We start from the raw sequence: 57,671 nt of genomic DNA, 5'->3' as shown, positions 1-57,671 counted from the left end.
CGGTTTTATTAAAATTTGAGGATGGTACCGAAGCACCTGTGGAGAATGCACAAAATCACGGAGGTACTGGTTGGGAAGAGTTAACATTTATACTCAATTCTCCCGCTTCGTATAATGATATGGTAATTTTTGTAGATGGACCAGGTACTGCCGCAGGAACTTTTTATGTAGATAACATTGAGCAGATTTCTGTGGTTGTTGCAGATCCTTGTACTCCAGAAACTAGTCAATCATTAGACGCATCAGATTTCAATTTGACATTCCAGACAGATCCAACCGCTAGCATAAGTTCGTTTGACGCTGGTTTATCTTGGGTGGATAATCCAGATTTTGATAATGAAGTAAATAAATCGTGTAAAGTAGGCCAAATAGATAGGTCGGGAGCGGCACTTTTCGCTAATAATCAAATTGATTTTAATACTAAATTTGATTTTAATACTAATGCTGGGTTTAAACTAAAAGTGTGGTCTCCTAATGCAGGCACAAATGTTTTAGTAAAACTTGAAGATAAAACTAACAATGCGATTAACGTAGAAATAGGAGCGGTTACCAGTGTAGCAAACGCTTGGGAAGAATTGACTTTTAATTTTGCAAACGGTGAAAGTGGTAAATATGATAAGATTATATTGTTTTTTGAGCTAAATACCAATACAACAGAGACGTATTATATAGATGATTTCAGGTTGTATGGTTCAGGTGGTTCTGGAGGTTGCACAGGAGGGCCAACAACAGATGTAGCTGCTTTCCCGGTAGATTTTGAAAATTGCGAAGGGTTTAATGTTTCTTTTGGATCAAATCAATCAAGAGAAATTGTGGATAATCCGGTAACAGGAGTTATGAATACTTCTGATAAAGTGTATCGATTTACAAAGTTAGCTGACGCGGATGGTTTTGGTGGTTTCCAAAATATTTTTGAGGCTGGTTCCTTTATCAATAATGCTACCATAACCTTCAAGATTTATTCGACATTGCCAAACCAGGAAATTCGTTTAGAGATTGTAGCTATTCCCAATGATGGTTCCATTGGTAATCCTGCACCTTATACACAAACCCTAACAACCTCAAATGAATGGGTAGAGATGTCATTTGACTTATCTGTTAATGGATTCCCTAATGCGTCTGATGAGTCAGTATATACGATGTTAGTAGTAAAACCAGGTAATGTTGACCCTGGTACGACACCTGCAGACGTTACTTTTTATGTAGATGATTTCAATATCACTCCAAATTAAGATTGAATAGCCATAGGAATTTAAAATATCAAGAGGTTGAGAAGCATAATATTCTTCCATCCTAATAACTTAATTTTCATTTGATAATGAAAAATGATTTGATCATAAAGCAAAAAAGAACAGGAGATAAAGAGGTAAAACTTAAGCACGTTACTATGGATGATGAAATGTTTTATATGATCGCTAATCACGATAGGATGCGTCCCTTTTTTATAAGTATCGTTAGCGATTCTAATCATTGGATGTTCATATCAAGTAATGGTGGTTTATCTGCTGGCAGAAAAGATGCTGATCATGCAATTTTTCCATATTATACCGATGATAAGATAACCGAGTCCTACGATACTACGGGTAGCAAATCTATTTTTAGAATAAAAAAGGATAATGAGCTATTAATTTGGGAACCATTTTCTGAACGTTATTCTGGATTTTATCAGTATTCGAGAAATATCTATAAGAACACTTATGGCAATAAAATTTTATTTGAAGAAACTAATCACGATTTAGGATTGACCTATAGATATATGTGGTGTTCTAGCAATACGTATGGTTTTGTGAGAAAAAGTACCTTACAAAACAACAGCAAGGAATCAATAGATATTGAGATATTAGATGGAATACAGAATATTGTTCCTTATGGTGTTCATACAGATTTACAGGCTATTCGAAGTAATTTGGTGGATGCATATAAAAGGAGTGAGCTAATAGAATCCAGCGGTCTTGGTATTTACGCACTTAGCGCAATCATTGTTGACCGTGCTGAGCCAAGTGAAGCTTTAAAAGCAAATATAGTTTGGTCTAAAGGTTTGGAAAATCCGACATATCTTCTATCGTCATTGCAATTGAAGAATTATAGAAACGGGAATGATATTACTAAGGAAACAGATATTAAAGCTGAAAAAGGAGCTTACTTCATACATTCTAATATTTCTCTATCAGCAGGAAGAACTAAAGATTGGATAATTGTAGCTGATGTAAATCAGGGACCTTCTGAAGTAATAGGAATATCTGAGATGATCAAAACTCAAGATCACTTGATTCAAAAAGTTAGCGATAACGTAGAATTGGGCACACAACAATTAATTAAATTGGTGTCAGCTTCAGATGGGCTTCAGCTAACAGCGGATAAAAGACGAAACAGTAGGCATTATTCGAATACTTTGTTCAATATTATGCGCGGGGGTATTTTTGATGCCAATTATACGATCGAAAAATGGGATTTTGAAAAATACCTGGCATTGGCAAATAAGGACGTATATCATAGGAATAAATCCTTATTAGATGATTTTCCGGAGGCATTCACTCTTTTCGACCTTAAAGAAATTGCACATCAAAATAACGATAAAAATTTTAGACGGCTTGCTTTAGAGTATATGCCACTTAAATTTAGTAGACGTCATGGGGATCCTAGTCGTCCGTGGAATAGATTTTCAATTAATACACAAAGTGAGTCTGATGGATCAAAGATTTTAGATTACGAAGGTAATTGGAGGGATATTTTTCAAAATTGGGAGGCATTAGCGCATGCGTATCCCGAGTTTGTGGAAAGTATGATACATAAGTTCTTGAACGCGAGTACATTTGATGGGTATAATCCTTATAGGGTTACAAAAGGAGGTATAGACTGGGAAATCATTGAGGAACACGATCCTTGGTCGTACATCGGTTATTGGGGAGACCACCAAATAATTTACTTGTTGAAGTTTTTAGAATTTTTTCAAGATCATTATCCAGAAAGGCTACAAAAATTTCTGCGTAAGGATATGTTTGTATACGCCAATGTTCCTTATAAAATCAGATCTTATGAAGAGCTATTAGACAATCCTAAAGATACTATAATATTTGATTACGATCTTGACAAAGAGATCAGACAAAAACGACAAGAATACGGTGCAGATGGAGCATTGTTGAGAGAAATAAACAACAATATCCATCAGGTAAATTTTATCGAAAAGATACTAGCAACAACATTAGCTAAGTTATCTAATTTTATTCCTGAAGCCGGAATTTGGTTGAATACACAACGCCCCGAATGGAATGATGCCAATAATGCTTTGGTTGGTAATGGAGTTTCGATGGTAACTCTTTATTATCTAAGACGTTTCTTTAAATTTCTAAAAACAGTTCTTGAAAAAACAGAAGACAAAGACATAGAAATATCTACAGAGCTTTTAGAGTTTTATGACCGCATAAAGAATATTTTTCAAGATCATAAAGAAATGTTATCCGGTCGTTTATCAAATGTCCAGAGAAAACAAATCCTGGATGGCTTGGGCGTCGCCGGAAGCGATTATAGATTCAAAATATATAATAACCCTTTTTCAGGTAATAAAGGCGCACTAAGTGTTTATGACTTTAAGTCTTTCATTGATATCACATTAGAATATCTAAATCATTCAATAGAGGCCAATAGGCGCGATGATCATATGTATCATGCATACAACTTAATGACAGTAGAAAATGAAAAAGAAGTTTCTATTACTTATTTAGATGAAATGCTGGAGGGTCAAGTAGCTGTTTTAAGTTCTGGATATCTTTCGTCAAAGGATAGCTTGCAACTGTTAGATTCTATGAAGCATAGTGCATTATTCAGACCAGATCAATACAGTTATTTACTGTACCCAAATAAGGAATTACCAAAATTTACAGAAAAAAATATTATCCCCAAAGAGTATGTGGAAAACTCTAGACTTTTAACGCAGCTGCTGGCAGATAACAATACGCAAATTATCGAAAAGGATGTAAATGGAAATTATCATTTTAACGGAAGCTTTAATAACGCAGAAAGTGTAAAACGAGAATTAGAAAATCTGTCAACCAAAGGTTATCACACATTAGTAGAAAAATATAAAGGTTTAGTTTTGGAGACTTTTGAAAAAGTATTTAATCATAAAGCTTTTACAGGACGTTCGGGAACTTTTTATGGCTACGAAGGATTAGGCTCTATTTACTGGCATATGGTTTCAAAACTATTGCTTGCAGTACAAGAATGTTGCGTAAAAGCAATAGACAATCAAGAGTCAGATGAGATAATAGGAAAGTTGCTGGAACACTACTATGAAATAAATGAAGGAATAGGTGTGCATAAATCTCCAGAATTATATGGAGCTTTTCCAACAGATCCTTACTCACATACTCCTGCAGGAAAAGGAGCACAGCAACCGGGTATGACTGGGCAGGTAAAAGAAGATATTTTAAGCCGATTAAGAGAATTAGGTGTCGTCATTAAAGATGGTGAATTACAATTTTATCCAAGTCTTTTAAGAATAGGAGAATTTTTAAAAGATCCAAAGATTTTTTCTTATGTAGATGTACATCAAAATAATAAACAACTGCAATTATATAGACACGAATTGGCTTTTACCTATTGCCAAGTACCTGTGGTATATACATTATCAGGAGAGAATAGTATCGAAATAACTCATAAGAACGGGTTAATAACCTCATATGACGGTCTAAATCTTGATGTATCTATTAGCCAAAAACTATTTAAAAGAACAGGTGAAGTAGAAAGCATTAAAGTTAATATTGAGAAAACTATCTTAAAATAATGTCGATGAAACAAAGACATAACATAGTACTATTACTTGTATTTTCTGTACTTATGCTGTCTTGTAATCAAGAAAAGAAAACAAAACTTACTATGCAATCCCCAAAAAGCATTATAGCAAAAGATATTTTAGGGAACCCTGATTATCAGGCAATATCCTATGGAGGTTATCGTAAAACATCCAGAGAATTTCAACCTACGCTCGAACAACTCAAAGAAGACATGAAAATTCTGAAGGCAATGAACATTAAGGTTTTAAGAACATATAATGTTCAATTGGCTCAAGCTTCCAATCTTTTAAAAGCTATTCGACAGTTAAAGAAAGAAGATCCATCTTTTGAAATGTATGTAATGCTTGGCGCTTGGATTGATTGCAAGAACGCTTGGACCAATTTAGAACCGGATCATACAGTAGAAAGTGAAAAAAACGAAAGCGAGATACAACGTGCTGTAGCGTTGGCTAATCAATATCCAGACATTGTTAAAATCATCGCTGTGGGTAATGAAGCAATGATCCGTTGGGCTACCAGCTATTATGTACAACCTAATGTGATATTAAAATGGGTGAATTACCTACAGAATTTAAAGAAAGAAGGTAAACTTTCTAAAGATTTATGGATTACTTCTTCTGATGATTTTGCCTCTTGGGGTGGAGGTGAAGAAAGTTATCATAGTAAGGACTTGGAGGATTTGATAAAAGCGGTAGACTATATATCAATGCATACGTATCCATATCACAATACACATTACAATCCTCAATTTTGGGGTATAGATGCAGAAGAAGTAAATCTTTCTAAAGAAGAAAAAATAAAAGCTGCCATGAAAAGAGCTCTAAAATTTGCCCAAAACCAATATAAAGCAGTTTCAGATTATGTGACAGGTTTAGGTGTAAAAAAGCCAATCCATATAGGTGAAACAGGATGGGCCACAGTCTCTAATGGCCATTATGGACCCACAGGTTCCAAGGCAACAGATGAATATAAAGAAGCCTTGTATTATAGCTATATCAGAGAGTGGACCAATAAAGAAGGGATTTCATGTTTCTATTTCGAAGCCTTTGACGAGCCTTGGAAAGATGCTCATAATCAGAAAGGTTCAGAAAATCATTTTGGGTTAATTACTGTAGATGGCAGCGCAAAATACGCACTTTGGGAGATGGTAGACAATGGTGTATTTAACAGTTTGACCAGAGGAGGTAATACAATTACTAAGACTTATGATGGAGATAAAAGTAAGTTGATGGATGATGTAGAATTACCGGCAGTTAAAGATGCGATGCTGGTTGGATTTTAAAAAAATGAAAAAAAGAATTTATGTCATACCAATAATTTTTTTAATTATGACAGCGTGTGCCAACGAACAAGGTTTGAAAGTTGAGGTTTATGAAACTTCGTCAGGTGGTAATAAGTTGACTAAACTTACTGTATTTTCAAATCTGGAAACAAAAGCCGAAATAAAGTTAAATCCTGAAAAAACATATCAAACCATTACTGGATTTGGAGGTGCTTTTACCGAATCGTCAGCCTATTTACTTAATAGATTGGGCAAAGAAAATCGTGTCAAAATCATCAAGGCATATTTTGGAAGAGAAGGAGCTAATTATTCACTGACAAGGACACATATGAATTCTTGCGATTTCTCACTCAATCAATATTCGTATTCGCCTAATGAGGATAAAGAACTAAAGGATTTTTCGGTGAAAGAAGACTTGGGTGATTTGATACCTATGATAAAAGAAGCTCTGGCAATATCAGAAGATGGCTTTAAAATTTTAGCCTCTCCCTGGACGGCACCACCTTGGATGAAGGACAACAAACATTGGGTTGGCGGGAAACTACTGCCAGAATATTATGATACCTGGGCGTTGTTTTTTTCTAAATACGTAGATGCTTATAAAAAGTACGGAATTGACATTTGGGGTTTTACTGTAGAAAATGAACCTCACGGCAATGGAGATAATTGGGAAAGTATGCATTTTACACCAGAAGAAATGACTGATTTTGTACAAAATTATTTAGGACCAAAATTAGAGGAAGATGGTAAAGGAAATATTAAAATTCTGGGATATGATCAAAATAGAGAAGGTTTAAAAGAATGGGTAGATGTAATGTACAGAGATGATGCATCTTCTAAATATTATGATGGTACTGCAATTCATTGGTATGAAAGCACTTATGACTATTTTCCGGAAGCTTTGCAATACGCACATAAAAAAGCTCCGAATAAGTATTTGATACAGACTGAAGCTTGTGTTGATGCAGAAGTTCCAAAATGGAAAGATGATATTTGGTATTGGTCCAAAGAAGCTACGGACTGGGGTTGGGATTGGGCTCCCGAAGAACAAAAACATTTGCACCCTAAATATGTGCCAGTATATCGTTATGCCAGAGATATTATAGGGTGTTTGAACAATTGGGTAGATGGATGGATAGATTGGAACATGGTATTGGATAAACAAGGTGGCCCCAACTGGTTTAAGAATTGGTGTGTGGCTCCGGTGATAGTAGATCCTGATAAGGATGAGGTCTATTTTACGCCTTTGTATTACACCATGGCGCATTTTAGTAAATATATTCGCCCGGAAGCGAAAATTATTGATGTAGCAAATTCAGATGAACAAATAATGGTTACTGCTGCTAAAAACCCTGATGGCTCGATTGCAGTGATTGTTTTTAACCCAGCAGAAGATATGAAACAGTTTTCACTTACGCTAGGTGAAAAATCCAAAGATATTTCCATTAATGCGCAAGCTATTCAAACAATAGTGCTTGCTAACTAAAATTAAGATTATGTCAAATATGAAAACAGCCGCAAGAGATAAAGTCCCGGTGCTTCAAAAAGCAGCCTTTGGAGCAGGACATTTAATAAATAATTTAATCCCCGGTATTTTAGGTGTTTTTGTAGTAATTCTGAAATCTGCGGATGGGTTTGGGATGGATACCGTTTTAGCAGGTCTTATAGTTGGTATTCCAAGATTATTTGATGCGATTACAGATCCTGTGATGGGATATATTTCAGATAATACCAGTTCAAAATATGGAAGAAGAAGACCTTACATATTTATAGGAGCTATTCTTTCCGGTATCATATTTATCATTTTATGGCAAGTTCATGACACAAATCCAGAAATGTATAACTTCTGGTATCTTCTTATTTTATCCATTCTATTAATTTTTGGAAACACTATATTTTCGACACCCCTAATAGCATTAGGTTATGAAATGACCTCAGATTACAATGAACGTACTCGATTAATGAGTTTTGCCAATACCATTGGTCAGGTAGCTTGGATGTTAGTACCCTTTTTATATGTATTAATACCAGATGACAATCTTTTTATCTCTCAGCCTGAAGGAGTTCGTAAGGTGGCATTAATTGCAGGAATTGTAATCATTGTGTTAGGGATTTTACCGGCTATTTTTTGTCGCGGAATTGATGCCAGTAAAATGGAAGGACGAGAAGATATTACTTTCAAAAGTATCTTCAGTAGTATGGGTAAAATATTCAAAGGAATAAGAATAGTACTTAAAAATAAACCATTTGTGAAATTATGTCTAGCAACCTTTTTGGTTTTTAATGGTTTTCAGATAGTAGCAGAGTTTGGAGTGTTCATTATTAATTTTTATATGTTTAATGGTGACTGGGGTGCTTCAAAATGGTGGGTAGCACTTTTTCCTGCTGTAACCGCGGGATATACTGCATTTGTTGCAATTCCTATTATCAATTGGATGGCCAATAAACACGGAAAACGAAAAGCCTTTATCTATGCAACTTTGATTTCTATCGTAGGGTATATTTTAAAATGGTGGGGATTTGATCCTGAAAATTACTATATGATATTTTTACCGATTCCATTAATGGCTTTTGGTATGGGTTGTTTGTTTACGTTGATGATGTCTATGACTGCCGATGTTTGTGATCTGGATGAGCTGGAGAATGGGATGCCAAGAAAGGAAGGCACTTTTGGCGCTATTTACTGGTGGATGATAAAGGTTGGTCAGGGTATTGCATTGGTGTTTTCTGGAATCATTTTAAAAATTTTAGGATATGATCCTACCGCGTCGGTTCAAACAGCAGAGGCGCTAACCGGAATGAGAATAACGGATATAGCCTTGCCCGCAATTACTGCTGGTTTGGCTATTTGGGTAATGTGGAATTATAGCCTAACAGAAGATAGAGCTAGAGAGATTAAAGCGATTTTAGTAGAACGGCGAGGAGAACTTTAAAATAATGAATTAATCAAATCCATTTTATGTCATCAAATAGAATAGAAAAATATTTGGCACTAGCATCCGTGGATTATGCCGGGATGAACACAGCAAATTTACAAGCTTTGTTTAAAAAGTTTTTGACTAAAGGCATGCACGGATTATGCTTTAGTCCATACGAAGACGGTCAGGAGCCAGGAGATCAATTGTCAGAGGAGCAAATAAGACGCCGAATAGAAATTATTGCACCATACACAAAATGGGTACGCTCATTTTCTACGACTGAAGGAAACGAACTCATACCAAGGATCGCTAAAGAATATGGTATCAAAACGTTAGTTGGAGCTTGGCTTGGCGATGATAATGAAATTAATCAGAAAGAGGTGGCTAATCTTATTCAACTTTGTAACGAGGGGATTGTAGATATTGCAGCTGTTGGTAATGAAGTCTTATATCGAGGAGATTTAACCGAACAGCAATTATTAGATTTCATAAACCACGCTAAATCAAATATAAAAGAGATTCCAGTAGGTTATGTAGATGCTTATTATGAATTTGTAGACCATCCCAGGATTTCGGATGCGTGCGATATTATATTGGCAAATTGTTATCCATTCTGGGAAGGTTGTGATCTAGATTATTCTTTACTATATATGAAAGATATGTATCAAAGAGCACTTCGCGCAGGTAGTGGAAAAAAAGTAATCATCTCAGAAACCGGATGGCCCAGTGAAGGTACCAACCTTGAAGGTGCATTTCCGTCTTTTGAAAATGCAATGAAGTATTTTATCAATACGCAAAAATGGTCTGATGAAGATGATATTGATATCTTTTATTTTTCATCCTTTGATGAGTCCTGGAAGGTTGGAGCAGAAGGCGATGTAGGAGCATATTGGGGTATTTGGGATACCAAAGAGCAACTGAAATACTAGATAGGTTAATTACAAGTGGTAAACAACACCCCCAAAAGCTTAAATAGATATAACCTACTTAATATTTGTTCAGAGTTTTAGATTTAAAAGAATGTAATAAAGGTGTTTCTATCAATTTTACTAAAAGCTACTGGAATCGTTAAATTCTTAATTTCCATTCTTTTAAAAATCATAAAATGCAATAGTTTCTCAAAGAGTTAAACAAAAAACACGGAATGATTATACGCAAAAAGAAAAAAATACCCTGTCTAGTACTCGTCGATTTTTATCTCAATTAAGGATCAGGATACTCTTTTTATTATTCTCTATATGAACAAAACGTAGTTACTTCTTGGGCAAGATTCACTACAATTCCATCTAATTACAATTAAAATTTAAGTCCTATTTTATGTGTTTATACAGAAATTACGAAATTCTTTCTGCGTAAGAAGCAGGTTGTATTCCTGAACCATACTTCGATGCAAGTACCCTTGTAAATTCTGCTCCAAAAAATAAGATAAGACTAGAGTAGGATACCCAAAGCAAAATAAGTATGACAGATCCTGCGGCACCAAAGGTTGACCCTGGATTTACAGTGCCAAAGTAGATACCTAAGGCAGATTTTCCGATACTAAATAAAACGGTGGTAACAAAAGCACCTAACCAAACGTCTTTCCATCTTATTTTTACATCCGGGAGTATTTTGAAAATCAATGCAAACAAAACGGTTGTGAGAATTAATGAAAAAATGAAGTTTAAAGCTTTTATAGCAGATACAATAAAATCAGGAAAATGTTGGCCTATCCATTCTGTAGTAGCGGTAATTAATGCGGTTAGCACTAAAGATGTTAACAGTAGAAATCCAATCATTAATATAAGTCCTAAAGAAAAAATTCGGTCTTTAATCATTTTAAGAATCTCACTTTTAGGTTTCGGTTTGACTTTCCAGATTGTATTTAAAGATTTCTGTAGCGCTATAAACATTCCTGTTGCACCATATAAAAGTGTAATTATACCGATAATGATGACCAATGTAGATTGCTCTTGATCAATAGCATTTTTAAGCATAGCCTCAACTGTTTTCGAGGCATCTGATCCAAGGACTTCTCCTATTTCTCGTATAATTTTTCCTTTCACTTCTTGTTTTTCATAAAATAAACCTGTTGTCTGAATAATGATGATAAGTAACGCCGGAAAAGAAAATAAAGCATAATAGCTTACTGCCGCACTCATCTGAAAGGGCTCGTTATCATTCCAGTTTTTATAGGTAGTTACCAGAGTTTTTAGAAAGGATTTTAATTTATTATTACTTTGAGTCATAGGTGTAATATGGGTTAGTCTATTATCTGATACAAAATATTACCTGTGGTGCTATTCGGAAAAGAAATTCCTAATAAATTTGCAATGGTAGGTGCGATATCGGTTACAGTGGTTTTTTGATAAGTTTTACCTTGTTTGATACCCTTCCCGTAAAATAACAGAGGAACGTGTGTGTCATAGGTATATCCGCTTCCGTGGGTAGAACCTGTTTTTGAGTAGGCAACCACTGCAGGATTTAAAACATAAATAACATCTCCGCTTCGTTTAGAGTTAAATCCTTTTTTAATTTTTGCCGCCATACCGGATCGGTAATCTAGATTTTCTAATTGCGATCTTGTATATACTTCGTGAACGTCTTTTACCTTAATAAGGTAGTTTACGATGTCTTTTTCTATCTGCTCAGCGTTTATTGCATCTTTCTCAATAACAGAATGATCCAAAAAAACCTGATTATTGGATATGTGTTCAATAATACTATCATTTTTGTATATATTTCTAATATGATTTCTCAATCCTAAATGTACGGTAGCTTCTTTAAAATAACCAGCAGGAATTTTATTTGAAATCAGAAAATCAGGAACGTGCGTTGCTCCGTGGTCTGCAGTTAAGAATAAAACATACTCATTTTTGCCAACTAAAGAATCCAAATTATTGATTAAACGCTCCAGGTCTTTGTCAAGGCGTATATACGTATCCTCGATTTCTTTAGAATTTACACCAAAATTATGTCCAATATAATCAGTACTGGATAAACTGATCATTAAAAAGTCTGTAAAATTATCTTTTCCAAGTTTTTCTTCTTTAACAGCTTCTATCCCAAAATCTATGGTGAAACTGTTACCAAAAGGAGTTTGTCTAATAATATCATAGAATCCATTAAAATCTTTTAAAGTATTTAAATCATAAGGAAAATCGGCTTTGTCTTTGCCTTTAAAACCTCTTTCAAAACCGGTTTGATCAGCTCCGCTTTCTGTGTAAGAGTTTTTATTATAAAAAGTATTCCATTCATTAAAATAGTTTTCAATAATATCAGATTCATTAAATTGTATGACCCATTTAGGCAATTTTTTCAAATAATAAGAAGATGAAATCCAACTGCCCTGATTTTTTCCTCTAAACCAATAGGCTGCGTTTGCGGTATGTCCCCCCGATAACACAGCGCCTCTTTCTTTCATTGCAACACTAATTGATTTTCCTCTCATTTGTGTGTCAATTCGATTTTGATCTCCAATGGTAGTAACTTTCAGTTTTGAAGGAGACATTTTTCCATCCGTACTACCGGTTCCTACCGGAGATACACTCGAATCAAATACACAATAAATTTTCTCTTTTTTCTTTCTATCATACCAACTGTTTCCTATGATACCGTGAAAACGTGGAGTGGTACCGGTATAGATGGATGCGTGCCCCGGAGCAGTTGTCGTTGGGACATAATCAACATGATGATTGTTACACGAAAATCCTTTCTCCAACAGTTTTTTGAACCCACCTTCACTATACTGATTATAAAATCTGGACAGATAATCGTATCGCATCTGATCAACTACTATGCTAATGACCAGTTTTGGCGGAAGCTTAGCACGGTGTTTCTTCATTTTTTGCTGCGCATTTATTGATACAAATGTGAACAAAAATATTGTTAAGAACCGATAGGACATAAAATTAAAATTCATTAGAACGTTTAAATTAATCAAAAAGGTGCTAACTTAATAGTAATTTATGGATACAGATAAAACTTATTGGAATAGCGTTCAAAATTAGGTTTAATTGTTTCAATATTTACATAGAAAAAAACGCTCTTATTTATACCAAAATTTAGATGAAATTAAAAGCTTTTATTTTGCTTACTCTTTTGTATTGTACTCAAGTACAGTCGCAGAATATATATACAATAAATGTAGAAAAGGAGTATTATGGTATTGATAAAACTCATAAACTGATCGTTTGGAATACAGATATTTCAAAATACGAAAACGCAGATTTTAATACCATAGAAGTTTCTTTTGATTCATCTGTAACGTTCAAGGAAGAAGTAAATAATTTATCTTACACTACAAGTTTTCAGGTGGAGTATCAAAATGAAATCTTCAAGCTCTACTTAACAGAATTACCATTAATAAAAATTAAAACTTCAAAACAGATAAAAGATGATCCTAAGGTAGCTGCAAATTTTTCTTATGCTGAGCTGGATACTATAAAAACAGCATTAACAGGTATTGAATATCGAGGAAATATTTCCTTAAAATTTCCAAAAAAATCTTATGATCTGGAGTTTTGGGATGATCCCAAAGATAAAACTTCCAGAGATATGCAATTTGGAAAATTAAGGAATGATGATGACTGGATTCTTGATGGGTTATATAATGAACCACTTCGCTTACGGTCTTATTTCTGTAATAAACTATGGTTGTCCATTCACCAGCCTAAGTATTTAGATCAAGAGAAGAATGCTAAAAGTGGTATTGATTTGATGTACACCGAAGTTTTTATAGATGATAATTATGTCGGAATATATGCACTTACCGAACAAGTAGATCGAAAGCTACTCCAACTTAAAAAATACAAGAAAAAAATGGTGTATGGAGAGTTGTTTAAAGCGGCAAGTTATGAGGGGGCTCCTTCTTACAAAAGCGTACCAAAATACAATAATATTTTTCCGCATTGGGCGGGATATGAGATGGAATATCCTTTTGTAAATTATAAATCTCATTGGAAAGATATCTATAAGTTTACCAAGTTTGTTATTAAATCTAAAGACGAAACATTCAAAAAGAAAATTGCCAAAAAGTTTTATCTGGATAATGCTATCGATTATTTTTTATTTGTAAACTTAATTCGTGCGACCGATAATTTGGGAAAGAATTTCTATGTAGCCAGATACAATAAAAAAGAACCATATTTTAATGTGCCTTGGGATTTAGATGGTGTTTTAGGAACTATTCAGGATGGTAAAAAAATTCCAACCACAGACGATATTTTGAGTAATGGTTTGTTTGATCGGTTGCTAGAAGTAAATCCGGATAATTATCGTCAGCGTTTAAAAGATCGTTGGTTTAGCCTTAGAGAAACTGCACTTAGCAATCAACAATTATTTGATAACCTGAGAAAGAGGTATTTATACTTTGATGAGTATAAATTATACGAGAGAGAGATATTGGTTTGGCAGGCTGATCAATCTATGTCTGAACATTTCAAATACCTAGAATCTTGGTTGGCTAAGCGATTAATCTTCTTGGATGCTTATTTTAAGAAGCTCGAATAATATAAGTTTACATAAAGTAGATCACAATTATTAGTTACTTCTATAACTATTTAATCAAAAGAGTTATCCTTTATTTCATATGCATTAACGACTATTTCTACTCATGATTATCTTGCTCATTACAAAATGCAAAATTCATTACTTATTAAGTTAATAATTAATAGCCATGTACTCATGGTTTTAAATATATACATGACTTTTTCACAAAACGTAATCACCAATACAGAAAACAAGATAATTCCGGAGAAAATTTCGAATGAAGTAGCAACAGCTTTATCTTTTTATCCGGAGTTAAAAGAAGTATGTATAGAGTTTAAGTTCAAATCGTCTTTGAGCAAATCATTTATGAAAGCCCAACCTAAGTTTACTTCACTTATTAAGCCTAAAGACAAAAGAAAATATGTAATTCTAATGAGTAAAACTTTTAAAATAGATGGATTAGAATTGAAAATTCAGGATGTTCCTTCTAATGTGTTGATTGGTTGGATTGGACATGAGTTAGGTCACATCATGGATTATCAGAATAGAAGTAGTATCAACTTGGTTTTTTTTGGATTGAAATATTGGCTTTCCGAAAGTTATATTAGAGAAGCAGAACGAGCAGCTGATACCTATGCTGTAACTCACTCAATGAAAGATTATATTCTTGAAACCAAAAAATTTATCCTAAACCATAGCTCATTATCAGAAAAGTATAAAGAACGAATCCGGCAGCTGTATTTATCGCCAGACGAAATATTATTATTAGTGGAGGAACAAGAACAAAATTAGTATTTTTTGTTCTTACCTTAGATTAAACTAATTATCACATCAGAATGGAACCAATACTCGACAAAGCAGAAAACTATATATTCGATTTATTTAAAAATGAGTTACCTAAAACATTTTTATACCACAATTTTCTGCACACGCAGCGAGTGGTGGAGAGCGTGGTAGAAATTTGCGAAAACTCTGACGTACCACAAGAGGAAAAAGAAGTATTAATAATTGCTGCTTGGTTCCACGATGCTGGTTACGTAAATGGAGTAGAGAATCACGAGGAAGAAAGCGTAACCGTATTTAAAAAATTCATAGCTGATTACGAATTTGATTCGGTTAAAAAAGAAAAAATAGTAGCCTGTATTATGGCTACAAAATTTGATCAGGAGCCAACTACCAAGTTAGAAGAAATTTTGAAAGACGCTGATAATTCTCATTTGGCAAAAGATTATTACAAAGAAGTAAATGAATTATTGCGACAAGAGCTAAGTTTGCAAGGGATATCGGATTATTCATCTGTAGAATGGAGAGAACAAAATTTACAACTTTTTACTCAAGGTCATAAGTATTACACCAGATATGCGATTGAGAATTGGGAGCCATTAAAAAATAAGAACTTATTAAGCATCATAAAAAAAGGCAAGAAGAGAAAGAAAAAAAGACAGAAAGAAGATCTTAAGGCTAAATTAAAAGCAAAATATAAAAATGAAAGTCCAGAAAGAGGAATTCAAACTTTGTATCGGGTAACACTAAGAAATCACATTAAACTAAGTGATATTGCAGATACCAAAGCCAATATACTATTGTCTGTTAATGCAATTATTATATCCCTAGCTTTGGCCAATCTTATCCCAAAACTGGACGCTCCCAGCAATAAACATTTAATGATCCCAAGTCTTATTTTAGTATTATTCAGTGTGGCAGCAATTATTTTATCGATTATGTCTACGCAACCAAAGGTAACAGGTGGTGAATTTACCAGGGATCAGGTCAAAAACCGAAAGGTAAACCTGTTGTTTTTCGGAAATTTTTACAAAATGCCTTATGATCGTTATCAGGAGGCTATTGATAAAGTAATAGAAGACAAGGATTATGTATATAAAATGCTAACGCAAGATTTATATTTCTTAGGGGTCGTTTTAAAGAAAAAGTACGCATTACTTAAAATTACATATATAGTTTTTACTATAGGAATTATATTATCTGTCATCGCATTTATTATTGCGTTTGGAACTATTTAAAAAAACAAAATTATGGCAATCATTGGATCATTAATTAAAGGGGCGATTCATTTAAAAGATACACTATCTACAGAACCTAATGACATAGAATCACAAAAAGAAGTTTTAAAAGAATTACTTTCTAAAGCATCTCAAACAAATTTTGGTAAAGAGTATGATTTTGAAAATATTCTGAAGTCTGGAAATATACAGAAAGAGTTTGCAAGAAAAATCCCATATTTTGATTATCACCAATTATTAGAAAAATGGTGGAATAGAACCATTGCGGGTGAAGAAAATATAACCTGGCCTGGCAGTCCGGATTATTTCGCGCTAAGTTCTGGTACCACCGGTAAAAAGAGTAAACGTATTCCGGTGACGCAAGAAATGATTGAAGCTATTCGTAAAGCAGGTATCAAACAAGTTGAAGCATTGTCAAACTTTGATTTGCCTTCATCTTTTTTCGAGAAAGAAATTATGATGTTAGGTAGCTCAACTGATCTACAAGAAAGAGATGGTCATCTAGAAGGAGAAATTAGCGGAATTAGCGCTAGTAATATTCCTTTTTGGTTTGAAGGATATTATAAACCTGGTAAAGATATTGCCAAAATTGATGATTGGGATGACAGGGTTCAGAGAATTGCAGAAAAAGCCAAACAATGGGATATTGGAGCTCTTAGCGGAATCCCATCTTGGATGGAGCTAATGCTTCAAAAAGTCATTGATTACCATAAAGTAGATACTATTCATGATATCTGGCCAAACTTGCAAGTATATACATCTGGCGGAGTAGCATTTGCTCCTTATGAAAAGAGCTTTAATAATTTGCTTCGACATCCCATTACAGTAATTGATACCTATTTAGCTTCAGAAGGGTTTATAGCATATCAGGAACGACCTGAAACTGATGCCATGAAATTAATAACAGATAATGGTATTTATTTTGAATTTGTTCCCTTTCAGCCCGAATATATCAATCAAGATGGATCTTTAAAGCAGGATGCTCCTTCCATTACACTCGCAGAGGTAGAGTTAAATCAAGATTATGTGTTATTAATGAGTACGGTATCCGGCGCTTGGAGATATATTATTGGTGACACCATTGAATTTACGGATATCGAAAGATTTGAAATTAGAATCACCGGAAGAACCAAGTTTTTTCTAAATGTTGTTGGATCGCAATTATCTGTTAATAAGATGAATACAGCGCTAAGAGCGATAGAAGAACAATTTGATATTGAAATACCTGAATTTACATTAGCAGCAACTAGAATAGATGATGAATTCTACCATCATTGGTATTTGGGAACAGATAGTAAAGTAGATGAAGCGACTCTGGCAAATAAATTAGATGAGGTATTAAAGGATGCGAATAAAAATTACAAAGTGGCTCGTAGCAAAGCGTTAAAAGGTGTAAAAGTCACAACAGTACCACCTATGGCTTTTTCTGAATGGAGTGGAGCACAGAAAAAGAAAGGTGGACAGGTAAAGATGGAACGCGTGATGTCTGAAGAGAAATTTGAAGAATGGGAAGCATTTGTCGCTAACAATATTTCTATCCAAAACTAAAATGATGAATTACAAAAATATAATGATAACAATGTTAACGATCCTTGTTTCGGGTTGTGCATTGTATGAACCAAAATATAGAGATCCTTATAACGAATCAGTAGTTCACGATGAAAAGGATATTGAAAAGACTTTTTACCTAATTGGAGATGCAGGATATGCTAAGCCGGGTGAGAGTACACCTGCCTTGCTTGCCTTGGAAAAGTATTTAGAAAATCATAAACAAAAAGGAAACTATACAATTTTTCTAGGAGACAATATATATCCTGATGGAATGCCTAAAAAAGAGGAAAAAGACAGAAAAATTGCAGAACATCGACTGGATGTGCAAATTGATGCCGTAAAAAACTTCGATGGACAAATTTACTTTATACCTGGCAACCATGATTGGTACAATGAAGGATTAAAAGGATTAAAAAGAGAAGAAGAATATTTTGAAGATAGACTTGATGATAAAAAGCTTTTTAAACCAAAGACAGGATGTGCTCTGGAAAGTATTGAAATAACAGAGAATATACAACTTATCATTCTTGATTCCCAATGGTACTTAGAAGATTGGGATAAGCATCCAACTATCAATGATAATTGCCCGGAAATAAAGACTCGTGAGGCTATGTTTTTAGAAGTAGAGAGTGAGTTTAAGAAAAATCAGGATAAAACTATTTTATTTGCACTGCACCATCCGTTATATACAAATGGAATCCACGGCGGAAAATATGCACCGATTAAGCATATTTATCCTTCTCAAAAAAAGATACCATTACCAATACTAGGCTCTCTGGCAATGCAAATTCGTACAAGTGGAGCCGTTTCTACTCAGGACAACCAAAACAAGCAGTATAAATCACTTGTACAACGATTAGAAACACTCGCCAAAGGAGCAAATAGGATTATTTTTGCTTCAGGTCACGAACATTCTTTACAGTATATAGAACACGAAGGGGTTAAACAAATAGTTTCTGGAGCTGGAGCAAAAAACTCTTATGCAACTTTAAGCAACGATGGGCTTTTTGCATATGGTGGACAAGGTTTTGTGAGGTTGGATATACTTAAAGATGGATCCTCGTGGGCTTCTTATTTCGGAAGTAAAAACAATGAGCCTAAATTACTTTATAGAAAAGAAATCTACACAAAAATTCCTACATACGATCTTTCTTCAATTCCCGAAGTGACACAACAAACCATAGAAGCTTCGGTATATGAAACGGAAGGAACTGAACGCACAGAATTTTACGAAAGTATTTGGGGTGATCACTATAGAGAATTATACGGAAAAAAAATCACAGCTAAAGTAGCTTTACTAGATACGCTCTACGGGGGATTAGAAGTGGTTAGAAAAGGAGGAGGACATCAAACGCGCTCTATACGATTACAAGATAAAAATGGTAAGCAATATAATATGAGGGCTTTGAAAAAAAGTGGTATTAAGTTTTTGCAATCTACTGTTTTTAGAAATAATTATGTGGAAGAATCTCTAGAAGATACGGTGTCCGAAGATATTTTACTTGACTTTTATACTGCGGGACATCCCTACATTTTTACCGTAATCCCTGAGCTTTCTGAAGCTGTCGGAATTTTTCATACCAATCCTAAACTGTATTACATTCCGAAACAGAAATCATTAGGAAAATATAATGATGCATTTGGAGACGAATTATATATGATAGAAGAAAGACCTGAAGAAAATCATAAAGATTTAGCTTCCTTTGGAAAACCGGACGATATAGAGAGTACCGCCGATGTATATGAGCGATTGCGCAGAGATGAGAAATATAAGGTTGATGAACCTTCGTACATCAGAGCTAGAATTTTTGATATGTTAATTGGTGATTGGGATCGCCATCAAGATCAATGGAGATGGGCAGAATATGAATTGGAGAACGGAGATCACATTTTTAAACCAATCCCCAGAGATCGAGATCAGGCTTTCTCTAACTTCGATGGTGGGTTTTTGGGAACTTTAAGAGGTTTGATGGGGTTTGCAAATCAATTTCAGGTGTATGATGAAGAATTAAAAGATGTGAAATGGATTAATTCTTCTGCAACGAGATTAGATAGAACATTAATTCGAAACAGTGGTAGAGATGAGTGGTTGAAACAGGCAAAACATATTCAGGAAAATTTAACAAATGCCGCGATTGAAGATGCTTTTGAGAATATTCCACCGGAGGCAAAAGGAGAAGATTTAGATAATATTAAAAAGAACTTAAAAGGAAGACGTAAAAATATTATTGATATTGCTGATAGGTACTATGACTGTTTGACACGGCTTTCCATCGTAACGGGTACAGATAAGGATGATTATTTTGATATTGAGCGGTTATCCGAAGGTAAAACCAGAATTACGGTTTATCGAATTAAGGATGGGGAAAAAAGCACTATTGTAAGTGATAAAACTTTTGATAAAAAAGACACTAAAGAAATATGGATTTATGGTTTGGACGATGATGATGTCTTCGAGTCCCGAGGAAAAGCAGATAATCCAATCAGGATTAATATCATTGGAGGACAAAACAATGATATATACAAGCTAACAAAAGGTAGGAAAATTAAAGTGTATGATCATAAAAGCAAACCCAATACGGTAGAAGAAACTAACAAAGCCAAGATCCGTTTTACCGATAACTATCAAATTAATAATTTCGATAAAAATGAAGGGGTGATAACAACTTCTTCAGTATTGCCAACCATTGGATTTAATCCTGATGATGGTATTCGAATTGGGCCCATGGCGATCTTTACAATAAATGGTTTTCATCGCAATCCTTTTTCCAGTAGCCATAGTTTTTCTGGAGGATATTACTTTGCTACACAAGGTTTTGATCTTGGATATAGAGGAGAATTTGCAGGGATTTTAGGGGATTATAACGTTCTTATTAGTGCAAAGTATACGAGCCCTAACTTTGCTATCAATTTTTTTGGAATAGGAAATGAAACCTCCAATAATCAAGATGAGCTGGATTTTGATTATAACAGAGTAAAGTTAAGCACTTATAAATTTTCTTTAGGAGCTGTTAAAAGTGGTCGCTTAGGTAGTTATTTCGAGTATAAAGGTTCAATAGAGGGTATTAGAGTAGATGATACAGCCGAAAGATTTATTACTCAAGAAGCTAACCTTCAAAATCCTGGAGATTTTGAGCGCAAATGGTTTGCAGGATTGGATGGTACCTACCGATATGAAAGTTATGATGTTGTTGTAAATCCTACAAGAGGTATGAAATTTGAAATTAATGTAGGAGGCAGGATGAATATAGATAATACGAACAGAACCTTTGGGTATTTAAAGCCTCATTTAAGTTTTTACAATGCATTGTCCAGAAATAGGAAACTAGTATTAAGAACAGCCGCACAAGGCCAGGTTAACATCGGAGAGAATTTTGAGTTCTATCAAGGTGCTCAGTTAGGAGCAGATAATTTATTAAGAGCTTATAGAACCGAACGGTTCACTGGTCAATCTTCATTAGCAGGGAGTGCAGATATTCGCTACAGTTTTAATCAGTTCAAGACAAGTATTTTGCCATTACAAATAGGAATTTTTACTGGAGCAGATACAGGTAGGGTTTGGATTTCAGATAATGACCAATCTGATAAATGGCATAGTAGTCTGGGTGGTGGATTTTGGATTAATAGTGCAAATGCGATGAGTGGTACATTCAATTTATTTACCGGGGAGGATGGGGCACGATTTTCTTTTGCTTTTGCATTCAAATTTTAAAATCAATATATGATAAAATCTATTCTATTTGTCATAATCAGTGTGTTTGCGTGGTCTGTTCAATCCCAGGTATCTGATCTTGCACGAATAGAATATACTTTTTTTCCGCAGAGAGAAAGTGATAACTCATTTAGAAGGTTACGTGTTTTTGCCAAATACCCTATAAAACTAAATAATCGCGGTAGTTATTTGGTTCCTGGAATAGAGTATAGAAACGTAAATTTTATTTATCGTGATGTCACAAGTTTTGATACACGGGATCTAGAGCGTTTTGGTTCTTTTGAAGCAAGTTTGGCGTATACTTTCAAGCTTAAAAATAATTGGCGTTTTGCAGCGCAAGCCGGGGCAATTGCGGCATCAAATTTTGAAGAAGGCGGTATAATTTCGGATGATGTTTTATTTACCGGATCTGTTTATTTTGTTAAAGATAAAACCAGAGAAGCATTACCAAAACCTTGGCGATTAATTCTTGGTATTCGATATTCTACCACTGCAGGACGACCTTTCCCGTTACCTTTTGTGAATTATTATAGAGAATTTCGTCCGTACTGGTCATTTGTCTTGGGAGTTCCTAAATCTAATATCAAATTTCGGTTTAAAAGGAGAAATGCACTACAAGCTTTTGTTACGTTGGATGGTTTTTTTGCCAATATTCAAAATAACAGAAGCTTTGTAGATGATATCACTTTAGAGGAGAAAATAGCTAACAATATCTCAATGACAATAGTGCTAGCAGGGCTTGGATATGAGAGATATATAACAGATCATATCGTTTTTTATACATATACAGGTTTTACGGTGATCAATGACATAAGGTTGCGAAATGATGACCAAGAAAAAGTATTAACAATTAATGATCAGAATAGCTTTTATATACGTGGTGGGTTAAAGGTGAAGCTTTAAAAAACAGCTGAAAATAGTGATTCGTTATGCTGTTTTGGTTTATTAGAATACAAATCAACGTTTTTGAACATTGGGTAATCGAGCAGCTTTATTTGCGCCAAAAAGTCCTAATAGAGACAATACCAGAATAACACCTTCTATAGATATAATAGAGGCCAATGCACTAATTCCTCCTGTGATTAATAATATGATACCTATTAGCGTGTTACTTATGGCTACATAATCGGTTCTTTTGTTATCTTTTGCCATATCTATAATATATGTTTTGCGGCCTAATCGAACGCCACTGTGAGCAATTCCTAAAATAAAGAAAGCCATAGGGTATAGCCAATATTGATTTCTTAAAAACGGCACATAACTAATAAAGAAAAACATAATCAACCCTAAAATAGAGGTAATGATGGCTCCAATCATCATAACTTTGTTGCTGGAAACATCTGCCATTTGACCCCAGATAGGAGCACTAATAATAGCCGCAACACCATTGGCTATAATTAAAAGCCCGAGCAGATAGCTCTCGTTACCTAGATATTTTTGGGCTAACAAAACATAAAAGGGAGCCGATAGAGCAGAGCATAATAATAAAGATCTGGAAATAATGAAATTTCTAAAAATAGTATCGGTTTTGAGTATTTTTAGTTTTGTAACAAGAGCCTGAATATCATTTTTACTTTCAGTGGTTTGAGCAGGAAATTCTTTGATATTTGCATAAATTATCGCGGCTACTAGCCATAAAGAACTAGCAAAAAATAAAATACTACTGTAGAATGTAATGCCCTGTTCTTGATTAGATGGATAAATCAAAAAAAGACCAGCGATCAATACCAGCATACCCGATAGAGAACTGGTATATCCCTTTAGTTTTCCTCTTCTGGTTTTAGGAATCGTTTTGCCCAGAACATCTTTTGATGAAATAGAGCTAAGGCTTCTGGATAGACTAAATACTATAAGCAAAAGGATGATGAACCAGCCAGCTTCGGTACCCTCAAAGTAGAGGGACACCATTCCAATCAATGCAATAGATATAAACTGAAAAAATGCACCTAATATCCATACCCATTTTCTAATTTTTTTAGTTTTTATATAATTAGATAACAATATTTGAGGAATCATAGATCCAGATTCTCTGATGGGTACTATAAAGCTTATTAGGTACACGGGAGCATGAACATAACTCATAACCCAGGTTAAAACTGTTTTTGGATTGCTAAGCGTGTCTCCTAGTTTTATAAAAACACTACTTAAGAGTAGAATAAAGTAATTTCTTGGAACGTGATTGCAGGCCTTTTTATCGATGCCCTTACAAATACGTTCTTCTTTTTCATTATTAATTATTTTATAAAGTTTTTCAACATATTTCATTGATCAGAACCTGGTTTGCGCATTTAAATATCAATTTTATTGGTACCATAAAGGATTAAATTTTATAAAAGAGGGCTAAAGAACCTTGCTACACCTTCAGAAAGCTTTCTTCTTATTGATCTGTTTTTATAGGTGTCATATGCTAGAAGTATGCCTTTTTCACAGTCTGCCGTGAAATCTTTACAGATGCTTTCGGCAATTTCTTCATCATAAATTAAGGCATTTGTTTCAAAATTATGTTCAAAACTTCGGTGATCAAAGTTACCTGATCCTACCGAAGCAATCTCACCATCCATAACTATTACTTTACTATGAAGAAAGTCATCTTGTTGTTGGTAAATTTCAATACCCAAGTAAAGTAATTCTTCAAAAAACGATAACATACTGTACTTAGCTAACCAGGAATCCGATTTTTTTGGTACTAAAAGTTTTATGTTAACTCCGCTTAGTGCTGCAATTCTTAATGCTTCCAGCATAGCGCTATTTGGTATAAAATAAGGATTAGAAATGTAAATATATTCTTCGGCCAGATTGATCATAGATATATACTGCTGCATAATGGACGGATGATCAGAATCAGGACCACCTGCAATGATCTGAATGGTTGTATTGCCTTCTCCCTCTAATTCCGGAAGGTATTCGTTTTTAAGCAACAATTCCTGATCACTGGCAAAATAATAATCCTTTATAAAAACTCGATGAAGATGATCAACGGCAGGACCTTTAAGATATAAATGTGTATCATCCCAAATACCTAATTCAGAGTTGGATTTGATATATTTATCAGAGATATTTACACCACCCGTAAAACCCACTTTTCCGTCTATAATAATAATCTTTCTATGATTTCTATAGTTTAAAGTAAACAGAAAACTTCCATAGTGTAGCGGCATAATGGGATACACTTTTGCACCGATGTCTTTGAATTTTTTAATAGCTTTTTTTCTAAGAGAATAACTTCCTATGGCATCGTAGAGTATGCGTACTTCTACATTATTTTTAAGTTTGTCTTCTAATAAAGAAAAAAGTCTATCAAATAATTCACCTTCTTCAAATATGTAATATTGAAGATGTATGAATTTTTCTGCTTTTTTCAATTCTTCAAAAATAATATCAAAGGTCTCCTTACCATTTTGTAATACGGAAACCTTATTTGAAGGTAGAGCAGGGAATTTAGAGCTATTGCGCATTAACTTGGATAGTTTTAATCGCTTTTTGTTATCAAATTCTACCTGTCGTTCTTTGACTAATCGGTCACTGAAATTTTCATCATACAGTTTTCTTCTGACAGTTTGTTTCAGTTTAAAAAACTTAAATCGCCTTCGGTTAATACCAAAAACAATATATAACACTATTCCGAACACAGGAAATATAAGAACTATTAAAAGCCAGCTTAAAGATTTGGTAGGTCTTGAGCCATAAAGGATGATATGTATAATAGCTAGTATGGTAAGAACTCCGTAGAGACTAATGGCAATTGTCATATCAAAGGTTGTTTTGTGCTTTTTGAGCGTTTTTATGTTTTAAATGAGTTACTATTTATCTGTATAGGATTACAGCAACTTACCGTAAAAACATAATTTTAATAAAATTAAAAATTTAAATGCTATGGGAATCATTTCAACAGATAAAAATAAAATTACATTGATTTATCATTCAGAATCATCTCTTGGTAAACAAACCCTTGGATATGTCAATTCTTCTAAAAAAGATATCTTGCCAATAGACACTTTAAAAACCAATATACCTGAAACGCAATGGGTAGAGATTAGTGATCAACTTAATGTAAAAGTTTCGGGGCTGATTGATAAAAAACATCCTAAATTTAAAGAATTGTACAATTCGGACATAGAATTAGACACCAAAGGTTGGCTCAAAATCATAAGTAATCATCCAGAAGTTGTGGTAAATCCTATTTTAATAATAGGAGAAGAGTTTTATCAAATAACAAACCCATCAGACTTTGTAAAATATATTGAACCCGATAGTGCAGGTGTATCTCGAAATCCATCCAAAGATCAATGATTTGAAATAATATCTACAGGCTTAAATATCAATAAAAAAGCAAGTAAATTATTTACTTGCTTTTTCTCGTATGGTATTCTTATCCAGTTGAGGTCTTTTGTTTGTCGATTTAGGTTTTCCGAAGTCAGTTAAGGGTTTATCTTCTTCCTTTCTTTTAAATTTCTTGTCCATGATTTTTAATTTTTGATGTGTTTAATAAAAATAATTTAGCCTATATTAAGATATTAGCAAGGTATATACACATAATAAAGAACAGTATAAAAAAGAAGTGTATGCTAAATTTTACCATCTTTTTTAATTGAAAATTATTCTTGATACTATTTTTTCTTCTTTTAAATAACATTATGTGTAACCTGGTTTATGGAAACAGGTAAAGGCCTACCCAACTTACCTGTTTCCAAAATGCAGTATAATCTGCTAAAAATCAATTATCGTCAGTTGCATCTTCTACAGCGTCTTTTACATCTTCTGCACCATCCTCTACAGCATCTCCAACATCTTCTACGGCATCCTCAACTTTTTCTCCTGTAGTCTTTTTTTCTCTACAACTTAATGTCATTGCAACTAGTAAACACATTGTTGCAATTGATATGATTGTTTTTTTCATAATTGTTTCAATTTTAAATGAATTATGCCTTGAATTTTTTACCGAATATGAGAGATACGATAAAAAGAATGATAAAAATGAAGAATAATATTTTGGCAATACTAGCCGCTCCGGCTGCAATACCTCCAAATCCGAATATTCCCGCAACTATTGCTAGAATAATAAAAATTACTGTCCAACGTAACATAAATTAATGGTTTTAATTAGTTGTTATAAGCCCTACTGTTTACAAATAGAGTATGATTTGATTTTCAAATCTTTATAAAGTAAATTTCAATAAATAAGAGATAACTTTTTGACTGTATCGCAAGCAATCTTAACTCCATTACTATTATGAGTTAGTTTTTGTTTATTTATGGTAAATTAGAGGTATATTTATAGAATACCAACCACAATAAATATTCATGAAGAAAAAAATTCAAATTAAGGATGAAAACGTAAAGGATATTGTCATTGATTTGGCAAGCAGTTTAGGAGTTGAGTACGAAGAGTCATACCACGAATACTGCTTACGATTACCCGAAGAGTTTGGCTCGGGATATATACGTTCTTTTCAATTTGATTTTGGTGTAGGCGTAGTAGAGGCTGATTATTTATTGAAAAAGGATTTTTATTTCGAAATGGAAAAAGGGATCATACACCCCTTAAAAATTATGTTCAACCGAGAATCTGGTTTTTACCATAAATTTGAAGATGATACAGAATTTAGGAAAATAAGAAGGTTGGAGAATATCATGCTTTCTAGCATCCCGAAAAATAATCATATTTTCAAAATACCTGCTGATACTCCAATTTGCATATTTACCTTACAAATCAATAGAAAAAAATTTGAGGAGAAAATAGAGTCATTTTTACCAGAGATGAATGATGATCTTATAGAACTTTTTCGGGATGTAAATGGAATTAATAAGTTCTATTATAAAAATTATTTTAGTTTAGAGATTTCGAAGTTTATTTCAGAATTTACAGAATGTGAACTTGAAGGTTTCATGCGCCAGGTTTTTCTTGAAGGTAAAGCGTACGAAATTTTAACACATCAACTACAGCAGTATCTTGATGATCTCAATCAACCTGATAAGCGATTAATACTTCGGCAAACCACAGTAGAAAGTATAGAAAAGGCTGTGTCGATCATACAAGAAGAGTTAGAAACCATTGGCAGTGTGATAAACTTGGCAAAACGAGTAGGATTGAACCAAAATACGCTACAGACCGGTTTTAAACAACTGTACAAAACTTCTGTAAATGAGTATATTCAAAATTATAGGATCGAGACCGCAAAAGAGTTACTAGAATCAACGAGCCTTAATATTACCGAAGTGACCTATAAAGTGGGAATTAATTCCAGGAGTTATTTCTCTAAGTTATTTAAGAAAAAATATGGCATTTCTCCAAAACAATATCTGGATCAGGTAAGAAATACCAAAGATACGCAGTCTGCCTAAAACTTTTTAAATCAAAAGAATAGATTTTTTGTGTTAAATTCTTCTGTAAATAAGATAAAAATTACGACTCAAAACAGACCAATAGTGTTATTATAAGTTTCAAAATTGTTAATCTGTTTAAGACAAATCTAATTTCTTTGTACAAAACACAAAATACAAGTTAGATTGAGTAGCAATATGCAGAAATTTGAGATACATGGTGTAGACGGTGTGCAGATTTTAGAGCAGTTAAATGGTTATTTGAAGGGAGAAATAATTGAACGATGGGGCGAAAATATTCTTGAGTTTGACAATGAACTGGGAAAAGGAACGATAAGAAGTATTGCCTTTGACTGGGGAGTAACCTTGGTTGATTATGATGTGTATTTTTTTGATGATACAAAAATACTCTTTAACATAAAAGATGCCAATCCAATAGAATTTATTTTTATATCTGAAGGTAAACTAGAATATTTAAATACCGAAGAAGATGAGCCGTTCTCTTTCGATCGTTACCAAAATATTATAATCTCTACCAAAAAACTTTCCAGAGAAACTTATATTTTCCCCGAAACAGTAAATGTAAAAGTTAATTTTATTTACGTGCTTGCGGGGGAGTACGTTAAGAAGAAAAACAACAATCTTTCTCATTTAGGAAAAAGTCTTTTTTCTGCTTTCAATGGTGGTTCTGACTCGTCTTCGTATAAACATCTTGGAAATTATAATCTTAAAATAGCTGATCAAATAAAACAATTACAGGAGAGTTATGAAAGTGGTATTGTAAGAACCCTTTCGATAGAAGGTCAACTAAATTTGATTATGGCAATGCAAATGCTAGAGCATTATAATCACGAAAATGATATAGGACTCCCAGAATCACTTTGTAAAGAAGATATTAAAAAGATTCATAATCTGTCAGGTTATATCATAGATAATATTTCAGAACCATTATCTGTGAATTTTTTAGCGACCAAAGCAGGGATGAGCCCAAAAAAGCTTCAGCTTGGATTTCGGGTTTTGTATTCTAAATCAGTTAATGAATACATTCGTCAGTTAAAATTAGAAATTTCAAGAGACTACATAAAAAATACCAATGACTCTATCTCTGAAATAGTATATAAAATCGGTTTCAAGAGTAGGAGCTATTTTTCTAAGATCTTTTTTGAGCGATATGGTATCTTGCCTGCAGAATACAGAAAAAAAATTAAGTAAAGCATCAGTATTCGAGTATAAAACTACTTTTTAATCATAGAGAATTATTCTCTGGAAATATTATTGTTTTACCTTGTAATTGGGTTGAAAACAGTGATGTTTTGTATCTTTAAGTAAGTATAACCCCATTTTAAAACTGAAAGTAACCGAATGCAAACTAAAAAGGCAATAGTAAATCTGAAATTTAAATCCAATTTATCTTTAGAAGAACTTTCTAAAGTCTCTAGAGAGAGAAAACAAATTTTAAAAAACACTAAAGGTTTGATTTCCTTATTCTTATATACCAATGATGAGACCAAAACGGTTGGAGGAACTTTTATTTTTGAAAATATTGAATTGGCACACCAATACCTTGGAAAGTTTATGACCGAGGGATTAGGTCCTAAATATGGAGTAATTCCAATGACCCTAAAAATAGATGTAGGTTGCATAAAAGGTCAAATAGATGGGGCAGATTCTATTTGTTCTTAAATCTAAGGAATAGGAATACCATTATAATATACTGGTGATAACATAGAATCATACGAAATATCATTCTTGAAAAACTCTTTTGCAATAGGATATGCTTTTAAATTAGATAATTTAGAAGAGCCTAATATGTAATCTAGGTCCTCTTTGGTTGTAGAAGGATTTAACCAGGTTTTTAAGAAGGTTTTATGGACGATCACGGGCATTGTATTATCTAAATTTTGAATAGTTTCAATGACGCCTGTGGCTTTTGTCATTATAATGGAACAAGTTATAAAACCATCATCGAGAACATTGTAAATTCCAGCAAGATAAAAAGGCTTTTTGTTACTTTGATGTACATAGTATGGATATAATGATCCATTGTACAGATGATAGATAAAAAAACCTGTAACGATGATCACACAACGTCTCTTTTGATAGGGTTCTTGAAAAATACCGTTAGAATTTAAGCGATCTTTGGTAATGTGTAAGGTATTGAATACTTTCTGAAAGTCTGACCACTCCTCTTTATAGTTATCGGGTAAAATACCCCAAATGCCATATGAGATACAGTCCGGATTTTCTGAGGTAATGATAGAAATCGTACTTTCTTCTGATCCGTCTATGACAGGTGTGGGTGTATGAAGTTTGGGAAATCTATACCGAACTCCAACTTCCTGCTCTATCAATTCTCTTTCTGCTATGTTCGAAATTTTTTTATACATTCTTCCAACTTACCGTTGCAAGTAAACAAAAAAAAGCATTGAAAGTTGTCTCGTACCGTTCAAATGATAGCGCATTTAATAGCTATAAATTTAAATTTTAAAAGTTGTTACGAGTCATAATCCAATAGAGTTAATCAAAAATCTAAAAAAGACAACGATTTGAGAATAAGCCAGTTATTTTTGTATAACAACACAAAGTAACTCATTATTAACCAAGCAGTATGACTGTAAAAAGAACGTTATGGAAATTATAACGGACCACTATCCAAAGGCCTCAACAGAATTAGGTGTTCTAAACGAGCATATACCGGGTGATATCCAAGTAAATGGCGAAATACATACATTAACCGTAGCTTCTTCTTATGGTCATGGTCAAGTGCGGTATACAAGTTTACAAAATGGTTTAGAATCCTATGATTTCGATTTAAGATTATTTTCTAGACTTGAGTTTCCTGTTAGTTCCATTACGGCAGATTCTTTACAGTTTATTTATTGTTTAAACGGGGCTTGTCATCATCAGTTTGAAGATTCTGAAAGGATCGCTACAATTGAACAATTTCAGACAGCAGTAATTCACAGTGATAAAGGCTTGTCTAGTAGTATGATTATTGAAAAAAATACGCCGTTGATTTTAAATATAATCTGTGTTAATAAGAAAGAGTATTTTGATAAGTTTGGCTCGGAGAACAATCAGTTTGGCAAAAAAATACAAAATTTATTAATAAATATTAAAACTAAATCTAAGCATTTTCATTTAGGAAATTATAACTTAAAAATCGCAGAACAATTAAAATTACTTTTTGGTGTGGAGTATAGCAACGAAATTTCAGAATTGCTATCTCAAAAAGGCAGATACTATTTGATTTTGGCAAAACATATTGAACAATTTCACGCAGAAATTGAAAACAACTCGAACACCAGTGGTTTATTAAAAGATGAACTAAAAGCGATATCACAAATAAGTGAATACATTAAAGAAAATCCAGAGATACAGCACAGTATTAAAACTTTATGTTTACAGTCCGGACTTTCTCCGGCCAAATTACAGGAGGGTTTTAAGTTCATGTTCGAAAGAACAGTATCTGATTTTGTCAGAAATGTACGATTAGAAAAAGCGGAAAAATTAATCAGAACTACGGATTTAACAATTTCCGAAATTGTGTATTCGATTGGCTTAACCAGCAGAAGCTATTTCTGTAAAATTTTTAAAAGAAAACATCTTTGTAGTCCTAAAGAATATAAACTTAAAAAGATTTAACTTTATTCAAAATAATAATAATTTTAAAATAGGTTTTTACATTAAATAATAAAAAATCACTCTTAAGAAACCCAAATGGGATAAAGAGTTTCTCAGAGTGATTTTGTTGAGGGTAATAATTACGCTCTTAGTTTAAATCTTCGAGTCTTTTGATAGTTGATAATCCACTTTCTATAGTTTGTTTCTGTTTTGCTAAGATAGATTGCGTACTTGCTGGTAATGAAGTTTCAGAAAGTACATCATTATATTCATCAACAGATGCTTTCTCTCCTCGTATTGCCTCTTCTAACATAGATTCTTCGTTATCATTGGATAAAAAAGATTTCACATCCATCCAAGCTCTATGAGCGCTTCCTGTTGCACTGCCTCCTTTGTCTACATCTTGACCAAATGCTTTTATTTCGTTTTTTAATTCGTGTCCGAAGTTATAACGTTCTTGAGCCTTTTGGTTAAAATAATTTTTAAGAGAAGAGTGTTTTACATTTTCTGCAGCTTTCTTGAAACCTTTTTCTGCATCATAGGTTTTCTCTAAGAGATTGTTTAGTTTGTTTCCAACTTGTTCAGAATACGTTGCCATAATTTTTTGAGTTTTAAGGTTTACAATGTTTTATTTAAAGATGATCATTGCTTTACATCTAGGTATTTCCTATTGATCTTTGGAAAATAGTTGTCTAAAATTAATTTTTGTTTTAAAAAGATTTCTTGAGATAGACGCTACTATTCCCAACGCAAATCCACAAACAAAAATTAGCAGTATTTCTAATTCCATACGTAAGTTATTTCGTTGTTTAAAAGTAATGTAGTGTTAAACAAAAAACTTGTTCAAAAAGTTGAAAATTTAACTCATATGAAATTTAACTTTTGTTTAGCTAAATGATGCGTAGTCAATGGTTTGAGTTAATAAAAACATTGATAGGATTAACCTGTTAAGTGTCTTTAAAGGATATTGCAAATAAAAAATTATGATACAGAAAGGAACAAAAGTAACGTGGGACTGGGGGCAAGGTGCCGCTACCGGAGAAGTTGTAGAAAGCTACACAAAAAAGGTGACCAAAACTATTAAAGGTACCGAGGTGACAAGAGATGGAGAGGAAGGTAATAAGGCACTTTATATCAAACAAGAAGATGGTGATCACGTATTGAAAAGTGAAAGTGAAGTTTCTCGAGCAGACTAACATACCATATCCTAAAATATAGTAGAACTTATGATAAAAAAAGGAGTAAAGGTTCAATGGAGCCAAGGCAATAGTACTCTTTCTGGAATCGTAGAAGAAACATATAAGTATAAGATCACCAGAAAAACAAAAGAAAACCCATTTGTAAGTTATAGTAATGCTAGTATGGCATTATACATAAGAACTTCTGATGGTTCACATATTCTAAAAAATGACTCTGATGTTTATTTGTAGAAGCTTAAATTTTTTAACAAATAAGAATATTATAACTAACTGTTTATTATGTCTTTACTAACAATTATTCTCAATATTTTTTTGCCACCTCTTGCTGTTTTTTTAAAACACGGACTAGGTACAACTTTTTTAATCAGTCTCTTGCTTACAATCATTGGATGGATTCCTGGAGTTATCCACGCTTTTGTTGTTAATCAATAAAAACACTATCCAAGGAATTTTTAAAAGCTCTACATATTAACGGAGGTGTCAAGTAAACCTATTTTGTTACTCATAACTTATAGATCTATAACCTCTCTTGTCCTGTGTCATCGGGTTGACCATATTCAGATTTATAAATTTGTACTACAATCAGAAACAAACTAATAAGCAAAGGGCCAAAAATCAATCCTATAAAACCAAATAATGGGACACCGACGATGACACCAATTAATGTAATAATCGGATGTACGTTATCTAATCTTTTTAAGATATAAAGTCTCACCAAGTTATCAGAAGATCCTACAACCACCAATCCATAAATCAAAATTCCCCAAGCTTGAAAAGTGTTTCCTGTTGAAAGAGTGATAATGAAAACTGGAAGAAAAGCGATTAAAGTACCGATAAACGGTATCATAGATCCAACCGTAACAATGACAAACCAGAAAAGTGGATCATCTATACCAAAAATCAAAAACCCAATTAATCCAACCACTCCTTGTATAATAGCAACCAAAGGAATTCCAACGGCATTGGAACGAACCATTTTTTGACTCTCATCACCAATTATTTTCAAATTAGCTTCATTAATAGGGATATATTCAAAAAGGGACTCTCTTAATTTCTTTCGATTTGTAAGCATATAATACAACAAAAAGTACATAATGCCTATTGATATAAATACATTAAATGTACCACCGGCTAGGTTTTGCAAATTTTCTGCCACCCAAGATGAAACTCCTTCAGGGTCAATTCTAGAACTGATATCGTATCCTATTTGAGATTCCCACGTGTCCAAACGACCTTTAATAGCTGCTAAAAATTTTTCAGAATTTTTAGTAACGTCTCCAATTTTATTACTTAGCATAAGAATAACACCAATTACCGGAACTAATATTCCTACAAAAGAACCAATCAAAAGTAACGTTGCTGCCAAATCCGGGTTCCAACCCTTTCGTACCAATTTAACCATTAACTTACGTAATATGACATAAATTGTAATGGCTCCAAGAATTCCAGAAAGATATGGTAGAATCTCTCTAAAGATCAGTCCACCGATAAGTATAATTAATAATAAAATAAATATCTGGCGTATGATATTTGGACTAATATTTTTCATCTTGACGTATGTAAACCAATTTGTAAATAGATATTAAAGGTCATGTTATGATTTATCCGAATTGTTGGATAGATTGAAATCCTTCGGGAAATCTAACGTGCGTATTGGGAATGGAATGTTAATGTCATTTTCATCATAAACATCCTTGATCAGCATCATCGATTCACTCTTGGCTTTTGCCACTTCCAAGGCAGAGGTAGAATTAATCCAGAAACGTAATTCATAATTGATAGAACTATCCCCAAACTCTTTCCACAAGAATAATACATCGTCTTTTTTTTCAACAGCTTTAAAATTATTGACAATGGTATCGACGGTTAGTTTTTGAACCATTCTTAAATCAGATTCATAGCCAACACCACATTCTAAAATAACTCTGGATTGTGAGGTAGTGGAGTAATTTTTTATGGGATTCTCTACGACCAATCTATTCGGTATATATACCAAATTATTATCAACCTGTTTGATGGTTACTGCTCTAAGGTCAATATCTATTACCTCTCCTTCATAATCATTAGTTTGTATCCAATCACCATATTTTAAGTTCTTAATATAAGACAAAATAATTCCGGAATAGGTGTTTGCCAGCGCACCTTGTAGGGCCAAACCAACTGCCAAACCAGCAACTCCGGCTCCTGCTAAAATGGTGTTTAAAGCTTTTCCAAGGTTTAGTATGCCAAGAATCAAAAACAAGCCCAATAATATGACTATGATGGAAACAAGTTTAGCAATCACCTTTTTCATTGATCGCTGAAGGTTGCTTTTCTCTAAGAGTTTTAAGATGAGTTTACTAACGTATTTTGATGCTATCAACGCTATTATAAAAACTACAATTGCAATTATCAAGTTAGGCAGATTAACTACTATGGCATCTAGCCAGGATTCTAATTTTGATAACATTTTATTCCAGGCTTCTACTAATTGATCGTACATGCTATTTCTATTTTGTTTATTTATTTTGTTTCAAGAATGGAGGAGTATAGTTTTTTAGTAATTCTAAAATTACGGACTCAGTATTAGAAAAGTACTCCTTGTTGTTTTCGTTTTTTTCTGCCTGCTCAAAATAGGGAATAATGGTTCCATCGGTATAGCGTGAAATGATCGCAGGATGCACATAGTATTTTCGGCAAACATTTCTGGTATTTCCTAAACTCTTTGCAGCTGCATCATACGCCTCGAGAATATTTTTATGTAATTGTCTTTCATTATCCGTGTGCCCTAATTCTATCAATTTTTCAAAAGCAATGGAAGTGGCTCCCCAGGTTCTAAAATCTTTTGCCGTAAAAAGTTCGCCAGCAATATCGTGCAGATAATTATTTATCATACTACTCTCTATAGAATGTTTATCACCTTGTTCATCGAAATATTGAAATAGTTCCCAACCAGGAATTTCTTCGCAGCGATTTACTAATCGAATCAATTTTTTATTTCGCAGGGTAATAGAATGCTTTTTTCCTCGTTTGCCAACAAATTCGAATTTTATATTGTCTTTTTCGATATTCACATGTCTTGTGCGCATGGTTGACAGTCCATAGGTTTTATTTCGTTTTGCATATTGTTCATTGCCAATGCGTATATGAGTTTCCTCCATTAGCCTTATAATTAGTGCTAAAACTTTGTTTTTTGGCCAGCCACGTTGTTCTAAATCCTCATCAACTTGTTTACGAATTTTAGGCAATCGTTTTGCAAAGTCAGTCATTTTATAAAACTTCGTTTGATTTCTAATTTCGTTCCATAGAGGATGATATCGGTATTGTTTTCTGTTTTTAAGATCTCTGCCAACTGCTTGTAAATGACCATTGTCAATCGCGGCTATTCTTACGTTGTTCCAAGCTGGAGGGATAACAAGACTTTTGATTCTCTCTAAATCTTTTTTGGTAGATAATTCTTTTCCATTGAGCCGGTATACAAAACCTTTCTTATTTTTTTTTCTGGAGATAGTAAGTTTGTCATCGTTTACATAAACAAGATTCAATTGATCAATTACCTTTTCAGGAGTTTGAATAAGCTGTTTAATGAATTTAGGATCTTGATGGTCAGCACTCATAAATTTGAAAAAGTCATACTCTAAGTTATCTATTTTCTTTTATATACGAGGTATACTTTGTTGCTAATGTTTGTTTTTGTTCTTCGGTTAAGACTTTTCCTGCCATTTGAAATACTTCATGTTCTTCTTCTTCCAGATGATGTTCTACTTTTTCCTGTAGTTGTTTTGCAATACGTAACCAGGCAGAAGACGAATATGCGGTCTTTTCCAATTCTTCAACCAATTCATCTATTTCATGGTGTTCTGCAATACTATGTCTTGATTTTTCCTGAGTTTTATCACTATCAATTAAGGGCACATAAAAATGGCGTTCTTCTCCATCAGCGTGTATGGATAATTCTTTTTTCAATTCCTTAAATACCTCGTCTCTTTTATCTGTATCCCCAGACGTTTCTACTAAATCATTAAGTAACGATCGTTGTATTTCGTGGTCTTGTCGTAAAGCTTCAAAAATATTCATCATTTTGTTTTTTTTTGAAGAAAATGGCCTCTTCACAATGCGTAAAAAGACCATCTTCAATTAATCAACCATATCAATTGTTAAAATCTTATTTGGTGAAAATTACTTTGGTGTTTTTTAGTTCAGATTTAAAATCATTGATGTCAGTAACATATTTAAACTGATCGTTAAATACACGATCCGGTTTTTCTCCAACAATTATATGTTTTACATTGAGATCAGGCGCGTTTAATATGACTCTATCAGAAATCCTTAGTTTTTTATCCTCAAGCGTTTGATCAGTTTCTTTCAGTTCAGAAATCACATATAATTTGTCATTAGATGCTATTATTTCCATTATTTCAATGGTGTGTTCTTTATCGCTCACTTCTGCTTCTACAGTCAACGTCAGTTCTTCCTTTTCACCGCTGTTTGGCATATCTACATCTATATAAGGTACTTCTACTTCTGTTTCTTCCATTACTACAACAACCTTCGGTATTTTCACTGTTTTTGTCTTGGTGCCCACTTTAACGTCTGCCCAATCTACATCAAAGGTCGGTAGTTGACCAGCTTCTGTATCAACATCAACATCAACGTCAACATCTGGCAGCTTAGCCTCTTTTTTCTGTTGTACATCACAACTGGTTATAAGAAAAATGATTACTAATAATCCTGTAAATTTTTTCATAATTAATGAGTTTTAAGTTTAGATTAGTAAGGGCTACTTCTATTAACACATCACATTTGCCCTAATGATATTTTACTTTTTAGATTTTAGTAGCCCTTGTTTATAACATATATTTTGTGAGATCACAAAGTTAAATTTGAAAGCGCGGAAGATTGTGCGCATATCAATTTTTGATTGACTTATTTGATTAACAATTTTTGATTTTGAGATAACCATATTTCTTTTCACAAATATGGATTGCATTAAGGTTTGTATTTTTTGTGTTAAAAGACTCCATACAATTACTATAGCTTTACAGAAAAAATTTTAAACTAATTCAATCTTCTAAATGTTTAGTCTTATGGAAAAATCAATTAATGCAAATTTTGAAAATTATATTGGGATGACAGAAGGTTATTCTGAAATGGCCTATCAGATGGTTTCTCATACATTAACACTTGGCTATGCGGTGATGCTAGCCGGTTTATTCTATTTTGTTTTAACCTTAAAAACGGTGTCACCAAAATACAGGATGTCCAATATCTTATCAGGAGTCGTTATGGTTTCGGCATTTTTGTTATTATACGCACAAGCTGGTAATTGGACTTCTAGTTTTCAATTCAATCAAGAAGCAGGTAAATACTTCTTAAATACCGATGGTGATCTTTTCAATAATGGATATAGATATTTGAATTGGTTGATCGACGTGCCGATGTTACTATTTCAAATTTTATTTGTAGTATCTCTGACTAAATCAAATTTAAAATCTGTAAGAAATCAATTCTGGTTTTCTGGAGCTCTAATGATTATTACAGGATATATTGGACAGTTTTACGAAGTCTCAAACCTATCTAATTTTTTTATCTGGGGTGCTATCTCTACTGTGTTTTTTATTCATATTTTATGGGTAATGCGCAAAGTAATTAATGAAGGAAAAGAAGGAATTCCACAACAAGCTAAAAATGTGATGAATCAAATATGGATATTGTTTTTGTTTTCTTGGTTTCTATATCCAGGTGCATATCTAATGCCTCACTTACTAGGAATCGAAGGAGCATTCTTTAATGAAACCGGTGTTGTAGGAAGACAAATAACATATACCGTAGCAGATGTATGTTCTAAAGTGATTTACGGAGTTTTGTTAGGTAGAGTAGCCATCATTTTAAGCAAAGAAGATAATTATGATTACCACGAGTTATCTACAAATGCTTAATATTTTGAAAGTTTCCCGTATCATCGTGCATATAATGTTGTAATTTAGGATTTTGTGATCACACAATAAATTTAAATTGCTATTGATAAGAGTAAAAAGGTTTTCTACAATTACAAGTATTTGGCTGGTTGAACTCAATAATCCAATAATACTCGATAGATATTTTTCATTTAATTGTTAAAAAGATAAAGTCAATGGATTTTTCAGGACTAAAAGCTATATACATTAATTGTACCTTAAAAGAGTCACCAAAGCAGAGTCATACAGAGGGTTTGATGAAAGTGTCTATGGATATTATGAATTCAGAAAAGGTCTCTGTTGACTATCTGCGATTGGTAGATTATGATATAGCATATGGATTACTGCCGGATATGAAAGAAGAAGGGAAAGATAAGGATGATTGGCCTGAGATTTATGAGAGAATTATGGATGCAGATATCCTAATCTTAGGAACCCCTATTTGGTTAGGAGAAAAATCATCTGTGGCTACAAAACTTGTAGAGAGATTGTATGGCATGAGTGGAAAAACTAATGAAAAAGGGCAGTATATTTATTACGGAAAAGTAGGGGGTTGTGTTATTACGGGTAATGAGGATGGTATCAAACATTGTGCAATGGGTATTTTATATGCCTTGCAACATTTAGGATTTTCGATACCACCACAGGCGGATTGTGGTTGGATAGGAGAAGCCGGTCCAGGACCTAGTTATTTGGACAAAGAATCAAATGCAAAGAATAATGAATTTACGAATAGAAATACTACGTTTATGACCTATAATCTATTACATTTGGCAAATTTACTCAAGAAACAAAGAGGTTTTCCCGCTTATGGTAATTCCAGATCTGCTTGGGATGATGGCACGCGTTGGAATTTTGATAATCCTGAGTACAGATAATTTCCGGTAACTGTTAAGAGCATTTATTTTTTAACTATGAAATCTACGTTTAAATTTCTCAAAAGGTTAAAACACGCGATATTTCATAGTATTGCTTTTTATCCTGTATTAATAAGTGCAGGATTCTTTTTGTTAGCGATTATCTTATTATTTGTCGAAAACCTGGAAGTGATAACTTCTTTCAAAAAGAAAGTACCTTTTCTTTTGGTTCAGGATAATGAAACAGCAAGAACAATTTTGTCTACCTTATTTGGTGGGATTTTATCTTTAACTGTTTTTAGTTTTACCATGGTAATGGTAGTACTTAATCAAGCATCATCTAACTTTTCACCCAGACTTCTTCCTGGTTTAATTTCTGATAAAAAGCATCAGGTAATACTTGGTTTTTATATCGGAACCATACTTTATACCATCATTGTTTTGATGTCTTTAGGTGCTTATGGCTCTTCTTCTAATGCAGTTGGTTTTTCAGTTATGGTAGCAGCCGTTTTAGGTGCGGTTTGTATTGGCTTATTTGTATATTTTATTCATAGCATTTCGCAGGCGATACAAATACATAATATTATTGATAAAATATATGAATCTAGTCATAGTTTGATAGAGAAAGAAATTAAAGAACAACAAGAAACAAAAATTGAAATAGAAGATCGTATTCAATTCTGGAAAACGGTGGATAGCGAAAAAACAGGATATTACAGGTCTTTTGATCAATTTCTTTTAAATGACTCATTGAAAAAGGAAGAAAATCTTATTGAAATCATACCTTACGCTGATCAGCATATATGGAAAGGAGACCCAATTCTTAGAATCAAAAATCCTATATCTCAAGAAGATTTAGAGTCACTTCATATCTGCCTATATATACTTTCTAACCGACACGAAGATGATAGCGGAGTAGGAGGAATGATCAAACTTACAGAGGTTGCCGTAAAAGCTTTATCCCCAGGTATCAATGACCCAGGAACAGCAATTAATGCGATTTCAAAATTGGGGCAGTTAATGCATAAGGCATTACAAATTGAACCAAAAACAGCTATCTGTAAACCTGATTGTGAGATAGTAGTAGTGCATAACAAGATTTCTGCTTCAGAGATGATCAGAATGATTATTGAACCGATAAGGGGTTATGCAAAAGCTGATAGCGCTGTTTCATATGAACTTTTAAATGCTCTTATATTTTTAAGAAATAGCAAAAAAGTAGTTCCAGAATATAAAGAAGCTCTGCAAACCGAAATAGGCTCGTTAATTCAGGATTTAAAAGATAATATTACGAATAATCAAGATCTAAAACGTATCTTAGAGTTGTTAGAAAAATAAAGCGAAATGGGTTCCGAATCAATATTAATATGCATACCTGATATTAGTGGCTTTACTGAGTTTATGAGCTCTACCAATATAGAGTTAAGCGCAGAAGTAATTCCGGCATTATTAAACAAGGTAATATATGCTAATAAGATCGGATTGAAAGTTTCAGAAATCGAAGGAGACGCCGTACTCTTCTACAGATCAGGAGAACTTCCAACATTTAAAGAACTTATAGGTCAATGTAGAAGCTTTTATGAAGAATTTTACGCTCAGCTAGAAGTGCTGCATAAAAAACATAAGGGTAACGAAGAAAGAAACCATATTCCCGAAATGCTAGGACTAAAAATTATCCTGCACTATGGCAAAAATATAAGCGCCGTTCCCATAGGTAAAAACATTAAACTAATGGGCGAAGATGTAATTGTAGCACATAGGTTATTAAAAAATGATGTTCCTATTGATGAGTATATTCTATTATCCGAAGATTTACTGTCGGAGTATAAAGAACATATTATTGAACGTAATTTTGGATGGGGTGAATTACACGACCACGAAACCGAATATAAACACATCGGTGAAATCAACTACAGCTACATAAATCTTAAGCCTCTTTTATCTTAGATTTTCTTTCAAAAATAGCATTAAAAGGGAATGCTGTTTAACATAACTACTTGATCAATAAAACTTCTTAACGATAGCGTCAAGATTAATAGTATATGAGCAAAAGTTAGCTTTTTTATCAAAGTATCTTTGTAATGAACAAGAAAAATGCGTTTTCAATGTTCAATTCGATAAATTATTAATCAAAAAAATTGCTATGAATTATTTAGATATAGAAGAAAAAAAATTATTACCTGTTGTGTTGGAGCTTAATGTACTATTAGCTGATTACAATTTGTATTATCAAAAACTAAGAGGCTTTCATTGGAATATACTTGGAAAAAATTTCTTTGATCTTCACGTTAAATTTGAAGAATTATATAACGATGCTAAAATTAAAATAGATGAGATTGCAGAACGCATTCTGACTTTACAGCATCATCCGGCAAGTCAATTTAAAGAGTATATAAAATTAGCTTCTGTAAAAGAAATAGCTCCCCTAATGAAAGACACAGAAATGATTGAAGAGCTCTTAGGCGACCACAAAAAGATCTTGAAGCAAATGAGAACAATTTTAAAGTATGCAGGAGAGGCCTCAGACGAAGGTACGATCGATATGATAGGAGCTTACATAAGAGAGCTTGAAAAGTCCAGTTGGATGTTAAACGCGTGGTCCAAAAGTACTTCTGATCACTTAGATACTACATTAATAAATCAATCATAAGAAATCGAAAATTTAGTAATAACCATCAAATTTTTACACAATGAAGCTTATAAAAATTATAACAACTCTTTTGATAACATTCTCTTTGACAGGGGTAGTCGCGCAAAGCAATTCTCAAATGATGAAAACAAGAACTACCAAATCTTTTGAATTCAAAAAAGATGGTAAATCAGTTCCTTATCGCGTGACCGTTTTTAAAACCAGCAAAACACCATTAAAATTAAAAACAGAAGATAAGGGACAATTAAATCAGGATAGAAAAATTGTTCCAGCGCAAGTAACAAAATTAATTTATGTTGATAATGATATGTGGAGCGACTATGATAAATATATCGTTCTTCGATATCCTAAAGATGCTAATGATAGTTTTGAGCTAAAACAAACAGAAAGAGGATTCAAAGTAATCGTTGATAAAAGAAATGTTGAGTATATTTTCGGAGAAGGACTTTATTTTGTTAATAATGCTGATAGAGATTTCTTTTTCGTGGATGAGTTCGATTCTATATAAGACAGATGCAAAATACATAGTATAATAAAACTCTCTATTAAGAGAGTTTTTTCTTTTATACTTCTTTCTATAAGGTAATTTATCATTTATAGAAAAGTTACTTTAACAAACTTTTACAATCGGATCGATGCATAAAGTATATTTTGTTTATTATATTTGAAAATAAGTTAAACAAAATACTCACTTAAACCAATCATCATGTATACACTTCCAACCACAGCTCTAGAAATTAATGTAACCGCAAAAGATACAGAAGGTACTGTAAGACAAATTCAAGAAGTAATAGGAGGAGAGATTGAAGAAAGGTGGGGAGAGTTTGTGCTTACAGTCAATAATCTCAATGCCCACGGATCCATTAGATTTATAACATTCGATTGGGGAGTTAATTTATTAGAATATGATATCACTTTTCATAAAGAAGTAGTTTTAATTATGGATGCCTCTCAATACAATCCAATACATTTTGCGTATTGTTTGAAAGGACATTGTGGTCATAGATTTGGATACCAAGAAAAAATACATACTTTAGAACAGTTTCAGTCTGTAATCATCACAAGTCGGGATGGAGGTTATAATTATGGGTATTTTCCTAAAGACGAAAAGTTAGAAATTAACGTAGTACAGATTGCAAGAAAAAAGTTTCTTAAAAAACGACTCAATAATGTATCTCAACTGAATGAAAAGCTTTACAAGGTTTTTATAGATGAAGATCACGAAAGAGCTTTCGCATATTATGGAACCTATAATTTAAAATTGGCGGATCAAATTGGTGCTCTACGAAAAGTAGAAGAAAAAGGTATGATTCGTATCTTAATGATTGAAGGTATGGTGTATCAGATTTTATCAATGCATATTCAACAGCATGATAGAGCTATGAAAGAAGAGGTATTACCTACTACATTACTGAAAAGAGAACTAAAAATTATTCGTGATTTAGCCAATCAAATTATCAACAATGTTTCAAGGGATTACTGCTTAGAAAAACTTTCAGAAGAAACAGGTCTAACACAAGCAAAACTCCAAGAAGGATTTAAATTGTTGTATGCAAGGACAGTCACAGAGTATATTCGTCACGTTCGATTAGAAGCAGCTAGAGATCTCATACGAACGACAGATATGAATATTTCTGAGATCGTGTATTCAATAGGTTTTAGCAGTAGAAGTTACTTCTCTAAAATATTCAAAGAAAAATACAACATTAGTCCTAACGAATTTAAAAACAATACAGAATATCAGGTGGAAGAATTAGTCGCAGTATAATAATCTTTAGATTATTGTATTTAGCGAAAAAATATGGAATTTGTTATTTAAATAATCGTTTAATTAAATAATAAATTCCATATTTCTTAACCGCACTAAACAAGGTTAATACCCATTGATTTGGCTGCAGATCTTCTTTGAGTTCAGATTTTAATAATTTTAATTCTTCTAAACTGATTTGGCGCTGTAAACTATATGTTTTTAAATCACGTTCAATCTCTTCAAAAGAATGATATGTTTTTCTCATAATAAAGTCTTAATCAAAAAAATCTTTTGACATTTTTCGAATTATTTTTCTATCTATAATCTTACGGAGCAAATATGCAATTCCTGTAAAAAGTAAAAAAAGTGTACCAACTAATAAACAGGCCAAGGCAGTACTACCAAGAAAATTACCCAACCAAATTGTTCCGGAAACAGTCAAAAAAATTATACCCATAAAAAACAATCCTCCAATAACAGCAAATTTGCTAAAAAAGGAAAGCAACTTTGCTAATTGCTGAAAAGCTTTTAGTTTATAATATTCTTGTGATGCTTTTATATAAGCTTCTCCAGAATCTTGAGCTTTATTAGAAGTTTCATTTAATGCTTCAAAAATACCCATTACGACTTCTGAAGTTTTTTGTTTTTCGCTTTCAATTCACTTAATTTTTTTTCTAATGTCGTAATCAAATCCTCGGCTTTATAGCTCGCATCCGACATCAGGGATTCGACTTTAGTTTCTAAAGATTCTTTTTTAGATGAAACTGTATCTACTATCTGGTGTTGTAAATGTGAAGCTTCTTTGGCAAGATGGTCTTTTGTAGCCTGTGCTTCTTCTACTAACTTTTTTCTGGTGTTTGAACCTTTGTCTGGTGCAAATAAAATTCCTAGTGTTGCCCCTAAGGCAGTTCCGGCTAGAACTCCAAGAAGTGTGCTGCTGCTTTTGCTCATTTTATATAGTTTTTATTGTTTCTCAAATGTCTGAAAATTTGAATATCAACATTAACTCAAATCATAATGATGTTGACGTAAATGAATATTAGTAAAAGAATTAATATTTATCTCAAATGCGTTCATTTCATCAATGTTCCTATTCTACCTTTGAAAAAGTCAACTTTATCAAATATGTCAACTAAAATTACAACAAAATATCCTTTTACTGGTGAAACTATTAAGGAATATGAGCAATTTAATGATACAGAGATTGAAAACATTTTAAAAAAGTCCAATCAAGCATTTCTGACTTGGAAGGATGTAACTATAAGGGATAGGATTAAGTTATTACTGAAACTTGCAGATACCCTACACGAACAGAAAGAAAGATTCGCTAATCTCATCACCTTAGAAGTGGGCAAACCCTTTAAAGAAAGTATTTCTGAAATAGAAAAATGTATATGGTTAATCGATTTTTACGCAAAGAATGCAGAACAATTTTTAGCAGATGAATTAATTGAAACAGAGGCTCAAGAAAGTTTTATAAGTTATGATCCATTGGGTTGTATTTTGGCAATAATGCCTTGGAATTATCCTTTTTGGCAAGTAATGCGTTTTGCGGTTCCTACTATAACTGCAGGAAATACAGCATTGTTAAAACACGCCAATAATGTAACAGGTTGTGCTTTGGCAATTCAAGATATTTTTCGGGCAGCAGGATACCCGGTAGATGTTTTTCAAACATTATTGGCATCACACGATCAGATTGAAGATATTATTAGTGATGACATCGTTCAAGCTGTTAGTTTAACAGGAAGTGAGAAAGCAGGTCGAGCTATAGCAAAAATTGCAGGTCAAAATTTAAAGAAAACCGTTTTAGAATTAGGAGGTAACAATGCTTGTATAATTCTTAGAGATGCTAATTTGGATCAGCATATTAGTACTATAGTCAAAGCCAGAATGCAAAATACGGGACAAAGCTGTATTGCCGCTAAACGATTTATTGTTGTCGAAGAAAAGTATAATGAATTCTTAGAAAAATTTGAGAAGCAAATAGCTACGCTGAAATTTGGAGACCCTCTAGATCCTAAAACTGATATTGCAACGATGGCGAGAATAGATCTGGCAGAAGAAGTAGAACGTCAGGTAAAAGAATCTATTGAAAAAGGAGCGCGTGTAGTGAAAGGAAATAAAAGGGATATGGCTTATTATGAACCCACTATCTTAATTAATGTCGAACCTGGGATGCCGGTTTTTGATGAAGAAGTCTTTGGACCTGTTGCAGCCATTACAAAGGCTAAAAACGTAAGCCATGCCATCGAATTAGCTTCTAAATCAACATTTGGCCTAGGTACAATGATATTTACCGAAGATACAGAAAAGGCAAAAATGCTAACAGATAAAATAGAGGACGGTGCTTTTTTTATTAATGAACTAGTGAAATCAGATCCTAGATTACCGTTTGGAGGAACCAAACGTTCTGGTTATGGTCGGGAGCTTTCTAAGGAAGGAATTCTAGAATTTGTCAATAAAAAAACAGTGTATTTAAAATGATTTAAGTTTAACTAAAAAAAAAGAAAATTACTATATGAAATTCGTAAAAGAAGAAGATGAAAATAGAAGAGATTATATCTTTCAAAAAAACTCAAAAACTAAAGTTGGTGCAAAGTTTATTGTGATTGTACTTGCTTTACTAGTGATTGGAGTCGTTGTATCAGGTTTGTTTCTTGGATATTTTTAGAACCACTAGATTTTTTAAAAAACAAATTTCACCCTTTATTTCAATCACATTAAATTGTAAACAATGGCAAAGATAAAACAAGTAACTCTAGATCGAATTCCTGAATATGTAGTAGTTGATAACGCAAAAACCAATTCCATTATTGTAAATACGGATATTGAGTTTCATCCGATAGACATATCAGGTAATATGGAATATCTGCTACACATATTTGTATATGACATTCACGGTGTTCAAGATGTACCTGTATTGATTGCTAACTGGGATGATACTAAAGTATCTAGAGTAGTCAGAGATGGAAGAGAGGATGATTTTTTATGTAAAGCGAATCGTTTAATACGTTGTAATGAGGTCAATGAGAAAGAAGTTACGATAAAAATACCAATGACAGTGCATTTAGGCAAACTTCAAGGTAATTCATCGGTTTACACAAGACAATTTAAAGTATTTGCAACATTAATTCCGGCAGTATATCGTGCATCAAAATGGTCTGAAACTTTTGAATCTCAATTAGTGTTTTAAAATATATTGAGAACCTAATAACGGATTTACATGATGTAAATTAAAAAATAAATAGATGAACGTATCAGAACAGTTACTAGAAATATTACAACAAGAAGGGGTAAAACACATTTTTGGTGTTGCTGGTGATGCACTCAATCCACTTGTTGATGCTATTGGAAAACAAGATGTTATAGAGTGGATTGGTGTAAATCACGAAGGGAATGCATCCTACGCGGCTTTTGCACAGGGTGAGCTGAATGATAATTTTGGCGTTTGTGCTAGTACTGTAGGACCAGGAGCATTGCATTTGATTAATGGTCTTTATAATGCAAAAAAAGAAAGATCTCCTGTAATTGCAATAACGGGGCAAATACCTATTGAGCATTTAGGGACTAATTATCATCAAGAAGCGGATTTAAAGAAGATTTATGATGACTTATGTGAGTATCAGGCAGTCATAAGATCTCCGGAAGAAGCTCCAAGAGTAATTCTTAGAGCTATTCGGATAGCTGTAAATCAAAAGTGTGTGTGTAGAATCGAATTACCTGCAGATATTGCTAAAATGAAAGCAGAAAATGAAGGATTCGTTCATAAAGTTTTCAGATCCAAAAGCAATATTAGTCCGAGTATTCAAGAATTAAAATCTGCGGCGAAATTAATTAACGAATCTCTTAAGATTGGAATTCTGGCTGGAGCCGGATGCAGACAAGCAAGAGAAGAGGTGCTTCAGTTTTCGGAAATTGTAAATGCTCCAATTGTTCATACGTTGAGAGCATCAGATATATTCGACCATAGCGAAAAGAATGTTGTAGGATTAACAGGGTTAATTGGTAACCCGTCAGGTTATAAAGCTGTTATGGATTGTGATCTGTTGATGATGTTAGGTACTGATTTTCCATATACAGATTTTCTTCCTGAAAAGACAAAAACAATTCAAGTAGACATACGCCCTGAGAATATTGGTAATCGTTCGTCTGTAACTCTAGGACTTCACGGAGATATTAAAACTACAATTACATCTCTTCTTGGCCTATGCACAGAAAAACAGGATGATAGTTTTTTAAAGGAATTAACTGAAAAATTCCAGGATTGGAAAGCTTCTAACGATCAAAAAGCAGATCCTTCTCGTGACATGGAACCTTTACATCCTCATATTTTTGCCAAAGGGGTGAGTGATTTAGCTTCGGATAATGCTATTTTTACAATTGACACAGGAACGGCAGCAATCTGGGCTTCAAATTTTATGAATTTTCATTCTGATAGACGGATTATAGGATCTTTTAACCACGGATCTATGGCTGTAGGTTTACCTGCTGCTATAGGTGCGCAACTTCAATACCCCAACCGAGAAGTTTGGGGATTGATTGGAGATGGTGCATTTAATATGTCGTTGCAGGATTTTTCTACAGCGGTAAAAAATAATCTTCCAATTAAAATTATCGTATTTAACAACTCTCAATTGGGATTTGTAAAAATTGAGATGGAAGAAGCTGGATTAGCTCCAAATTTTGATGCTTTGCGTGTTAATAATTTTAATTTTGCCGAATATGCTAAACTATGCGGTGGAGATGGAGTAAAAGTGGAACATGCAAAAGATATCCTTTCAGCAATACAATTAGCAAAAAAAGCAGATAAACCTTTTGTTATTGATGCAGTTGTTACCAATGCCGAATTATCTTTGCCTCCAAAAATTGGTTTTGAAGAAGCAAAGGGCTTTGGGATATCTAAAGTAAAAGAGATATTTAGGGCCTTCAACGGAGAAAAAGAGCAATGGGAAAATATAAAACAGGAAATAGAGGCGTATTTTGATTAAAAGATTTCATAATACAACACTTACAGGCTTACTTTTTAGATCATCAAGAATTAAAACAATCAATAAATACAATTAAAAATAAAATGGAAAAATTAGGACTTACACAAGAAAATTGGGAACAATTCGTAGCATGGGTATGGGATTTTATTCCTGGGGTACTTTCGGCAATTGTTATTTTTTTTGTAGGGGTATGGGTTATCAATTTATTTAGTAAAGGTTTACGTAAATTTTTTAAGAAGAAAGACTATGATGAAACTCTAGAAAGCTTCTTATATGATTTAATCAATATCGGTCTTAAGATATTACTAATGATTTTGGTAATCACACAGCTTGGAGTCCAAACTTCTTCGCTTGTTGCCATATTGGGTGCGGCTGGTTTAGCTGTAGGTTTAGCGTTACAAGGGTCTTTGTCTAATTTTGCCGGAGGGGTGTTGATCTTATTTTTTAAACCATTCAAGATAGGAGATTTTATTGAAGCACAAGGAGTTTCGGGTACGGTAAAAGAAATTTCAATTTTTAAAACTAAACTAAATACATTTGGAAATCAATTAGCTATCATTCCTAATGGAAAATTATCGAATGAAAATATTATTAATTATTCTGTAGAGGATAAGAGAAGGGGTAAAATAGAAATTGGAGTTTCTTACAGTAGCAACATCAAGGAAGCAAAAGATGTTCTATTGGAATTGGTAAATAGCCAAGAAAAAGTAATAAAGGATCCCGCACCAGAAATTTATGTAACTGAACTAGGTGATAGTGCTGTTACTCTATCCCTTAGATTTTGGACACTCAATGAAGATTTTTGGGCAGTACATTTTTATACTATAGAAGAAGCTAAAAAGCGTTTGGAAGATAAAGGAGTTTCAATACCATTCCCTCAAAGAGAAATTAGGATGATTGCCGAGGATTCAAATAAAAAATAACCCTTTTGGTCGTTGAGATTGAATATTTAGTGGACGATATCTCATTCTAGATATTTCAGAATCGTATAAGGATAATTAAATAACTAATGATATGGATAGTAGACCCACAATAAAGAATGAAGATCAATATGAGGCCTTAAGAGATAAAGGCTATAGCCAAGAAAAAGCAGCACGTATTGCAAACACTACGAATAGTGGAAAAAAAGGAGGAAAAGCTTCGAAATACGAAGATCGAACTAAGAAAGAGTTGTACAATCAAGCTCAAAAAGTCGGTATCGAAGGTCGATCTAAAATGAACAAAAAGCAGCTCATTAAAGCATTAAGAAACAATTAAAAAAACGGAATTATGAATTATGTAATTATTATAATGCAGGTCATTGTAGGCGTTAGTATTTTGAACGTTTGGCTTGTCCAGAATAAAAAAGCAACCAAATGGCGAGGAGGTAATGCTGAAACCATAGTTGAAGAATTTCAAGTCTATGGACTGCCTGTCTGGTCTTGTTACGTGATAGGGGCTTTAAAGGTTTTATTAGCTATTTTATTGATAGTTTCTATATGGTATCCATTTCTTAAGGAGACCGCGGCATTAGGTTTGGCTTTACTGTTGTTAGGATCTATAGCAATGCATTTCAAGATTAAAGATCCCTTATATAAATCATTTCCTGCTTTTTTGTTTTTCGTTATGTGTACACTGATAGCGGCAAGTAGTCATATTAATTTACATTTCTAAAATAAATCTGAGATCGAAATAAGTTTAAGACATAAATATAGATTTAGAATTGCGAATAAAAATGATGGGAGCGAAGCTAAAAATGGATCTCTGATCTTTATACGTACTCCAAAACCGAGAATCATAAGAAGGGTTAGACCACCTGATGAAATGATGGCTAGAACTGGTAGATAGAAATATCCTATAAATAAGCCAAGGCCTCCGAGTATTTGTAAAATACCGGTTATATTCCTTCTCTTGGCTAAACCAAATCGAATGAATTCATTTTTCATATGTTTTGAAAACAGACAGCTAAAGCCGTAAAAAAGAAAGGAAAAAGCCGAGAAAAGGGTGATAAGGGTTAAAGAATTTATCATATCGTAAAATCTAAGATGTATAGAATATTGGTTTCAATATTTCTCATTATAATAAAAATGCGGGAATTCAATTCCCGCATTTTTTATTTTAGGCAAGTTATTACTTGCTAATTTTTAAGTAGATTAAATATTTTCTCTGCTACCTCTTCTGACGAAGCCGGATTTTGTCCGGTAATCAAATTTCCATCTTGAATAGAATAAGCTTGCCAGTCTTCAGCTTTACTGTAGTTTCCACCATTTTCTTTGAGCATATCTTCTACTAGAAATGGTACTACATCAGTAAGCTCTACTGCAGCTTCTTCGCTATTAGTAAAGCCCGTAACTTTTTTTCCGTAAACTAAGTATTCTCCATTTTTCGTTTTCACATTTTTTAATGCTGCAGGAGCATGACAAACTAAACCAGTTGGTTTTTTGTTTTCGTAAAAGGACTGAATTAAATTGATAGAATCCTGATCGGTAGAAAGGTCCCATAACGGTCCATGACCGCCTGGATAAAATATAGCATCATAATCTTTTTCATTTACTTCAGAAAGTTTAAGAGATTGACTTAATTTATCTTTTAATTGTTCGTCTTTATGAAATCTTTGCGTAGCTTCTGTCTGATTTTCGGGTTTATCGCTACTTGGATCGATAGGTGGCTGTCCTCCTTTTGGAGAAGCTATAGTAATTTCAGCTCCCTTGTCTGATAAATAATAATAAGGCGCTGCAAACTCCTCTATCCAAAAACCGGTTTTTTCTCCTGTATTGCCCAGCTTATCGTGGGACGTTAATACAAATAAAATTTTCATTGCTTAAGTTTTATTAGTAAGACTTCATTTTTTCTTTTCTTTTTTCCAATTGATCAGTAAGATCACGAACGGTTTCTGAAATTGCTTCTTCAAAACTATTTTCGTCAGAAGATGCATATAATCTTGGTCCGGGTGCACTTAAACGAATACCGCAGATATGACCAGTATCATCATCCCTATTTTCTTTTTTGAAAAATATATCTCCACGGATCACAAAAGGATACTTGTTAGATAAATTGCTTAATTTTTCTTCTACAAATGATTCTAATCGATCACTTGCCGATACATTAGTATATTCAAATACAGTTTTCATATATTATTTTTTAATTAGAAGCTTGTTTTACTACAACAGGATTAATCGGTTGCAATTTTGGTTTTATTTTTTTGTATAAGTCTAGCTGAGGTTTTGTTAAAATATCACCCATATCTCTACTTTCTTGTGCGTAATTTATTTTTAACTGAGCAATCTTTTCTTTTGTTTCCAGATTACTATTTCTGATTTTTTTTGAGTTGATCAAATGCTCTTCAATCTTATTTTCAAAAAGGAGTATTTGCTTTTCTGTTAAGCCTAGTTGATCATCATATTTTTGAGCTAGTTCTTTGGCTTGCTTTTCCAATTGAGGATCCTCCATATTCTGTGTCATTGGATTCTGTGCGAACGCAATTGTACTCAAGAAGAAAATCAGCATGTTTACAATATGTTTCATTATTTTGATTTTTAAATTAATATTTGTCTTTACCGGTTGTTGCTAAAATGACTTTTCTTAGGTCGTAATGGTTTCTTGATTCGAAGAATTTAATCCAGGTTCATTCATAAAATCTCCGTTAAACGTAAATTCCCTTTGTAACATCCTGGTGCGGGTGTCTGGATTTTCCTCCTCTCTTAAATCTTCTGGTAAACTGTTGATGTCACCACCATAATATCCAACAGCAACGGCAGTAGCTACGTGGTATTCATCCGGAAATTTAAACTCATTTTTAGCTTTTTCATAATCGACACCGGCCATTTGATGTAAAGCAATACCAAGTTGTTGCGCTTGAGCAGAAACATTTCCCATAAATAAACCAAGATCGTGCAAGGCATGAAAGTTTTCTTTTCCATCCTCGGTAGTGGTCTTGTAAGCATTTAATAAAAGCGCAGGAGCATTACCTGCCCAAGATTGGTTAAATTCACTCAAACAATCAAATATCCTCTGATAGGTTGTACTACCTTTAATTCCCCAGATAACTCTCCAAGGTTGTCTATTATAAGAGCTAGGTGCCCAGCGTCCTGCTTCGAAGAGTGACCTAAGCTCAGGTTCGGTAACAGGAATATCTGAAAAGACTCTAGGACTATAACGCTCTTTTAAAATTGGAAGAATATCAAATTTTGTGTTTTTTTCAGCTGTTGCTTTCATTGTATCTTTTTTATTTTAAAGATACTTGTAACTGAAGCATAATGTTAACTCAAAACATTTAGTCCTTGACTCTTATACGGTCTGTTTGATTTTAGATAAAAAGAATACCGATACTAAAATATTATTGATTTTGGAATTTTTGATAGGGATATTAAAAAATGAAATAAGGAAAAGAAATGTTATGTGATTGTACTATTGACTTCAAGAAGAAGTACTTTTTTTCGGTTTAGTCATCTTACTGACTTTTTTCTTTACATTTCTTAAAAATGCTTTGCTGCCGAATTTCTTTCTGCGTAAACCAGGTCGTTGAATATTATCCTTATTTTTCATTGATTGTTTTTAAAGATGAGTAAGTGGGAGATTAGGTATTACTATTGTAAAATCTAATCTACATTATAAATATAAAAAAAATGAACCGCTGTAAAGATGAACATTAAATTTTTAGCAACTTCTTTGCTATACAAATATAAAGAATAACGCGGCAAGAAGATATGTACTGAGGTGTTTGCGAACATTAGAAATGAAGCTATAAAAGTGTATTCCTTTTTTCTTTCTTCAGACGCCATTTCTTTTCTATCTAAAGACTGCATACATGCTTGCACCAAGAATTTCATTCAAGAACTTGAAAAAGGGGTTCAAGTAAGTTTTAAAATATCTGTTAAAAATGCCCATAATTTCTTGTGTTTAAATTATAAAAAATTTAATTTGAGTATCCTTAGCCTCTAATCTTTCAAAACAATATTTCTTCAACTTTTAATGGGAAATATACTCGTGGTAAAAGATAAAATACTGATAAAAACGTAAAAGTGATTGTCTTAAAAATCTAAAAATGAAAGTTGAAAATAGGTATGTAATTTCTAAGACAAGTATTATATATTTACGATATCTGCTTAAAGAAATTTGTCAAGTGAATTAACTAATTTTAAGCGTAAAGAAGTGTTTTAACTGAAATAGTGTTAATTTTCTTTTGAAATGTTAATTAATTGAACTACACAAAAAGATTCCTGTATAGCCACAAATTTCATTTAGATTTTAATGTAATCCTTTTGGATACTTTTATTTTAAATCAAAATAAGTCGAGGCAAAGAAAAAATCGACCCGCTACGTACAATGGTGAAATTTAGTTTTTAAGATGATTTTGACCAGGCTGTAAACATCCAATGTCTTTTTTCTAAGCGTCTCATAAATTGAGTAGCAATTTCTTCAGTAGCTGAGTCACCGGCTTCTAGTGCAGCATTCATTACATCGAGGAGAGCATCGTGTAAAATTTGAAAATCTTTTAAAATTTCCTGAACCATACTAATAGGAGTTAACTCTCTTTCAACCTCCTGAATTCGAGATAATTTTAAATGTTCTTTTAAGGTGTGTTTTGGCTTCAAACCAAAAACTCGAATACGTTCTGCTACCGTATCTATTTGAACTTTTACTTCATTATATTCAATTTCGAACTGTTCGTGAAGTTCGAAAAAATCTCCACCTTCTACATTCCAATGAAAAATCCTTAATTTGTGGTAATGAACAATATAATTTGATAAAAGTTGATTTAATGCTACTACGATCTCAGCTGTTTCCAAATAAGTGAACCCTAATTTTTTGTATGCTTTTTGTGCTTTATTTGCTTCTTTCATAATAGATTTATTATTGTTTGATGTTTTATGATTTTATATACACTTATTTTAGTGATGCGTTATTTTTGTTTGCAAAATAATTGAATCTTTACGTAATCATTAGCTTATATGATAGCATTGATGTCTCAAAAGCAAATCAAGCTAAATTTCAAAAGAATAAATTGTTGTAAAAGAATATGCTGAAACATTATTCTTGAATCTGTGGATAGGATTAGTAATGATATTAAAACAAAAAAGCCTCACTTTTGTAAAGTAAGGCTTCCTGTGATCGCGACAGGATTCGAACCTGTGACCGTCTGCTTAGAAGGCAGATGCTCTATCCAGCTGAGCTACGCGACCGGAATAGTTTTATGCATATTCTTAGCAGTGAATCTCCCGACTTAAATTCGGTATGATCTAGTTAGCTAAGCTGTAGTGTCAAATTCTTATGTTTTTCAAATAGTCGGGGTGGCAGGATTCGAACCTGCGACCTCCGCGTCCCAAACGCGGCGCGATAACCGGGCTACGCTACACCCCGAATTTTGAAAATAAAACTCAAAATTGTTGCGGAGAGACAGGGATTCGAACCCTGGCAACACTTACGCGTTGACAGATTAGCAATCTGCTCCATTACCACTCTGGCACCTCTCCTAAATCAATATTGATTATGAACTGCGCATTAGTATTTCAAATGCGGATGCAAATGTAACTTTTATGATACTACAATGCAACATTTTTTTGGCATTATTTTGGTTTTATCATATTCATCATTTTAAAAAGTTGAAAATCAGTTTTTTCTTCTTTAAAAAATCTATAAAAAAATTAAAATAAAAGTTTAATAATTCATAAAAACTAAGGTTTCATTCAAGAATCCTATATTTGTGTTACTTGACCTAATTATGATCGATATGTATCCAATAAAAAAAATGCCAAAGACCAAAATCAAACATCTTTTATTGTTTTTAGTTTTCTTAAGTATAAGTTCATTCGCACAAAAGCCTGTACTGTCAGAAGATTTCACATTTAAGATTGGTGAGAAGTATAAAAGAATCAAAAGTTCTAATTCTTATTATGTAGCTTCTGGAGATAGAATGGTTGCTATCAAGAAAGGAAGAAATGATATGACAATTCAGAGATTTTCTTTAGAAGATCTCAAAGAAGATATAAAAAAGAGGCAGGTAATAGAGGATAAAGGTGATTTTCAAACGGTCATGAATCTTAATGGTAAAGCAGTGGTTTTTTACACCGTGAAGGATAAAGCATTTGCTCAAAAAATATCATTAACCGGAATCATAGCAGAAAAACCAGTGCTGGTGGGTAGTGATAAAGATAATATCACAAATGATGTTGGCTTTAAAAGTACCTACGGTTTTGATGCCGGTGGAAGGATCAACAAATTCGTTTTTAAAAAATCCTTTGATGGCACTAAATTGTTAGTGTTGTTTAGAGTTAAAACGGCGAACGATAAAGCTGATAAGATAGGAATCAATGTATATGATTCAAATCTTAAATTACTATGGAGTCGTAAAGTTAAGCTGCCCTATGCTAATAAGTGGCTAGAGAATGAAGACTTTGCAATTGATAATGAAGGAAGTTTTTACATGACAGCTTCGGTTTTTAATTCTAATGCAGAAGAAAAAAATAAGTTAGAGCATAGCTATCGAACCGAGGTTTTCAAAATAAAGGAAAATCCGAAAGAAGTAATAAAAAGTAAAATAGAACTTTCTGGGAAATCAATTATGGATGCCGTAATTGGATTAGATAAACAAGGTAAGATTAGGGTTTCTGGTTTTTACGCGAATAATGATAATAAATCTGAAGCTTCTGGATTATTTTCTGCTAGTTTGGATGAGACAGGAATAGTAAGTTCGGTGGTTAAAAGTGATATTCCTGTAGAAATTGCCGCACGATATGCTCTAAAAAGAGAAGAACGAATCAATGAAGGAACCCAAGATGAAAAAGACAAAAAGGATTTTGAAAACTTAAAAGTGAATGATATTGTGTATAATGAAGACGGAAGTTTGGTGCTATTGGGCGAACAGCGTTATGTAGAGTCTTTTACAACGTCCAGCTCTTCTGGATCCAGAACAACCTACAAGTATTTTTATAGAGACGTGATTGCTTCAAAATTATCTTCTGAAGGAAAGGTGCAGTGGTTTCATAGATTACCAAAATATCAAACCGGAGCTAGAGGAAAACGTAGTATGTCGTATATCAATTTCAAAAATAACGGAAAGCATTATCTGTTTTATATAGACGATTTTACCAACCTAAAAAGATCTTTTGATGAATACCCTACAAGATATTTTGATGGCAAAAAAGAGTTTTTGTATTTAACGTCTTATACTATTGATGATGCTAGTGGAGAAGTAATTAAAGAGCCTATTCTAACAGGAAGTGACATCAGAAATTCCCGTTTGGATAATCTGGAAGTTTATAAAGCTGCTGTGCTGCCTAATCAGGATATGGTTTTCGAAGCTTATGATGGAAAAAAGAATAATTTGTTGCTAAAGGTTTCTTTGGCTAAGTAGTAGAGTTTTAGAATTTTTTAAAATATAAAAAGGAGGCAACTGCCTCCTTTTTATATTTTTTTTTTGAAAGAAAATTACTCTGACATATTTTCTTCCATTTCTACAAGTTTTGCCACGTTTCTAACAATATGGCTGTGTTTTCTAACAAATGGATTTGTCTTATCCCAAACATATCCCGCAAGAACGGCACATATTTGCTCTTTAAATTCTTCATTTGGCTTATCGTGAAAAATGATCTTTTGTAAGTTTCCGGTATACCACTCTT

59 protein-coding genes and 3 tRNA genes (2 of these 62 only partly in view) are annotated in these 57,671 nt (G+C 33.1%); 35 read left to right on the top strand and 27 right to left on the bottom strand.

The window, feature by feature from the left end; all coding sequences use genetic code 11:
• The 6 genes from ACE94K_RS17980 to ACE94K_RS17955 form a co-directional block, all read left to right on the top strand.
• Positions 1–1,232, top strand: the 3' portion of a protein-coding gene (locus ACE94K_RS17980; RefSeq protein WP_378175587.1) for a PKD domain-containing protein. 1,042 nt of this gene lie to the left of the window's left edge; only the last 1,232 of its 2,274 coding nucleotides appear in the window; its start codon lies off the left edge, out of view; the stop codon is at positions 1,230–1,232.
• A gap of 86 nt (positions 1,233–1,318) precedes the next feature.
• The gene (locus ACE94K_RS17975; RefSeq protein WP_378175584.1) at positions 1,319–4,783 is read left to right on the top strand and encodes a hypothetical protein; all 3,465 of its coding nucleotides are present in this window, start codon (positions 1,319–1,321) and stop codon (positions 4,781–4,783) included.
• Positions 4,784–4,788: 5 nt separating this feature from the next.
• The gene (locus ACE94K_RS17970) at positions 4,789–6,075 is read left to right on the top strand and encodes a glycosyl hydrolase family 17 protein (RefSeq protein ID WP_378175581.1); all 1,287 of its coding nucleotides are present in this window, start codon (positions 4,789–4,791) and stop codon (positions 6,073–6,075) included.
• A 4-nt stretch (positions 6,076–6,079) separates the two neighbouring features.
• The gene (locus ACE94K_RS17965) at positions 6,080–7,561 is read left to right on the top strand and encodes a glycoside hydrolase family 30 beta sandwich domain-containing protein (protein WP_378175578.1); all 1,482 of its coding nucleotides are present in this window, start codon (positions 6,080–6,082) and stop codon (positions 7,559–7,561) included.
• A 10-nt stretch (positions 7,562–7,571) separates the two neighbouring features.
• Positions 7,572–9,008, top strand: a complete 1,437-nt coding sequence (locus ACE94K_RS17960; protein ID WP_378175575.1) for an MFS transporter — start codon at positions 7,572–7,574, stop codon at positions 9,006–9,008.
• Between the two features lie 26 nt (positions 9,009–9,034).
• Complete coding sequence (locus ACE94K_RS17955) at positions 9,035–9,922, top strand: glycosyl hydrolase family 17 protein (RefSeq protein ID WP_378175572.1); 888 nt, start codon at positions 9,035–9,037, stop codon at positions 9,920–9,922.
• Between the two features lie 405 nt (positions 9,923–10,327).
• On the opposite strand, the gene ACE94K_RS17950 is transcribed toward ACE94K_RS17955, so the two are convergent.
• Both ACE94K_RS17950 and pafA read right to left on the bottom strand, forming a co-directional pair.
• Positions 10,328–11,221: a YihY/virulence factor BrkB family protein gene (locus ACE94K_RS17950; RefSeq protein ID WP_378175569.1), complete on the bottom strand. Its 894-nt coding sequence runs from the start codon at positions 11,219–11,221 to the stop codon at positions 10,328–10,330.
• Between the two features lie 14 nt (positions 11,222–11,235).
• On the bottom strand, positions 11,236–12,879 hold the full coding sequence (gene pafA, locus ACE94K_RS17945) for an alkaline phosphatase PafA (RefSeq protein ID WP_378184312.1): 1,644 nt from the start codon (positions 12,877–12,879) through the stop codon (positions 11,236–11,238).
• A gap of 161 nt (positions 12,880–13,040) precedes the next feature.
• On the opposite strand from pafA, the gene ACE94K_RS17940 reads away from it, so the two are divergent.
• The 6 genes from ACE94K_RS17940 to ACE94K_RS17915 all read left to right on the top strand — a co-directional run bounded on the left by ACE94K_RS17940 (position 13,041) and on the right by ACE94K_RS17915 (position 22,649).
• Complete coding sequence (locus ACE94K_RS17940; protein ID WP_378175566.1) at positions 13,041–14,483, top strand: CotH kinase family protein; 1,443 nt, start codon at positions 13,041–13,043, stop codon at positions 14,481–14,483.
• A gap of 192 nt (positions 14,484–14,675) precedes the next feature.
• A complete protein-coding gene (locus ACE94K_RS17935; RefSeq protein ID WP_378175564.1) occupies positions 14,676–15,254 on the top strand; it encodes a hypothetical protein in 579 nt (192 codons plus the stop codon).
• A gap of 44 nt (positions 15,255–15,298) precedes the next feature.
• The gene (locus ACE94K_RS17930) at positions 15,299–16,483 is read left to right on the top strand and encodes a Pycsar system effector family protein (protein WP_378175561.1); all 1,185 of its coding nucleotides are present in this window, start codon (positions 15,299–15,301) and stop codon (positions 16,481–16,483) included.
• 12 nt (positions 16,484–16,495) lie between these two features.
• Positions 16,496–18,031 carry a GH3 auxin-responsive promoter family protein gene (locus ACE94K_RS17925; RefSeq protein WP_378175558.1) on the top strand — a complete coding sequence of 512 codons (1,536 nt, stop codon included), beginning with the start codon at positions 16,496–16,498 and terminating at the stop codon, positions 18,029–18,031.
• Between the two features lie 22 nt (positions 18,032–18,053).
• On the top strand, positions 18,054–21,746 hold the full coding sequence (locus ACE94K_RS17920; RefSeq protein ID WP_378175555.1) for a metallophosphoesterase: 3,693 nt from the start codon (positions 18,054–18,056) through the stop codon (positions 21,744–21,746).
• 9 nt (positions 21,747–21,755) lie between these two features.
• Positions 21,756–22,649: a DUF6268 family outer membrane beta-barrel protein gene (locus ACE94K_RS17915; protein ID WP_378175552.1), complete on the top strand. Its 894-nt coding sequence runs from the start codon at positions 21,756–21,758 to the stop codon at positions 22,647–22,649.
• Positions 22,650–22,703: 54 nt separating this feature from the next.
• Here the strand turns inward: ACE94K_RS17915 and ACE94K_RS17910 are convergent, their stop codons facing one another.
• Positions 22,704–24,011 (bottom strand): MFS transporter, encoded by a 1,308-nt coding sequence (locus ACE94K_RS17910; RefSeq protein WP_378175549.1) that lies wholly within the window; start codon positions 24,009–24,011, stop codon positions 22,704–22,706.
• 62 nt (positions 24,012–24,073) lie between these two features.
• Positions 24,074–25,495, bottom strand: coding sequence for a cardiolipin synthase (gene cls / locus ACE94K_RS17905; RefSeq protein ID WP_378175546.1), 1,422 nt, complete (start codon positions 25,493–25,495; stop codon positions 24,074–24,076).
• Positions 25,496–25,619: 124 nt separating this feature from the next.
• On the opposite strand from cls, the gene ACE94K_RS17900 reads away from it, so the two are divergent.
• Positions 25,620–26,036 carry an arsenate reductase family protein gene (locus ACE94K_RS17900; protein WP_378175543.1) on the top strand — a complete coding sequence of 139 codons (417 nt, stop codon included), beginning with the start codon at positions 25,620–25,622 and terminating at the stop codon, positions 26,034–26,036.
• 48 nt (positions 26,037–26,084) lie between these two features.
• On the opposite strand, the gene ACE94K_RS17895 is transcribed toward ACE94K_RS17900, so the two are convergent.
• From ACE94K_RS17895 to ACE94K_RS17885, 3 genes are all read right to left on the bottom strand, one after another.
• Positions 26,085–26,207: a hypothetical protein gene (locus tag ACE94K_RS17895; RefSeq protein ID WP_378175539.1), complete on the bottom strand. Its 123-nt coding sequence runs from the start codon at positions 26,205–26,207 to the stop codon at positions 26,085–26,087.
• 253 nt (positions 26,208–26,460) lie between these two features.
• On the bottom strand, positions 26,461–26,643 hold the full coding sequence (locus ACE94K_RS17890; RefSeq protein ID WP_378175537.1) for a hypothetical protein: 183 nt from the start codon (positions 26,641–26,643) through the stop codon (positions 26,461–26,463).
• A gap of 22 nt (positions 26,644–26,665) precedes the next feature.
• Complete coding sequence (locus tag ACE94K_RS17885) at positions 26,666–26,830, bottom strand: DUF1328 family protein (protein WP_378175535.1); 165 nt, start codon at positions 26,828–26,830, stop codon at positions 26,666–26,668.
• Positions 26,831–27,047: 217 nt separating this feature from the next.
• On the opposite strand from ACE94K_RS17885, the gene ACE94K_RS17880 reads away from it, so the two are divergent.
• The 3 genes from ACE94K_RS17880 to ACE94K_RS17870 all read left to right on the top strand — a co-directional run bounded on the left by ACE94K_RS17880 (position 27,048) and on the right by ACE94K_RS17870 (position 29,750).
• Complete coding sequence (locus ACE94K_RS17880; protein ID WP_378175532.1) at positions 27,048–28,088, top strand: helix-turn-helix domain-containing protein; 1,041 nt, start codon at positions 27,048–27,050, stop codon at positions 28,086–28,088.
• A 165-nt stretch (positions 28,089–28,253) separates the two neighbouring features.
• Positions 28,254–29,279: a helix-turn-helix domain-containing protein gene (locus tag ACE94K_RS17875; protein ID WP_378175529.1), complete on the top strand. Its 1,026-nt coding sequence runs from the start codon at positions 28,254–28,256 to the stop codon at positions 29,277–29,279.
• Positions 29,280–29,429: 150 nt separating this feature from the next.
• Complete coding sequence (locus ACE94K_RS17870; RefSeq protein WP_378175526.1) at positions 29,430–29,750, top strand: hypothetical protein; 321 nt, start codon at positions 29,430–29,432, stop codon at positions 29,748–29,750.
• A gap of 2 nt (positions 29,751–29,752) precedes the next feature.
• On the opposite strand, the gene ACE94K_RS17865 is transcribed toward ACE94K_RS17870, so the two are convergent.
• Positions 29,753–30,454 carry an SOS response-associated peptidase gene (locus ACE94K_RS17865; protein WP_378175523.1) on the bottom strand — a complete coding sequence of 234 codons (702 nt, stop codon included), beginning with the start codon at positions 30,452–30,454 and terminating at the stop codon, positions 29,753–29,755.
• Positions 30,455–30,695: 241 nt separating this feature from the next.
• Here ACE94K_RS17865 and ACE94K_RS17860 point away from each other — a divergent pair, with 241 nt between their 5' ends.
• On the top strand, positions 30,696–31,712 hold the full coding sequence (locus ACE94K_RS17860; protein ID WP_378175521.1) for a helix-turn-helix transcriptional regulator: 1,017 nt from the start codon (positions 30,696–30,698) through the stop codon (positions 31,710–31,712).
• Between the two features lie 127 nt (positions 31,713–31,839).
• On the opposite strand, the gene ACE94K_RS17855 is transcribed toward ACE94K_RS17860, so the two are convergent.
• Positions 31,840–32,289, bottom strand: a complete 450-nt coding sequence (locus ACE94K_RS17855; protein ID WP_378175518.1) for a PA2169 family four-helix-bundle protein — start codon at positions 32,287–32,289, stop codon at positions 31,840–31,842.
• 385 nt (positions 32,290–32,674) lie between these two features.
• Between ACE94K_RS17855 and ACE94K_RS17850 the strand changes: the two genes are divergently transcribed.
• The 3 genes from ACE94K_RS17850 to ACE94K_RS17840 are packed head-to-tail and all read left to right on the top strand — an operon-like array spanning position 32,675 to position 33,322.
• Positions 32,675–32,887 (top strand): DUF2945 domain-containing protein, encoded by a 213-nt coding sequence (locus ACE94K_RS17850; protein WP_378175515.1) that lies wholly within the window; start codon positions 32,675–32,677, stop codon positions 32,885–32,887.
• Positions 32,888–32,917: 30 nt separating this feature from the next.
• A complete protein-coding gene (locus ACE94K_RS17845) occupies positions 32,918–33,121 on the top strand; it encodes a hypothetical protein (protein ID WP_378175512.1) in 204 nt (67 codons plus the stop codon).
• A gap of 48 nt (positions 33,122–33,169) precedes the next feature.
• Entirely contained in the window at positions 33,170–33,322 is a 153-nt protein-coding gene (locus ACE94K_RS17840) for a YqaE/Pmp3 family membrane protein (protein ID WP_378175509.1), read from the top strand.
• Positions 33,323–33,407: 85 nt separating this feature from the next.
• Here the strand turns inward: ACE94K_RS17840 and ACE94K_RS17835 are convergent, their stop codons facing one another.
• From ACE94K_RS17835 to ACE94K_RS17815, 5 genes are all read right to left on the bottom strand, one after another.
• Entirely contained in the window at positions 33,408–34,439 is a 1,032-nt protein-coding gene (locus ACE94K_RS17835; protein WP_378175506.1) for an AI-2E family transporter, read from the bottom strand.
• 45 nt (positions 34,440–34,484) lie between these two features.
• Positions 34,485–35,372 (bottom strand): mechanosensitive ion channel family protein, encoded by an 888-nt coding sequence (locus tag ACE94K_RS17830; RefSeq protein ID WP_378175504.1) that lies wholly within the window; start codon positions 35,370–35,372, stop codon positions 34,485–34,487.
• Between the two features lie 16 nt (positions 35,373–35,388).
• On the bottom strand, positions 35,389–36,486 hold the full coding sequence (locus tag ACE94K_RS17825; RefSeq protein ID WP_378175501.1) for a DNA topoisomerase IB: 1,098 nt from the start codon (positions 36,484–36,486) through the stop codon (positions 35,389–35,391).
• A gap of 25 nt (positions 36,487–36,511) precedes the next feature.
• Positions 36,512–36,946, bottom strand: coding sequence for a hemerythrin domain-containing protein (locus tag ACE94K_RS17820; protein WP_378184310.1), 435 nt, complete (start codon positions 36,944–36,946; stop codon positions 36,512–36,514).
• Positions 36,947–37,034: 88 nt separating this feature from the next.
• Positions 37,035–37,616: a hypothetical protein gene (locus tag ACE94K_RS17815; protein WP_378175498.1), complete on the bottom strand. Its 582-nt coding sequence runs from the start codon at positions 37,614–37,616 to the stop codon at positions 37,035–37,037.
• Between the two features lie 340 nt (positions 37,617–37,956).
• Here ACE94K_RS17815 and ACE94K_RS17810 point away from each other — a divergent pair, with 340 nt between their 5' ends.
• The 7 genes from ACE94K_RS17810 to ACE94K_RS17780 all read left to right on the top strand — a co-directional run bounded on the left by ACE94K_RS17810 (position 37,957) and on the right by ACE94K_RS17780 (position 44,101).
• Positions 37,957–38,808: a bacteriorhodopsin gene (locus ACE94K_RS17810; RefSeq protein WP_378175495.1), complete on the top strand. Its 852-nt coding sequence runs from the start codon at positions 37,957–37,959 to the stop codon at positions 38,806–38,808.
• Between the two features lie 194 nt (positions 38,809–39,002).
• Positions 39,003–39,704 carry a flavodoxin family protein gene (locus ACE94K_RS17805; protein WP_378175492.1) on the top strand — a complete coding sequence of 234 codons (702 nt, stop codon included), beginning with the start codon at positions 39,003–39,005 and terminating at the stop codon, positions 39,702–39,704.
• A gap of 36 nt (positions 39,705–39,740) precedes the next feature.
• Complete coding sequence (locus tag ACE94K_RS17800) at positions 39,741–41,021, top strand: DUF2254 domain-containing protein (protein WP_378175489.1); 1,281 nt, start codon at positions 39,741–39,743, stop codon at positions 41,019–41,021.
• Positions 41,022–41,027: 6 nt separating this feature from the next.
• Positions 41,028–41,630: a DUF2652 domain-containing protein gene (locus ACE94K_RS17795; protein ID WP_378175486.1), complete on the top strand. Its 603-nt coding sequence runs from the start codon at positions 41,028–41,030 to the stop codon at positions 41,628–41,630.
• 196 nt (positions 41,631–41,826) lie between these two features.
• The gene (locus ACE94K_RS17790; protein WP_378175483.1) at positions 41,827–42,333 is read left to right on the top strand and encodes a Dps family protein; all 507 of its coding nucleotides are present in this window, start codon (positions 41,827–41,829) and stop codon (positions 42,331–42,333) included.
• A gap of 40 nt (positions 42,334–42,373) precedes the next feature.
• Complete coding sequence (locus tag ACE94K_RS17785; RefSeq protein ID WP_378175480.1) at positions 42,374–42,841, top strand: hypothetical protein; 468 nt, start codon at positions 42,374–42,376, stop codon at positions 42,839–42,841.
• A gap of 198 nt (positions 42,842–43,039) precedes the next feature.
• Positions 43,040–44,101, top strand: a complete 1,062-nt coding sequence (locus tag ACE94K_RS17780) for a helix-turn-helix transcriptional regulator (RefSeq protein WP_378175477.1) — start codon at positions 43,040–43,042, stop codon at positions 44,099–44,101.
• Positions 44,102–44,144: 43 nt separating this feature from the next.
• Here ACE94K_RS17780 and ACE94K_RS17775 read toward each other — a convergent pair whose 3' ends face one another.
• The 3 genes from ACE94K_RS17775 to ACE94K_RS17765 are packed head-to-tail and all read right to left on the bottom strand — an operon-like array spanning position 44,145 to position 45,034.
• Entirely contained in the window at positions 44,145–44,348 is a 204-nt protein-coding gene (locus tag ACE94K_RS17775; protein WP_378175474.1) for a DUF6327 family protein, read from the bottom strand.
• A gap of 9 nt (positions 44,349–44,357) precedes the next feature.
• A complete protein-coding gene (locus tag ACE94K_RS17770) occupies positions 44,358–44,705 on the bottom strand; it encodes a hypothetical protein (RefSeq protein ID WP_378175472.1) in 348 nt (115 codons plus the stop codon).
• Positions 44,705–45,034 (bottom strand): YtxH domain-containing protein, encoded by a 330-nt coding sequence (locus ACE94K_RS17765; protein WP_378175469.1) that lies wholly within the window; start codon positions 45,032–45,034, stop codon positions 44,705–44,707. The genes ACE94K_RS17770 and ACE94K_RS17765 overlap by 1 nt, the downstream gene beginning before the upstream one ends.
• A gap of 174 nt (positions 45,035–45,208) precedes the next feature.
• On the opposite strand from ACE94K_RS17765, the gene ACE94K_RS17760 reads away from it, so the two are divergent.
• From ACE94K_RS17760 to ACE94K_RS17730, 7 genes are all read left to right on the top strand, one after another.
• Positions 45,209–46,570: an NAD-dependent succinate-semialdehyde dehydrogenase gene (locus ACE94K_RS17760; protein ID WP_378175466.1), complete on the top strand. Its 1,362-nt coding sequence runs from the start codon at positions 45,209–45,211 to the stop codon at positions 46,568–46,570.
• Between the two features lie 34 nt (positions 46,571–46,604).
• Positions 46,605–46,757: a hypothetical protein gene (locus tag ACE94K_RS17755; RefSeq protein WP_378175463.1), complete on the top strand. Its 153-nt coding sequence runs from the start codon at positions 46,605–46,607 to the stop codon at positions 46,755–46,757.
• 63 nt (positions 46,758–46,820) lie between these two features.
• Complete coding sequence (locus tag ACE94K_RS17750) at positions 46,821–47,279, top strand: hypothetical protein (protein ID WP_378175460.1); 459 nt, start codon at positions 46,821–46,823, stop codon at positions 47,277–47,279.
• Between the two features lie 55 nt (positions 47,280–47,334).
• Positions 47,335–49,074 carry a thiamine pyrophosphate-dependent enzyme gene (locus ACE94K_RS17745; protein WP_378175457.1) on the top strand — a complete coding sequence of 580 codons (1,740 nt, stop codon included), beginning with the start codon at positions 47,335–47,337 and terminating at the stop codon, positions 49,072–49,074.
• Positions 49,075–49,157: 83 nt separating this feature from the next.
• A complete protein-coding gene (locus tag ACE94K_RS17740) occupies positions 49,158–49,997 on the top strand; it encodes a mechanosensitive ion channel family protein (RefSeq protein ID WP_378175454.1) in 840 nt (279 codons plus the stop codon).
• Between the two features lie 91 nt (positions 49,998–50,088).
• On the top strand, positions 50,089–50,331 hold the full coding sequence (locus tag ACE94K_RS17735; protein WP_378175451.1) for a Rho termination factor N-terminal domain-containing protein: 243 nt from the start codon (positions 50,089–50,091) through the stop codon (positions 50,329–50,331).
• A gap of 12 nt (positions 50,332–50,343) precedes the next feature.
• On the top strand, positions 50,344–50,727 hold the full coding sequence (locus tag ACE94K_RS17730) for a DoxX family protein (protein WP_378175448.1): 384 nt from the start codon (positions 50,344–50,346) through the stop codon (positions 50,725–50,727).
• Here ACE94K_RS17730 and ACE94K_RS17725 read toward each other — a convergent pair.
• The 9 genes from ACE94K_RS17725 to ACE94K_RS17685 form a co-directional block, all read right to left on the bottom strand.
• Positions 50,724–51,083 (bottom strand): DoxX family protein, encoded by a 360-nt coding sequence (locus tag ACE94K_RS17725; protein WP_378175445.1) that lies wholly within the window; start codon positions 51,081–51,083, stop codon positions 50,724–50,726. The two genes, ACE94K_RS17730 and ACE94K_RS17725, sit on opposite strands and share 4 nt — an antisense overlap.
• Positions 51,084–51,190: 107 nt before the next feature.
• The gene (locus ACE94K_RS17720; protein ID WP_378175443.1) at positions 51,191–51,871 is read right to left on the bottom strand and encodes a type 1 glutamine amidotransferase domain-containing protein; all 681 of its coding nucleotides are present in this window, start codon (positions 51,869–51,871) and stop codon (positions 51,191–51,193) included.
• Positions 51,872–51,884: 13 nt separating this feature from the next.
• Positions 51,885–52,184 (bottom strand): HPF/RaiA family ribosome-associated protein, encoded by a 300-nt coding sequence (locus ACE94K_RS17715; RefSeq protein WP_378175440.1) that lies wholly within the window; start codon positions 52,182–52,184, stop codon positions 51,885–51,887.
• A 10-nt stretch (positions 52,185–52,194) separates the two neighbouring features.
• Complete coding sequence (locus ACE94K_RS17710) at positions 52,195–52,578, bottom strand: hypothetical protein (protein ID WP_378175437.1); 384 nt, start codon at positions 52,576–52,578, stop codon at positions 52,195–52,197.
• 57 nt (positions 52,579–52,635) lie between these two features.
• Positions 52,636–53,268 (bottom strand): nitroreductase family protein, encoded by a 633-nt coding sequence (locus ACE94K_RS17705; RefSeq protein ID WP_378175434.1) that lies wholly within the window; start codon positions 53,266–53,268, stop codon positions 52,636–52,638.
• Positions 53,269–54,395: 1,127 nt separating this feature from the next.
• On the bottom strand, positions 54,396–54,896 hold the full coding sequence (locus tag ACE94K_RS17700; RefSeq protein ID WP_378175432.1) for a Dps family protein: 501 nt from the start codon (positions 54,894–54,896) through the stop codon (positions 54,396–54,398).
• A gap of 265 nt (positions 54,897–55,161) precedes the next feature.
• Positions 55,162–55,235 (bottom strand) — tRNA-Arg (locus ACE94K_RS17695).
• 103 nt (positions 55,236–55,338) lie between these two features.
• Positions 55,339–55,413: transfer RNA gene (locus ACE94K_RS17690), tRNA-Pro, on the bottom strand.
• Positions 55,414–55,442: 29 nt separating this feature from the next.
• A tRNA-Ser gene (locus ACE94K_RS17685) sits at positions 55,443–55,526 on the bottom strand.
• Between the two features lie 275 nt (positions 55,527–55,801).
• Here ACE94K_RS17685 and ACE94K_RS17680 point away from each other — a divergent pair.
• Complete coding sequence (locus ACE94K_RS17680) at positions 55,802–57,406, top strand: hypothetical protein (RefSeq protein WP_378175429.1); 1,605 nt, start codon at positions 55,802–55,804, stop codon at positions 57,404–57,406.
• 74 nt (positions 57,407–57,480) lie between these two features.
• Here ACE94K_RS17680 and ACE94K_RS17675 read toward each other — a convergent pair whose 3' ends face one another.
• Positions 57,481–57,671 carry the 3' portion of an NAD(P)/FAD-dependent oxidoreductase gene (locus ACE94K_RS17675; RefSeq protein ID WP_378175426.1) on the bottom strand. The gene runs 1,051 nt beyond the window's last position, so the window shows 191 of its 1,242 coding nt (coding positions 1,052–1,242); the start codon falls outside the window, past its right edge — the gene reads right to left on this strand; the stop codon is at positions 57,481–57,483.

The organism is Aquimarina besae (assembly GCF_042434905.1).
Taxonomy (GTDB): domain Bacteria; phylum Bacteroidota; class Bacteroidia; order Flavobacteriales; family Flavobacteriaceae; genus Aquimarina.
Note: the sequence above shows the minus strand (reverse complement) of the source record. Positions and strands in the feature narration are given on the sequence as shown.

Coding starts and splice junctions, on each gene's coding strand:
- ACE94K_RS17975 (WP_378175584.1), top strand. CDS start 1,319: ATGAAAAATGATTTGATCATAAAGCAAAAAAGAACAGGAGATAAAGAG.
- ACE94K_RS17970 (WP_378175581.1), top strand. CDS start 4,789: ATGAAACAAAGACATAACATAGTACTATTACTTGTATTTTCTGTACTT.
- ACE94K_RS17965 (WP_378175578.1), top strand. CDS start 6,080: ATGAAAAAAAGAATTTATGTCATACCAATAATTTTTTTAATTATGACA.
- ACE94K_RS17960 (WP_378175575.1), top strand. CDS start 7,572: ATGTCAAATATGAAAACAGCCGCAAGAGATAAAGTCCCGGTGCTTCAA.
- ACE94K_RS17955 (WP_378175572.1), top strand. CDS start 9,035: ATGTCATCAAATAGAATAGAAAAATATTTGGCACTAGCATCCGTGGAT.
- ACE94K_RS17950 (WP_378175569.1), bottom strand. CDS start 11,221: ATGACTCAAAGTAATAATAAATTAAAATCCTTTCTAAAAACTCTGGTA.
- pafA (WP_378184312.1), bottom strand. CDS start 12,879: ATGTCCTATCGGTTCTTAACAATATTTTTGTTCACATTTGTATCAATA.
- ACE94K_RS17940 (WP_378175566.1), top strand. CDS start 13,041: ATGAAATTAAAAGCTTTTATTTTGCTTACTCTTTTGTATTGTACTCAA.
- ACE94K_RS17935 (WP_378175564.1), top strand. CDS start 14,676: ATGACTTTTTCACAAAACGTAATCACCAATACAGAAAACAAGATAATT.
- ACE94K_RS17930 (WP_378175561.1), top strand. CDS start 15,299: ATGGAACCAATACTCGACAAAGCAGAAAACTATATATTCGATTTATTT.
- ACE94K_RS17925 (WP_378175558.1), top strand. CDS start 16,496: ATGGCAATCATTGGATCATTAATTAAAGGGGCGATTCATTTAAAAGAT.
- ACE94K_RS17920 (WP_378175555.1), top strand. CDS start 18,054: ATGATAACAATGTTAACGATCCTTGTTTCGGGTTGTGCATTGTATGAA.
- ACE94K_RS17915 (WP_378175552.1), top strand. CDS start 21,756: ATGATAAAATCTATTCTATTTGTCATAATCAGTGTGTTTGCGTGGTCT.
- ACE94K_RS17910 (WP_378175549.1), bottom strand. CDS start 24,011: ATGAAATATGTTGAAAAACTTTATAAAATAATTAATAATGAAAAAGAA.
- cls (WP_378175546.1), bottom strand. CDS start 25,495: ATGACAATTGCCATTAGTCTCTACGGAGTTCTTACCATACTAGCTATT.
- ACE94K_RS17900 (WP_378175543.1), top strand. CDS start 25,620: ATGGGAATCATTTCAACAGATAAAAATAAAATTACATTGATTTATCAT.
- ACE94K_RS17895 (WP_378175539.1), bottom strand. CDS start 26,207: ATGGACAAGAAATTTAAAAGAAAGGAAGAAGATAAACCCTTAACTGAC.
- ACE94K_RS17890 (WP_378175537.1), bottom strand. CDS start 26,643: ATGAAAAAAACAATCATATCAATTGCAACAATGTGTTTACTAGTTGCA.
- ACE94K_RS17885 (WP_378175535.1), bottom strand. CDS start 26,830: ATGTTACGTTGGACAGTAATTTTTATTATTCTAGCAATAGTTGCGGGA.
- ACE94K_RS17880 (WP_378175532.1), top strand. CDS start 27,048: ATGAAGAAAAAAATTCAAATTAAGGATGAAAACGTAAAGGATATTGTC.
- ACE94K_RS17870 (WP_378175526.1), top strand. CDS start 29,430: ATGCAAACTAAAAAGGCAATAGTAAATCTGAAATTTAAATCCAATTTA.
- ACE94K_RS17865 (WP_378175523.1), bottom strand. CDS start 30,454: ATGTATAAAAAAATTTCGAACATAGCAGAAAGAGAATTGATAGAGCAG.
- ACE94K_RS17860 (WP_378175521.1), top strand. CDS start 30,696: ATGGAAATTATAACGGACCACTATCCAAAGGCCTCAACAGAATTAGGT.
- ACE94K_RS17855 (WP_378175518.1), bottom strand. CDS start 32,289: ATGGCAACGTATTCTGAACAAGTTGGAAACAAACTAAACAATCTCTTA.
- ACE94K_RS17850 (WP_378175515.1), top strand. CDS start 32,675: ATGATACAGAAAGGAACAAAAGTAACGTGGGACTGGGGGCAAGGTGCC.
- ACE94K_RS17845 (WP_378175512.1), top strand. CDS start 32,918: ATGATAAAAAAAGGAGTAAAGGTTCAATGGAGCCAAGGCAATAGTACT.
- ACE94K_RS17840 (WP_378175509.1), top strand. CDS start 33,170: ATGTCTTTACTAACAATTATTCTCAATATTTTTTTGCCACCTCTTGCT.
- ACE94K_RS17835 (WP_378175506.1), bottom strand. CDS start 34,439: ATGAAAAATATTAGTCCAAATATCATACGCCAGATATTTATTTTATTA.
- ACE94K_RS17830 (WP_378175504.1), bottom strand. CDS start 35,372: ATGTACGATCAATTAGTAGAAGCCTGGAATAAAATGTTATCAAAATTA.
- ACE94K_RS17825 (WP_378175501.1), bottom strand. CDS start 36,486: ATGAGTGCTGACCATCAAGATCCTAAATTCATTAAACAGCTTATTCAA.
- ACE94K_RS17820 (WP_378184310.1), bottom strand. CDS start 36,946: ATGAATATTTTTGAAGCTTTACGACAAGACCACGAAATACAACGATCG.
- ACE94K_RS17815 (WP_378175498.1), bottom strand. CDS start 37,616: ATGAAAAAATTTACAGGATTATTAGTAATCATTTTTCTTATAACCAGT.
- ACE94K_RS17810 (WP_378175495.1), top strand. CDS start 37,957: ATGGAAAAATCAATTAATGCAAATTTTGAAAATTATATTGGGATGACA.
- ACE94K_RS17805 (WP_378175492.1), top strand. CDS start 39,003: ATGGATTTTTCAGGACTAAAAGCTATATACATTAATTGTACCTTAAAA.
- ACE94K_RS17800 (WP_378175489.1), top strand. CDS start 39,741: ATGAAATCTACGTTTAAATTTCTCAAAAGGTTAAAACACGCGATATTT.
- ACE94K_RS17795 (WP_378175486.1), top strand. CDS start 41,028: ATGGGTTCCGAATCAATATTAATATGCATACCTGATATTAGTGGCTTT.
- ACE94K_RS17790 (WP_378175483.1), top strand. CDS start 41,827: ATGAATTATTTAGATATAGAAGAAAAAAAATTATTACCTGTTGTGTTG.
- ACE94K_RS17785 (WP_378175480.1), top strand. CDS start 42,374: ATGAAGCTTATAAAAATTATAACAACTCTTTTGATAACATTCTCTTTG.
- ACE94K_RS17780 (WP_378175477.1), top strand. CDS start 43,040: ATGTATACACTTCCAACCACAGCTCTAGAAATTAATGTAACCGCAAAA.
- ACE94K_RS17775 (WP_378175474.1), bottom strand. CDS start 44,348: ATGAGAAAAACATATCATTCTTTTGAAGAGATTGAACGTGATTTAAAA.
- ACE94K_RS17770 (WP_378175472.1), bottom strand. CDS start 44,705: ATGGGTATTTTTGAAGCATTAAATGAAACTTCTAATAAAGCTCAAGAT.
- ACE94K_RS17765 (WP_378175469.1), bottom strand. CDS start 45,034: ATGAGCAAAAGCAGCAGCACACTTCTTGGAGTTCTAGCCGGAACTGCC.
- ACE94K_RS17760 (WP_378175466.1), top strand. CDS start 45,209: ATGTCAACTAAAATTACAACAAAATATCCTTTTACTGGTGAAACTATT.
- ACE94K_RS17755 (WP_378175463.1), top strand. CDS start 46,605: ATGAAATTCGTAAAAGAAGAAGATGAAAATAGAAGAGATTATATCTTT.
- ACE94K_RS17750 (WP_378175460.1), top strand. CDS start 46,821: ATGGCAAAGATAAAACAAGTAACTCTAGATCGAATTCCTGAATATGTA.
- ACE94K_RS17745 (WP_378175457.1), top strand. CDS start 47,335: ATGAACGTATCAGAACAGTTACTAGAAATATTACAACAAGAAGGGGTA.
- ACE94K_RS17740 (WP_378175454.1), top strand. CDS start 49,158: ATGGAAAAATTAGGACTTACACAAGAAAATTGGGAACAATTCGTAGCA.
- ACE94K_RS17735 (WP_378175451.1), top strand. CDS start 50,089: ATGGATAGTAGACCCACAATAAAGAATGAAGATCAATATGAGGCCTTA.
- ACE94K_RS17730 (WP_378175448.1), top strand. CDS start 50,344: ATGAATTATGTAATTATTATAATGCAGGTCATTGTAGGCGTTAGTATT.
- ACE94K_RS17725 (WP_378175445.1), bottom strand. CDS start 51,083: ATGATAAATTCTTTAACCCTTATCACCCTTTTCTCGGCTTTTTCCTTT.
- ACE94K_RS17720 (WP_378175443.1), bottom strand. CDS start 51,871: ATGAAAATTTTATTTGTATTAACGTCCCACGATAAGCTGGGCAATACA.
- ACE94K_RS17715 (WP_378175440.1), bottom strand. CDS start 52,184: ATGAAAACTGTATTTGAATATACTAATGTATCGGCAAGTGATCGATTA.
- ACE94K_RS17710 (WP_378175437.1), bottom strand. CDS start 52,578: ATGAAACATATTGTAAACATGCTGATTTTCTTCTTGAGTACAATTGCG.
- ACE94K_RS17705 (WP_378175434.1), bottom strand. CDS start 53,268: ATGAAAGCAACAGCTGAAAAAAACACAAAATTTGATATTCTTCCAATT.
- ACE94K_RS17700 (WP_378175432.1), bottom strand. CDS start 54,896: ATGAAAGAAGCAAATAAAGCACAAAAAGCATACAAAAAATTAGGGTTC.
- ACE94K_RS17680 (WP_378175429.1), top strand. CDS start 55,802: ATGCCAAAGACCAAAATCAAACATCTTTTATTGTTTTTAGTTTTCTTA.